The sequence below is a fragment of the Pseudomonas sp. NPDC090755 genome (assembly GCF_044769005.1).
Taxonomy (GTDB): domain Bacteria; phylum Pseudomonadota; class Gammaproteobacteria; order Pseudomonadales; family Pseudomonadaceae; genus Aquipseudomonas.
Map to the genome: position 1 here is coordinate 1 of NZ_JBIVXC010000003.1, position 54,994 is coordinate 54,994.

The 54,994-nt window shown below is 63.6% G+C and carries 53 protein-coding genes (1 of these 53 cut by a window edge); 40 read left to right on the top strand and 13 right to left on the bottom strand.

Annotation, left to right across the window (positions count from 1 at the left end):
* Window positions 1-100: 100 nt before the first annotated feature.
* Both ACIQUS_RS06905 and desA read right to left on the bottom strand, forming a co-directional pair.
* Window positions 101-1,090 carry a GGDEF domain-containing protein gene (locus ACIQUS_RS06905; protein WP_403044657.1) on the bottom strand — a complete coding sequence of 330 codons (990 nt, stop codon included), beginning with the start codon at window positions 1,088-1,090 and terminating at the stop codon, window positions 101-103.
* A gap of 135 nt (window positions 1,091-1,225) precedes the next feature.
* Window positions 1,226-2,410 carry a delta-9 fatty acid desaturase DesA gene (gene desA, locus ACIQUS_RS06910; protein WP_403044660.1) on the bottom strand — a complete coding sequence of 395 codons (1,185 nt, stop codon included), beginning with the start codon at window positions 2,408-2,410 and terminating at the stop codon, window positions 1,226-1,228.
* A 148-nt stretch (window positions 2,411-2,558) separates the two neighbouring features.
* On the opposite strand from desA, the gene dibA reads away from it, so the two are divergent.
* From dibA to ACIQUS_RS06995, 17 genes are all read left to right on the top strand, one after another.
* On the top strand, window positions 2,559-4,454 hold the full coding sequence (dibA, locus tag ACIQUS_RS06915; RefSeq protein ID WP_403044663.1) for a phosphodiesterase DibA: 1,896 nt from the start codon (window positions 2,559-2,561) through the stop codon (window positions 4,452-4,454).
* A gap of 208 nt (window positions 4,455-4,662) precedes the next feature.
* Window positions 4,663-4,845, top strand: a complete 183-nt coding sequence (gene oscA, locus ACIQUS_RS06920) for a sulfur starvation response protein OscA (protein ID WP_403044666.1) — start codon at window positions 4,663-4,665, stop codon at window positions 4,843-4,845.
* 72 nt (window positions 4,846-4,917) lie between these two features.
* Window positions 4,918-5,925 carry a sulfate ABC transporter substrate-binding protein gene (locus ACIQUS_RS06925; RefSeq protein ID WP_403044668.1) on the top strand — a complete coding sequence of 336 codons (1,008 nt, stop codon included), beginning with the start codon at window positions 4,918-4,920 and terminating at the stop codon, window positions 5,923-5,925.
* A gap of 87 nt (window positions 5,926-6,012) precedes the next feature.
* Window positions 6,013-6,831 carry a sulfate ABC transporter permease subunit CysT gene (gene cysT / locus ACIQUS_RS06930; RefSeq protein ID WP_285863272.1) on the top strand — a complete coding sequence of 273 codons (819 nt, stop codon included), beginning with the start codon at window positions 6,013-6,015 and terminating at the stop codon, window positions 6,829-6,831.
* Between the two features lie 14 nt (window positions 6,832-6,845).
* Window positions 6,846-7,718: a sulfate ABC transporter permease subunit CysW gene (gene cysW / locus ACIQUS_RS06935; RefSeq protein ID WP_403044672.1), complete on the top strand. Its 873-nt coding sequence runs from the start codon at window positions 6,846-6,848 to the stop codon at window positions 7,716-7,718.
* Window positions 7,719-7,721: 3 nt separating this feature from the next.
* Window positions 7,722-8,711, top strand: coding sequence for a sulfate/molybdate ABC transporter ATP-binding protein (locus ACIQUS_RS06940; RefSeq protein ID WP_128322962.1), 990 nt, complete (start codon window positions 7,722-7,724; stop codon window positions 8,709-8,711).
* 229 nt (window positions 8,712-8,940) lie between these two features.
* Window positions 8,941-11,283 carry a TonB-dependent receptor gene (locus ACIQUS_RS06945; protein ID WP_403044676.1) on the top strand — a complete coding sequence of 781 codons (2,343 nt, stop codon included), beginning with the start codon at window positions 8,941-8,943 and terminating at the stop codon, window positions 11,281-11,283.
* A 244-nt stretch (window positions 11,284-11,527) separates the two neighbouring features.
* Complete coding sequence (locus ACIQUS_RS06950; RefSeq protein WP_403044678.1) at window positions 11,528-12,328, top strand: energy transducer TonB; 801 nt, start codon at window positions 11,528-11,530, stop codon at window positions 12,326-12,328.
* Window positions 12,329-12,355: 27 nt separating this feature from the next.
* The gene (locus tag ACIQUS_RS06955) at window positions 12,356-13,078 is read left to right on the top strand and encodes a MotA/TolQ/ExbB proton channel family protein (RefSeq protein WP_403044681.1); all 723 of its coding nucleotides are present in this window, start codon (window positions 12,356-12,358) and stop codon (window positions 13,076-13,078) included.
* A 1-nt stretch (window position 13,079) separates the two neighbouring features.
* Window positions 13,080-13,481, top strand: coding sequence for an ExbD/TolR family protein (locus tag ACIQUS_RS06960; protein ID WP_403044684.1), 402 nt, complete (start codon window positions 13,080-13,082; stop codon window positions 13,479-13,481).
* A 171-nt stretch (window positions 13,482-13,652) separates the two neighbouring features.
* Entirely contained in the window at window positions 13,653-14,234 is a 582-nt protein-coding gene (locus tag ACIQUS_RS06965; RefSeq protein ID WP_403044687.1) for an alpha/beta hydrolase, read from the top strand.
* Between the two features lie 65 nt (window positions 14,235-14,299).
* Window positions 14,300-15,229 (top strand): sigma 54-interacting transcriptional regulator, encoded by a 930-nt coding sequence (locus ACIQUS_RS06970; RefSeq protein ID WP_403044689.1) that lies wholly within the window; start codon window positions 14,300-14,302, stop codon window positions 15,227-15,229.
* A 146-nt stretch (window positions 15,230-15,375) separates the two neighbouring features.
* On the top strand, window positions 15,376-16,161 hold the full coding sequence (locus ACIQUS_RS06975) for a MetQ/NlpA family ABC transporter substrate-binding protein (protein ID WP_403044691.1): 786 nt from the start codon (window positions 15,376-15,378) through the stop codon (window positions 16,159-16,161).
* Window positions 16,162-16,592: 431 nt separating this feature from the next.
* Window positions 16,593-17,258, top strand: a complete 666-nt coding sequence (locus tag ACIQUS_RS06980; RefSeq protein WP_403044694.1) for an amino acid ABC transporter permease — start codon at window positions 16,593-16,595, stop codon at window positions 17,256-17,258.
* Window positions 17,239-17,898, top strand: a complete 660-nt coding sequence (locus tag ACIQUS_RS06985; RefSeq protein ID WP_403044696.1) for an amino acid ABC transporter permease — start codon at window positions 17,239-17,241, stop codon at window positions 17,896-17,898. The genes ACIQUS_RS06980 and ACIQUS_RS06985 overlap by 20 nt, the downstream gene beginning before the upstream one ends.
* Window positions 17,895-18,668 (top strand): amino acid ABC transporter ATP-binding protein, encoded by a 774-nt coding sequence (locus ACIQUS_RS06990; protein WP_403044699.1) that lies wholly within the window; start codon window positions 17,895-17,897, stop codon window positions 18,666-18,668. Before ACIQUS_RS06985 ends, ACIQUS_RS06990 begins: the two co-directional genes overlap by 4 nt.
* A complete protein-coding gene (locus tag ACIQUS_RS06995; RefSeq protein WP_403044701.1) occupies window positions 18,665-19,543 on the top strand; it encodes a transporter substrate-binding domain-containing protein in 879 nt (292 codons plus the stop codon). Before ACIQUS_RS06990 ends, ACIQUS_RS06995 begins: the two co-directional genes overlap by 4 nt.
* A 110-nt stretch (window positions 19,544-19,653) precedes the next feature.
* Here the strand turns inward: ACIQUS_RS06995 and ACIQUS_RS07000 are convergent, their stop codons facing one another.
* Window positions 19,654-22,023, bottom strand: a complete 2,370-nt coding sequence (locus tag ACIQUS_RS07000) for a penicillin acylase family protein (RefSeq protein WP_403044704.1) — start codon at window positions 22,021-22,023, stop codon at window positions 19,654-19,656.
* A gap of 84 nt (window positions 22,024-22,107) precedes the next feature.
* Between ACIQUS_RS07000 and ACIQUS_RS07005 the strand changes: the two genes are divergently transcribed.
* Window positions 22,108-22,656, top strand: coding sequence for a sugar O-acetyltransferase (locus tag ACIQUS_RS07005; protein WP_403044707.1), 549 nt, complete (start codon window positions 22,108-22,110; stop codon window positions 22,654-22,656).
* Here the strand turns inward: ACIQUS_RS07005 and ACIQUS_RS07010 are convergent.
* Window positions 22,653-23,222 (bottom strand): DUF6436 domain-containing protein, encoded by a 570-nt coding sequence (locus tag ACIQUS_RS07010; RefSeq protein ID WP_403044709.1) that lies wholly within the window; start codon window positions 23,220-23,222, stop codon window positions 22,653-22,655. The two genes, ACIQUS_RS07005 and ACIQUS_RS07010, sit on opposite strands and share 4 nt — an antisense overlap.
* Before the next feature lie 100 nt (window positions 23,223-23,322).
* Between ACIQUS_RS07010 and ACIQUS_RS07015 the strand changes: the two genes are divergently transcribed.
* Window positions 23,323-24,264: an alpha/beta hydrolase gene (locus ACIQUS_RS07015; RefSeq protein ID WP_403044712.1), complete on the top strand. Its 942-nt coding sequence runs from the start codon at window positions 23,323-23,325 to the stop codon at window positions 24,262-24,264.
* Here ACIQUS_RS07015 and ACIQUS_RS07020 read toward each other — a convergent pair whose 3' ends face one another.
* Window positions 24,265-25,014: a DUF2059 domain-containing protein gene (locus ACIQUS_RS07020; RefSeq protein ID WP_403044714.1), complete on the bottom strand. Its 750-nt coding sequence runs from the start codon at window positions 25,012-25,014 to the stop codon at window positions 24,265-24,267.
* Between the two features lie 113 nt (window positions 25,015-25,127).
* Here ACIQUS_RS07020 and ACIQUS_RS07025 point away from each other — a divergent pair, with 113 nt between their 5' ends.
* Window positions 25,128-25,760, top strand: a complete 633-nt coding sequence (locus ACIQUS_RS07025; RefSeq protein WP_403045391.1) for a 2OG-Fe(II) oxygenase — start codon at window positions 25,128-25,130, stop codon at window positions 25,758-25,760.
* Window positions 25,747-26,244 carry a DUF523 domain-containing protein gene (locus tag ACIQUS_RS07030; RefSeq protein ID WP_403044717.1) on the top strand — a complete coding sequence of 166 codons (498 nt, stop codon included), beginning with the start codon at window positions 25,747-25,749 and terminating at the stop codon, window positions 26,242-26,244. Before ACIQUS_RS07025 ends, ACIQUS_RS07030 begins: the two co-directional genes overlap by 14 nt.
* Window positions 26,245-26,329: 85 nt before the next feature.
* Here the strand turns inward: ACIQUS_RS07030 and ACIQUS_RS07035 are convergent, their stop codons facing one another.
* On the bottom strand, window positions 26,330-27,100 hold the full coding sequence (locus ACIQUS_RS07035) for a transporter substrate-binding domain-containing protein (protein WP_403044720.1): 771 nt from the start codon (window positions 27,098-27,100) through the stop codon (window positions 26,330-26,332).
* 236 nt (window positions 27,101-27,336) lie between these two features.
* On the opposite strand from ACIQUS_RS07035, the gene ACIQUS_RS07040 reads away from it, so the two are divergent.
* On the top strand, window positions 27,337-27,813 hold the full coding sequence (locus tag ACIQUS_RS07040; protein ID WP_403044723.1) for a DUF4399 domain-containing protein: 477 nt from the start codon (window positions 27,337-27,339) through the stop codon (window positions 27,811-27,813).
* A gap of 79 nt (window positions 27,814-27,892) precedes the next feature.
* On the opposite strand, the gene serA is transcribed toward ACIQUS_RS07040, so the two are convergent.
* Entirely contained in the window at window positions 27,893-29,122 is a 1,230-nt protein-coding gene (gene serA / locus ACIQUS_RS07045; RefSeq protein WP_403044726.1) for a phosphoglycerate dehydrogenase, read from the bottom strand.
* A 172-nt stretch (window positions 29,123-29,294) separates the two neighbouring features.
* Here serA and ACIQUS_RS07050 point away from each other — a divergent pair, with 172 nt between their 5' ends.
* The 4 genes from ACIQUS_RS07050 to ACIQUS_RS07065 all read left to right on the top strand — a co-directional run bounded on the left by ACIQUS_RS07050 (window position 29,295) and on the right by ACIQUS_RS07065 (window position 33,478).
* Window positions 29,295-30,692, top strand: a complete 1,398-nt coding sequence (locus ACIQUS_RS07050; protein WP_403044729.1) for an FAD-binding oxidoreductase — start codon at window positions 29,295-29,297, stop codon at window positions 30,690-30,692.
* A gap of 41 nt (window positions 30,693-30,733) precedes the next feature.
* The gene (locus tag ACIQUS_RS07055) at window positions 30,734-31,399 is read left to right on the top strand and encodes a fumarylacetoacetate hydrolase family protein (RefSeq protein ID WP_403044732.1); all 666 of its coding nucleotides are present in this window, start codon (window positions 30,734-30,736) and stop codon (window positions 31,397-31,399) included.
* Window positions 31,400-31,547: 148 nt separating this feature from the next.
* Window positions 31,548-32,480 carry an SdiA-regulated domain-containing protein gene (locus ACIQUS_RS07060; RefSeq protein WP_403044735.1) on the top strand — a complete coding sequence of 311 codons (933 nt, stop codon included), beginning with the start codon at window positions 31,548-31,550 and terminating at the stop codon, window positions 32,478-32,480.
* 92 nt (window positions 32,481-32,572) lie between these two features.
* On the top strand, window positions 32,573-33,478 hold the full coding sequence (locus ACIQUS_RS07065) for an SdiA-regulated domain-containing protein (protein ID WP_403044737.1): 906 nt from the start codon (window positions 32,573-32,575) through the stop codon (window positions 33,476-33,478).
* An 80-nt stretch (window positions 33,479-33,558) separates the two neighbouring features.
* Here the strand turns inward: ACIQUS_RS07065 and rpiA are convergent, their stop codons facing one another.
* A complete protein-coding gene (gene rpiA, locus ACIQUS_RS07070) occupies window positions 33,559-34,230 on the bottom strand; it encodes a ribose-5-phosphate isomerase RpiA (RefSeq protein WP_403044740.1) in 672 nt (223 codons plus the stop codon).
* A gap of 134 nt (window positions 34,231-34,364) precedes the next feature.
* Here rpiA and ilvA point away from each other — a divergent pair, with 134 nt between their 5' ends.
* On the top strand, window positions 34,365-35,879 hold the full coding sequence (gene ilvA, locus ACIQUS_RS07075; protein WP_403044743.1) for a threonine ammonia-lyase, biosynthetic: 1,515 nt from the start codon (window positions 34,365-34,367) through the stop codon (window positions 35,877-35,879).
* Between the two features lie 38 nt (window positions 35,880-35,917).
* Entirely contained in the window at window positions 35,918-36,346 is a 429-nt protein-coding gene (locus ACIQUS_RS07080; protein WP_403044746.1) for a DUF2269 family protein, read from the top strand.
* Between the two features lie 69 nt (window positions 36,347-36,415).
* On the opposite strand, the gene ACIQUS_RS07085 is transcribed toward ACIQUS_RS07080, so the two are convergent.
* Entirely contained in the window at window positions 36,416-37,072 is a 657-nt protein-coding gene (locus tag ACIQUS_RS07085; RefSeq protein WP_403044749.1) for an HAD family hydrolase, read from the bottom strand.
* 140 nt (window positions 37,073-37,212) lie between these two features.
* On the opposite strand from ACIQUS_RS07085, the gene ACIQUS_RS07090 reads away from it, so the two are divergent.
* On the top strand, window positions 37,213-37,692 hold the full coding sequence (locus ACIQUS_RS07090) for an RNA pyrophosphohydrolase (protein WP_010222140.1): 480 nt from the start codon (window positions 37,213-37,215) through the stop codon (window positions 37,690-37,692).
* A gap of 22 nt (window positions 37,693-37,714) precedes the next feature.
* A complete protein-coding gene (ptsP, locus tag ACIQUS_RS07095) occupies window positions 37,715-39,994 on the top strand; it encodes a phosphoenolpyruvate--protein phosphotransferase (RefSeq protein ID WP_403044752.1) in 2,280 nt (759 codons plus the stop codon).
* 68 nt (window positions 39,995-40,062) lie between these two features.
* On the opposite strand, the gene ACIQUS_RS07100 is transcribed toward ptsP, so the two are convergent.
* Window positions 40,063-40,809, bottom strand: a complete 747-nt coding sequence (locus tag ACIQUS_RS07100; RefSeq protein ID WP_403044755.1) for an NRDE family protein — start codon at window positions 40,807-40,809, stop codon at window positions 40,063-40,065.
* Window positions 40,810-40,937: 128 nt separating this feature from the next.
* On the opposite strand from ACIQUS_RS07100, the gene ACIQUS_RS07105 reads away from it, so the two are divergent.
* Genes ACIQUS_RS07105 through ACIQUS_RS07115 form a run of 3 tightly spaced genes read left to right on the top strand, consistent with a single transcriptional unit; the run spans window position 40,938 to window position 43,564 of the window.
* A complete protein-coding gene (locus ACIQUS_RS07105; RefSeq protein WP_403044758.1) occupies window positions 40,938-41,720 on the top strand; it encodes a sulfite exporter TauE/SafE family protein in 783 nt (260 codons plus the stop codon).
* 14 nt (window positions 41,721-41,734) lie between these two features.
* On the top strand, window positions 41,735-42,544 hold the full coding sequence (gene lgt, locus ACIQUS_RS07110; RefSeq protein WP_403044761.1) for a prolipoprotein diacylglyceryl transferase: 810 nt from the start codon (window positions 41,735-41,737) through the stop codon (window positions 42,542-42,544).
* A 48-nt stretch (window positions 42,545-42,592) separates the two neighbouring features.
* Window positions 42,593-43,564 carry a thymidylate synthase gene (locus ACIQUS_RS07115; protein WP_403044764.1) on the top strand — a complete coding sequence of 324 codons (972 nt, stop codon included), beginning with the start codon at window positions 42,593-42,595 and terminating at the stop codon, window positions 43,562-43,564.
* Window positions 43,565-43,656: 92 nt separating this feature from the next.
* Here the strand turns inward: ACIQUS_RS07115 and cadR are convergent, their stop codons facing one another.
* Entirely contained in the window at window positions 43,657-44,100 is a 444-nt protein-coding gene (gene cadR, locus ACIQUS_RS07120; protein ID WP_403044766.1) for a Cd(II)/Pb(II)-responsive transcriptional regulator, read from the bottom strand.
* Between the two features lie 82 nt (window positions 44,101-44,182).
* Between cadR and ACIQUS_RS07125 the strand changes: the two genes are divergently transcribed.
* The 7 genes from ACIQUS_RS07125 (at window position 44,183) to ACIQUS_RS07155 (ending at window position 53,114) form a co-directional block, all read left to right on the top strand.
* Window positions 44,183-46,417 (top strand): heavy metal translocating P-type ATPase, encoded by a 2,235-nt coding sequence (locus ACIQUS_RS07125; RefSeq protein WP_403044768.1) that lies wholly within the window; start codon window positions 44,183-44,185, stop codon window positions 46,415-46,417.
* A 7-nt stretch (window positions 46,418-46,424) separates the two neighbouring features.
* Window positions 46,425-47,288 carry a LysR family transcriptional regulator gene (locus ACIQUS_RS07130; RefSeq protein ID WP_403044770.1) on the top strand — a complete coding sequence of 288 codons (864 nt, stop codon included), beginning with the start codon at window positions 46,425-46,427 and terminating at the stop codon, window positions 47,286-47,288.
* 174 nt (window positions 47,289-47,462) lie between these two features.
* Window positions 47,463-48,527, top strand: coding sequence for a putative 2-aminoethylphosphonate ABC transporter ATP-binding protein (locus tag ACIQUS_RS07135; RefSeq protein WP_403044773.1), 1,065 nt, complete (start codon window positions 47,463-47,465; stop codon window positions 48,525-48,527).
* A 1-nt stretch (window position 48,528) separates the two neighbouring features.
* Window positions 48,529-50,253, top strand: a complete 1,725-nt coding sequence (locus ACIQUS_RS07140; protein WP_403044776.1) for a putative 2-aminoethylphosphonate ABC transporter permease subunit — start codon at window positions 48,529-48,531, stop codon at window positions 50,251-50,253.
* Window positions 50,254-50,294: 41 nt separating this feature from the next.
* Window positions 50,295-51,320, top strand: a complete 1,026-nt coding sequence (locus ACIQUS_RS07145) for a putative 2-aminoethylphosphonate ABC transporter substrate-binding protein (RefSeq protein ID WP_403044778.1) — start codon at window positions 50,295-50,297, stop codon at window positions 51,318-51,320.
* A 101-nt stretch (window positions 51,321-51,421) separates the two neighbouring features.
* Window positions 51,422-52,549, top strand: a complete 1,128-nt coding sequence (locus ACIQUS_RS07150; protein WP_403044781.1) for a TIGR03364 family FAD-dependent oxidoreductase — start codon at window positions 51,422-51,424, stop codon at window positions 52,547-52,549.
* A 10-nt stretch (window positions 52,550-52,559) separates the two neighbouring features.
* A complete protein-coding gene (locus tag ACIQUS_RS07155) occupies window positions 52,560-53,114 on the top strand; it encodes a phosphonate degradation HD-domain oxygenase (protein ID WP_403044783.1) in 555 nt (184 codons plus the stop codon).
* Between the two features lie 70 nt (window positions 53,115-53,184).
* On the opposite strand, the gene ACIQUS_RS07160 is transcribed toward ACIQUS_RS07155, so the two are convergent.
* Together ACIQUS_RS07160 and ACIQUS_RS07165 are read right to left on the bottom strand one after the other, a co-directional pair.
* A complete protein-coding gene (locus ACIQUS_RS07160; RefSeq protein ID WP_403044786.1) occupies window positions 53,185-54,549 on the bottom strand; it encodes a DUF3482 domain-containing protein in 1,365 nt (454 codons plus the stop codon).
* Window positions 54,542-54,994, bottom strand: the 3' end of a protein-coding gene (locus ACIQUS_RS07165; RefSeq protein WP_403044789.1) for a DUF2868 domain-containing protein. 939 nt of this gene lie beyond the right edge of the window; 453 of the gene's 1,392 nt are visible here — the last part of the coding sequence; its start codon lies off the right edge, out of view — the gene reads right to left on this strand; its stop codon occupies window positions 54,542-54,544. Before ACIQUS_RS07165 ends, ACIQUS_RS07160 begins: the two co-directional genes overlap by 8 nt.

The following is a 54,994-nucleotide window of genomic DNA, read 5'->3' on the forward strand; positions in this document are numbered from 1 at the left end:
GGGGGGGTGGCCCGCCCGCGCCCCCCCCCCCCCCCCCCCCCCCCCCGCGCCCCCCCCCCCCCCCCCCCCCCCCCCCCCCCCCCCCCCCCCCCCCGCCGGCTCAGCCGATCACGATCTGATTCTTGCCCTGGCGCTTGGCCTGGTACATCGCCGTATCCGCCCGGGCAAACAGGCTGTCGAGCGTTTCATCGTCTTCAAGAACCCCCGTCAGCCCCTGGCTGATCGTTACCCCGAATACCTGGTCTTCATGGATGAAACTCAGGCGCTGGATCTCGCGCTGCAGGCGTTCGGCGATCTGCTGGGCCATTTGCGGGGTACAACCGGGAAACACCGCCGCGAACTCTTCGCCACCGATGCGCCCGAAATGGTCGCCCCGGCGTAGCACCGCCTTGCCGGTATCGGCGATGCGCTGCAACACCTGGTCGCCCTGGGGGTGGCCAAAGGTATCGTTGATCTGCTTGAAGTCATCGATGTCCAGCAGCAGGAACGCCAGTGGGGTGTGGGCCTGGCGTGCGGCATCGAAGGCTTCCTGGGCGCAGTCGAAGAAGTGCCGGCGATTGCTGCTTTGGGTCAGCACATCGGTGGTGGCCAGGCGCTGCAGTTCGCCTTCCAGGCGCTTTTTCTCGGTGATGTCTTCGGCCATGCCGACCACGATGACACGCTGCCCGCTGTCGGCCTGCTGGTTGATGAAGCACTTGTCGCTGATCCAGCGAATTTGCCCGTCGGCGGCGATGATGCGGTACTCGCGGTCTTCCACGGCGCCTTTGACCAGCACTTCGGCCAGGCTGCGCTCGGCGTACTCCAGGTCGTCCGGGTAGATGCTGTCGCGCCATTCGTTGAAGTCGGCCAGCAGCAGGCTGGTCGAGCGGCCGAAGATGCGCTCGTAGGCCGGGCTGACGTAGAGCACCTGGCGAGACTCCCAGTCGAAGGCCCAGAGCACGGCATTGACGCTGTCGAGCAAGGAGCTGAACAGTTGCTCGCGTTCGCTCAGGCGTGCCACTTCGCCCTGTGCATGCATCAGCGCCAGGAGGGTCTGGGCGGCTTCAGCAGCGGGGTTGCCGGGCGGGGGCGTTGGTTTCTTGTTGACCATTTGCGCGGAACTTCTCACACAGGGGCGGGCGGCCACGACCCGGCCCGCCACGCGGGCGTTGTGCCTGTCAGAGTAAGAATAGGCGGTGAAGTTCCGGGCGGCGCACCCCGCACGGGGGTGCGCCGATCAACGGCATCAGCCCAGGGCAGGGCGCAGGGAGTAGGTTTTCAGCTGGGCGGCGAAGTCGCGCAGCGACTGGATTCCGCTGGCCTCGGCCTCGTGTACCCAGTCTTTCATGGCCGCCAGCATGTCGTGGCCGTTGGCGCTGGTGCGCAGCCAGATCTGTTGCAGGGCCAGGCGTTTTTCGTAGATGGTCTTGAGTGCCTGGCTGTGCTCGAGCATGGTCTGGATGCGCAGGTGATGACGATCTTCCAGCAGGCTGGTTTCCCGCGACAGCAGGCGCTTGGCCCGGCGGAACTGATGGCGCACCGAGTCGTCGACCCGCGCCAGTTCCTGCTTGACCAGCGGGCCGATCACCAGCTTGCGGTACTGGGCCATGATCTGGAAGCGGTTGTTGAGGATCGCCATGGCGGTGTCCATGTCCAGCTGGCCCTTGCCCTCGACCCGGTGGGCGATGGGCGCGACCCGCTGGACCTTGGCCAGGCGCATCCAGCAGAACAGCTTGATCCAGGCCCAGCCCATGTCGAACTCCCAGCGCTTGACCGATAGCTTGGCCGAGTTGGGGTAGGTGTGGTGGTTGTTGTGCAGCTCTTCGCCGCCCACGATGATGCCCCAGGGCACCAGGTTGGTGGCCGCATCACGGCATTCGAAGTTGCGATAGCCCACGGCGTGGCCCAGGCCGTTGATCACCCCGGCGGCCCAGAACGGAATCCACATCATCTGCACGGCCCAGATGGTGATGCCGATGGTGCCGAACAACAGCAGGTCGATCACCGCCATCAGGGCGATGCCGCCCAGTTTGTAGCGCGAGTAGAGGTTGCGCTCGATCCAGTCCTCGGGGCAGTTCTTGCCGTAGATGCGCAGGGTTTCCGGGTTGCGCGCTTCTTCGCGGTACAGCTCGGCACCCTTGCGCAGGACCGTGGACAGGCCCTTGATCACCGGGCTGTGCGGGTCGTCGACGGTTTCGCATTTGGCGTGGTGCTTGCGGTGGATGGCGGTCCACTCGCGGGTGTTCTGCGCCGTGGTCAGCCACAGCCAGAAACGGAAGAAGTGCTTGAGCCCCGCGTTCAGCTCCAGCGAGCGGTGGGCGGAATAACGGTGCAGGTAGACGGTGACACTGACGATGGTCACGTGGGTCATGACCAGAGTGACTGCCAGCAGCTGCCAGGCCGACAGGTTGAGTAAACCTTGGTACCACATAGATGAAGAGGCCCTCTGAGCTTAAGGAACAGCGGGAAGCATTATCCCAAGGCGGACAAATAAAACCAGTCGGCCTTTTAGATAAGAGGTCAGGGGATGTTTCTACCCTATAATCCCCCAAAATTTTTTGTGGGTTTGTCGGGACCTTATGTCTGCTTCCGTTCGAGACGCCGTTCGCATGGCGGCGCTCTACCTGGTGATGTCCATACTCTGGTTGGCGCTATCTGATCAATTATTGAGCAGTCTTTTCGATGATCACCAGCAACTGGCCCACTGGCAACTGCTCAGTGCCTATCTCTGGGTGTTGTGCAGTGCACTGCTGATCTTCTCGTCCCGCGCCCGCCTGTTGAATTTCATCGGTGTCGGTGCGCGCCTGCGCCGCGAGGACCGCGAGCGCCTGCGCATGGCCGCGGCGGTGTTCGACAGTACCCTGGAAGGCGTGCTGGTGACCGATCGCGACGGGCTGATCGTGCATGTTAACCGCGCCTTCATGCAGATCACCGGCTACGACAAGGACGAGGTCATCGGACAGCGGCCGAACAAGTTCAAATCCGGTCGCCATGATGCGGCGTTCTACCAGCAGATCTTCGCCACCCTGGCACAGAAAGGCGAGTGGAGCGGAGAGATCTGGAACCGGCGCAAGACCGGCGAGGTGTACCCGCAGTGGCAGACCATCTGCTCGATCCGCGATGACAGCGGCGCGCTGAGCCATTATGTGGCGGTCTTCAGCGATATCAGCGCGATCAAGCACACCGAACGCGAACTGGCCTATCTGGCCCACCATGACCCCCTGACCGACCTGCCCAACCGCCTGCTGTTCAACGACCGCATCGAGCAGGCGCTGGCCGCGGCCCAGGCCAATAAGCGCGGCTGTGCCTTGCTGCTGCTGGACCTGGACCATTTCCAGAGCATCAATGACGGCCTTGGCCACAATGTCGGCGACCAGTTGCTGAAAATGGTCGGTGAGCGTCTCAAGGACCTGGTGGGCAGTGGCGTGACCCTGGCCCGCCTGGGCGGTGACGAGTTCGCCGTACTGGTCGAGCACTGCCCCCAGGTTGGCCAAGCCGCGGCGCTGGCGCAAAGCATCATCGACGCGATGAAACTGCCCTTCGGGCTTGAGTCCCAGCGCCTGTTCATCAGCGCCAGCGTCGGCATCAGCCTGTTCCCCAGTGATGCCCTGGGGCCCGAGCAGCTCCTGCGCAATGCCGACTCGGCGTTGTTCAAGGCCAAGGCCTGTGGCCGTGCGGGCTATGCCCTGTACACCGAAGAGCTGACCGCCCATGCCCAGCAGCGGGTCGAGACCGCGGCCGAACTGCGCCGGGCGCTGGATCAGGAAGAGCTGCGGGTGTATTTCCAGCCGGTGCATGACTTGCTGTGCGGCAAGATGATCGGCGTCGAGGCCCTGGTACGCTGGCAACATCCTCAGCGCGGGCTGGTACCGCCCGGGGAGTTCATTCCTATTGCCGAGCGCACCGGCCTGATTGCCGATATCGATACCTGGGTGCTCAACCAGGCCTGTGCGCAGATGGTGCAGTGGCAGGCCGGCGGACGGCACCTGGAGTTCGTGGCGGTAAATATCTCCAGCCGCCTGTTTGCCCATCGCGATCTTTACCAGCAAGTTGCCAAGGTGCTGCACGACACCGGGCTCGATCCGGGTGTGCTTGAGCTTGAAGTGACCGAAAGCGCCGTGATGGAAGACCCTGAAGTCGCCCTCGAGCAACTGCATCGGCTGCGCGAACTGGGGCTGCGTCTGGCCATCGATGACTTCGGCACCGGTTATTCCTCGCTGCTGCGCCTCAAGCGCCTGCCGGTGCAGAAGCTCAAGATCGACCAGGGCTTTGTCGCCGGGCTACCCGGGGATGAGGACGACGCGGCGATCGTGCGGGTGATCATCGCCCTGGGCAGGAGCATGGGCATGCAGGTGCACGCCGAAGGCATTGAGCAGGGCGAGCAGGCGCGCTTCCTTTTTGAGCAGCAATGCCAGTTGGGGCAGGGGTACTGGTTCGGAAGGCCGGTGCCGGCTGGGGAGTTGTGCTGGGGTTGAGGCCCTATCGCGGGACAAGCCCGCTCCTACAGGGGCGGCGGTGCGACGACTCGACTTGTCTCGCGACAAACAGATGTTTCAGTTATATAAAAATTCTTAAATAGTATTTTTAAGAATATTTAACCCCCCCTAAGATTGCCCTCAAGCCAGGTGCAATCATCTTCACATACGCGATTGCACGGCACCCCTTATCCACAGGAGCACGAGCATGAGCGCATCTCTGCGTAGCGTTGACGGTCAGGACGAAGCCACCATTCTGCGCGAGATCCAGAGCGCCTTGCGCGACCTGCGTTTCGGCGCGGTGGAAATCACCGTGCACAACGCCCAGGTCGTGCAGATCGAACGCAAGGAAAAATTCCGCCTGCAGAACCCCGGCCACAAGCCCGGCTGAACGTAGGAGCGGGCATGCCCCGCGATGAACGCGCCACCTAATTAGAAAAATACGCCAATCGGGAGCTTCACCATGTCCATCCGCCGTTATGCCCTGGCCGCACTCGCCAGCGCCGTTTTTGCCGGTTCCGCCATCGCCAAGGACTACGAGTTGTTGAACGTGTCCTACGATCCGACCCGTGAGCTCTACCAGCAGTACAACGCCGAGTTCATCAAGCACTGGCAGCAGTCGCACCCGGACGACAAGGTGAAGATCCAGCAGTCCCACGGTGGTTCGGGCAAGCAGGCCCGGGCGGTGATCGACGGCCTGCGCGCCGACGTGGTGACCCTGGCCCTGGCTGGCGATATCGATGAAGTCGCCAAGCTCGGCAAGACCCTGCCGGACAACTGGCAAACCCGCCTGCCGGACGCCAGCACGCCCTACACCTCGACCATCGTGTTCCTGGTGCGCAAAGGCAACCCCAAAGACATCAAGGACTGGGGCGACCTGATCAAAAAGGATGTCTCGGTCATCACGCCGAACCCGAAAACCTCCGGCGGCGCCCGCTGGAACTTCCTCGCCGCCTGGGCCTACGGCCTGAAAGCCGGTGGCAGCGAAGCCAAGGCCCAGGAGTACGTACAGGAGTTGTTCAAGCATGTGCCGGTGCTCGATACCGGTGCCCGCGGCTCGACCATCACCTTCGTCAACAACGGTCAGGGCGACGTGTTGCTGGCCTGGGAAAACGAAGCCTTCCTGGCGCTCAAGGAAGACGGTGGCAGCGACAAGTTCGAGATCGTCGTGCCGTCGCTGTCGATCCTCGCCGAGCCGCCGGTGGCCGTGGTCGACAAGAACGCCGAGAAGAAGGGCAACGAGCAGATTGCCGAGGCCTACCTCAAGTACCTGTACAGCCCGGCCGGGCAGAAGATCGCCGCCGACAACTTCTATCGTCCGCGTGACGCCAAGGTGGCCGCCGAGTACGCCAAGCAGTTCCCGAAACTGGACCTGGTGACTATCGACAAAGACTTCGGTGGCTGGAAGACTGCCCAACCCAAGTTCTTCAACGATGGTGGCGTGTTCGATCAGATCTATACGGCGCAGTGATACTTGGCCGACAGGATAATCGCCGTTCAGTAGCCAGCATGGGCCCGGGATTCGTCCCGGGCTTCGTGCGTTCAACCAGGGACCTTTATGTCACGTCGTATTTCCCCCGTCATACCCGGCTTCGGGCTGACGCTGGGCTACACCTTGGTGTACCTCAGCCTGATTGTGCTCATACCGCTGGGCGCCATGTTCGTCCATGCCGCCCAGCTCACCTGGGAACAGTTCTGGGCCATCATCAGTGCACCGCGGGTACTTGCCGCGCTCAAGCTGAGTTTCGGTACTGCTCTCTTCGCCGCCATCATCAACGGCATCATCGGCACCTTGCTGGCCTGGGTGCTGGTGCGCTACACCTTCCCCGGGCGCAAGATCATCGAGGCGATGATCGACCTGCCGTTCGCCCTGCCCACCGCCGTGGCCGGTATCGCCCTGACCGCGCTGTATGCGCCGGCGGGCCTGGTCGGCCAGTTCGCCACCGACCTTGGCTTCAAGATCGCCTACACCCCCCTGGGCATCACCCTGGCGCTGACCTTCGTGACCTTGCCCTTCGTGGTGCGTACGGTGCAGCCGGTACTGGCCGACATCCCTCGTGAGGTCGAAGAGGCCGCTGCCTGCCTGGGCGCCAAGCCGTTGCAGGTGTTCCGCTACGTGCTGCTGCCGGCCCTGCTGCCGGCCTGGCTGACCGGTTTCGCCCTGGCCTTTGCCCGGGGCGTGGGTGAGTACGGTTCGGTGATCTTCATTGCCGGCAACATGCCGATGAAGACCGAGATCCTGCCGCTGCTGATCATGGTCAAGCTCGACCAGTATGACTACACCGGCGCCACGGCCATCGGCGTGTTGATGCTGGTGGTTTCCTTCATCCTGCTGCTGCTGATCAACCTGCTGCAGCGGCGCATCGAAACCCCTTGAAGGAGGCCACGTCCATGTCTGCATCTTCTATTGGCGCGGCCGCTTCGGCCAATGCCGCCCGCCGTGGCAGCGCCACTTCGCGGCGAGTCCTGATCAGCCTCGCCTGGCTGATCTTCGCCCTGTTCCTGCTGCTGCCGCTGGTGATCGTGGTGTCCCAGGGCCTGAAAATGGGCCTGGGGACCTTCTTTGAGGCGATCTTCGAGCCCGACGCGCTGTCGGCCCTGAAGCTGACCCTGATCGCCGTGGCCATCTCGGTGCCGCTGAACCTGGTGTTCGGCGTCAGCGCCGCCTGGTGCGTGAGCAAGTACACCTTCCGTGGCAAGAGCATCCTGGTGACCCTGATCGACCTGCCGTTCTCGGTCTCGCCGGTGATCGCAGGTCTCGTCTACGTGCTGATGTTCGGCGCCCAGGGCCTGTTCGGCCCCTGGCTGCAGGACCATGACATCCAGATCGTCTTCGCCCTGCCGGGCATTGTCCTGGCGACCATCTTCGTCACCGTGCCCTTCGTCGCCCGTGAACTGATCCCGCTGATGCAGGAGCAGGGCACCCAGGAAGAGGAGGCCGCGCGCCTGCTCGGGGCCAACGGCTGGCAGATGTTCTGGCACGTGACCCTGCCGAACATCAAATGGGGCCTGATCTACGGCGTGGTGCTCTGTACCGCGCGGGCCATGGGTGAGTTCGGCGCGGTGTCGGTGGTCTCCGGGCACATTCGCGGGGTGACCAACACCTTGCCGTTGCACGTGGAGATCCTCTACAACGAATACAACCATGTCGCGGCCTTCAGCGTGGCCAGCCTGTTGCTGATCCTGGCGCTCTTCATCCTGCTGCTCAAGCAGTGGAGCGAGTCCCGCATTAACCGTCTGCGCCACAACGCAGCGGAGGAATAATTCATGTCGATCGAAGTTCGTAACGTCAGCAAGCGCTTCAACGCTTTCCAGGCCCTGGACAGCATCAACCTGGATATCCACAGCGGTGAGCTGGTGGCCCTGCTGGGCCCGTCCGGCTGCGGCAAGACCACGCTGCTGCGGATCATTGCCGGGCTGGAAACCCCCGACCAGGGCAACATCGTATTCCACGGCGAGGATGTGTCCGGCCACGACGTGCGTGATCGCAACGTCGGTTTCGTGTTCCAGCACTACGCGCTGTTCCGCCACATGAGCGTGTTCGACAACGTCGCCTTCGGCCTGCGCATGAAGCCCAAGGGCGAGCGGCCCAGCGAAAGCAAGATCGCCGAGAAGGTCCATGAGCTGCTGAACATGGTCCAGCTCGACTGGCTCAGCGACCGTTACCCCGAGCAGTTGTCTGGCGGCCAGCGCCAGCGGATCGCCCTGGCCCGCGCCCTGGCGGTGGAGCCCAAGGTGCTGTTGCTCGACGAGCCGTTCGGCGCCCTCGATGCCAAGGTGCGCAAGGAGCTGCGCCGCTGGCTGGCGCGCCTGCATGAGGACATCAACCTGACCTCGGTGTTCGTGACTCACGACCAGGAGGAGGCCATGGAAGTCGCCGACCGCATCGTGGTGATGAACAAGGGCGTGATCGAGCAGATCGGCTCGCCGGGCGAGGTGTACGAGAACCCGGCCAGTGACTTCGTCTATCACTTCCTCGGCGACTCCAACCGCTTGCACCTGAGCGAAGGCCATCACGTGCTGTTCCGGCCGCACGAGGTGTCGCTGTCGCGGCACGAGATCGAAGGCCATCATGCTGCGGAAGTGCGTGATATTCGTCCGCTGGGCGCGACCACCCGGGTGACCCTCAAGGTCGAAGGCCAGAGCGAGCTGATCGAGGCCGAAGTGGTCAAGGACCACGACAGCCTGAGCGGGCTGGCCCGTGGCGAAACCCTGTTCTTCAAGCCCAAGGTCTGGCAGAAAGTCGCCAACATCTGATCCACCCTGATCGCGGGGCAAGCCCGCTCCTACGGGAGCGGGCTTGCCCCGCGATTGCATTGCGCGTCACCTCCCTCCTATATGCCTTTTCAGCATTAAAAGTATCGGGCAAATGCATTTGCCGCAGCTCTGCTGCACTCCTTATAAAGTCACTCTCTTATTCGGTAAAAATATGTAAATCAATATATAAATAACTATCAGGAATATACGTTCCTGTCAGGAGCTGGCCATGAGTCCGACCCTTCGCGTTGCACCCCTTTCATCCCGTCGGCTCAAACGCCTGCCCCTGGCCCTGTTGCTGGCCGGCAGCGCGCACTGGCTGCCCGCCCAGGCCGCCGAGCCGGAGAAGGCGGCCATCAAGGCCAGTGACAGCCAGCTCAAGACCGTCACCGTCACTGCCCGGCGCCGTGAAGAAAGCGCCCAGAGCGTGCCCACGCCGATCAGCGTGCTCGACGGCCAGACCCTGGAAAACCAGCGCGTCTACCGTATCCAGGATCTGCAGCAGCTGGTGCCGAGCGTCAACGTCGCCTACATGCACGCACGCCAGTCCAGCGTGTCGATCCGCGGCCTGGGCAACAACCCCGCCAGCGATGGCCTGGAAGGCAGCGTCGGGCTCTACCTGGACAACGTCTACCTTGGCCGGCCGGGCATGGCGGTGTTCGACCTGGTGGACATCGAGCAGCTGGAAGTGCTGCGTGGCCCGCAAGGCACACTGTTCGGCAAGAACACCACCGCCGGGGTGATCAACATCAGCACCCGCGCACCCAGCTTCACCCCCGAGCGCAGCATCGAAACCTCGGTGGGCGAGGATGGCTACTTCCAGACCAAGGGCACGCTGTCCGGCCCGCTGAGCGAGACCCTGGCCGGGCGCATCTCGGCCTACCGCACCCGCAGCGACGGCGATATCAAGAACGAATTCGATGGCCATACCCTCAATGGCGGCTCGCGCCAGGGCTTTCGTGGCCAGTTGCTGTACAAGCCCAGCGAGCAGTTCAACCTGCGCTGGATCGGCGACTACAACGAAGAGGATTCCAGCGCCGGCACCCGCCTGCTGTTCAGCACCGGGCCGACCATCAACGGCGTCAACCGCTACGAAGCCCGCGCCCGGGCGGCCGGCGCCACGCTGATCGACGGCAGCACGCGCAAGGTCAACCTCGATAGCGATCAACAGGTCACGGTGTTCCAGGGCGGCACCTCGCTGGAAGCCAACTGGACCCTGGACAACGACTTCACCCTGACCTCGGTCAGCTCCTACCGCTGGTGGGACTTCACCCCGCGCAACGACGAGGGCCTCAACGTGCCGGCGGCCTACAACGCCGGCGTGTCGGTGCGCGACAAGCAGTATTCCCAGGAGTTTCGCCTGGCCTCGCCCACCGGTGGTTTCTTCGACTACGTCGTGGGTGCCTACTACTTCGGCTCGGACCTGGATAACAAATCCTTCGTCTACTACGGGCCCCAGGCCGATATCTGGAACGGCACGCCAGCCGGCGCCCTGGCCAACGTCACCACCCTGGGCAAGGGCCATATCGACACCGACAGCTTCGCCCTGTTTGGCCAGGGCACCTGGCACCTGACCGAGCGCCTGGACTTCACCGCCGGTATCCGCGGCACCTACGAAGAGAAAAGCGCCTGGGTCGATCGCAATGCACCGGTCAACGGTGCTGCGGTCACGGGCGCGGCAGCCGCGGCCCGCCAGGCGCGGGTCGGGGCCTATGATTCGGGTGACCTCAACCAGTACACCTTCAGCCCTTCGGGCCTGCTCAACCTGAGCTACCGCTTCACCGATGACCTGCTCGGCTACGCTACCTTGTCCCACGGCGAGAAGTCCGGCGGGGTCAACCTGACGGTGGCGACCGCGCCGGTGGCCGGGGCCGATTCGTTGCTGGTGGGCACCGAGCGCGCCAACAACGCCGAGCTGGGCCTCAAGAGCACCCTCTGGGACCGCCGCCTGCAACTCAACGCCAACCTGTTCTGGACCGAGGTCCACGGCTACCAGACCAACGCCTACGACGAAGCCAACCGGGTGCAGTACCTGACCAACGCCGGTTCCGTGCGTTCGCGCGGGGTCGAGGTGGAAAGCACCCTGGTGCCGATTCGTGGCCTGACTCTGAACCTCAACGGCTCCTACAACGACGTCCGCTATCTCTCCTACAAGGACGCCCCGTGCGCGCCGGAAATCGCCCTGCAGCCGGGCGCACCGGCCTCCTGCGACCTGACCGGGCACCAGGTGGTCGGCGCCTCGAAGTGGATCGGCAACGCCAACGGCACCTACCAGTGGGACCTGGACAACGGCCTTCAGCCCTATGTCACCGCCAGCTATGCGTTCCGTTCCAAGGCCGTGGGCACGGTCGAGGACTCGGACTTTGCACAGATCCCCAGCTACGCCGTGGTCAACCTGTCCACCGGCCTGCGTGGCGATCTGGGGCAGGGGCAGTGGGATGTCTCGCTGTGGCTGAAGAACGCCTTCGACAAGACCTACTACACCACCCTCTGGAGCGCGGCCAACGGCGGTTATGAAGGGCTGCCGGGCACGCCGAAAACCCTGGGCCTGACCGGTCGCTACGACTTCTGAGCCCGGTTTTGCCATGCCTGCGCCACATACTTTTCATGCGTGGCAGGCATGGCAAATCCGCCGATGGACGCAAGGCCACGAACGGCGCGGCTTTGAGCGAAGGTATCGTTTTATATATTCGTAAATCGTCTATCCATAACTTTAAAGATTACTTTCAGAAATAAGCAGTGTAGATCAATGATCCATCCAGCGAAGGCAAATGAGCGGTCTTCGCTGTAACGAACGCAGACCGGGGAGCTGATCAATGGGTAATGTCCAGACCGCCGCCACACTCGATGTGCACTGGCGCCAGACGCCGGGCGGCGAGTTGGTCGACTTCGGCCGGCCGCACCGTGTGCCCCTGGCGCAGCAACGCTTGCAGCGCACGCCGAAAAGCACCCTGGGTCGCCGCGACAGAATCCTGCTGGGCGTTTTCGCCCTGGCCCTGCATGGCGCCGTGGCTTACTGGGTCAGCCAGGCGCCAACACCGGTTCTGCCGGTAGTAGCGCCAGAAATTCCACCGATGACCATCGAGTTTTCCCAGCCGGCACCGCCAGTGGTCCAGCCACCGCCACCCGCACCGCCACCTGCGGTCGTGGAGCCGCCACCGCCGGTGGTGGATGAACTGGCGGCCAAACCTGCACCAAAGCCTGTGCCCAAGCCGAAACCCAAACCGATTGCCAAGCCGGTCGCCAAACCGGTTACCAAGGCCGTGGAGCAGCCACCGGCACCAGCGCAACCCGTCGCGCCTGCGGCACCACCCGCACCGCCTGCGCCGGCACCGGTGACACCGGCCTCGGCCAGTGCCGGCTACCTGAAGAACCCGGCGCCGGAATACCCGGCACTGGCCCACCGCCGTGGTTGGGAAGGCACGGTGTTGTTGCGGGTGCATGTGCTGGCCAGCGGCAAGCCCGGCGAGATCCAGCTGCAAAAGAGCAGCGGCCGCCAGCAGCTCGACGAGGCCGCCCTGGCGGCAGTCAAGCGCTGGAGCTTTGTGCCGGCCAAGCAAGGGGACGTGGCCCTGGATGGCTGGGTCAGCGTACCGATCGAATTCAAGATCCACTAATTCGCGCTAACAGAGAGAGTACTGATCATGACGTTATTGGCATCCCCCCTCGAATCCATCGAAAGCGCGGTGATCTGGCTGCTGGTGGGCTTCTCTGTCGTCACCTGGGGCCTGGCCCTGGTCAAGGGCGTGCAGTTCCTGCGCCTGAAAAACCAGGACAAGCGTTTTCACAAGCAGTTCTGGGCGGCCTCCAGCCTGGATGCTGCCGCCGAGCTGAGCGACAGCCATCCTGGCGCGGCGGCCCGGGTGGCCCAGGCCGGCTATGCGGCAATCGCCGTGGGTGAGCCGGGCGATGCCCGCGACCTGAGCCAGGCGATCAACCATCAGGACCGCCTGGAGCGCGCCCTGCGCCAGCAGATCGTGCGTGAGCGCCGCTCCCTGGAAACCGGCCTGGCGGTGGTCGCCAGTATCGGCAGTACCTCGCCTTTCATCGGTCTGTTCGGCACGGTCTGGGGCATCATGGAGGCACTCAAGGGCATCAGCGCCGCCGGCTCCGCCAGCCTGGAAACCGTGGCTGGCCCCATCGGCGCGGCGCTGGTGGCCACCGGCGTGGGGATCGCCGTCGCGGTGCCTGCGGTGCTGGTTTACAACTACTTCCTGCGCCGCCTGAAGCTGACCGCCGCCGACCTCGATGACTTTGCCCACGACTTCTACAGCCTGGCGCAGAAGAGTGCGTTCCGCGTGTTGATCCATCCGACAGCCTACAAGCCGGTCGGCAGCCATCCGCAGACCGTGAAGGAGGCTTCCTGACATGGCCTTCTCGACCCAGGACAGCGACGAAGTACTCAGTGAGATCAATGTGACGCCGCTGGTGGACGTGATGCTGGTGCTGCTGGTGGTGTTCATCGTCACCGCGCCCCTGCTGACCAACGCCATCCCCATCAACCTGCCCAAGACCGAGGCCGTGGCCCCGGTGGAGCAGAAGGACCCGCTGGTGGTGAGCATCGACGGCGGCGGCACGTTGTTCATCAACAAGGATCAGATCCAGCCCGACCTGCTGGAAACCAGCCTGCAGGCGGCCAAGGCCAAGGACCCGGAACTGCGCGTGCAGCTGCAGGCCGACGATGGCGTGAACTATGGGGAAGTGGCGCGCGCCATGGCCTCGATCGAACGAGCCGGTATCACCAAACTGTCGGTGATCACCGCCCGCTGAGCAACACACCTCAGGCAAGTCTTCAGGGCCATTTCTCTGGCAGGGGGGTGGTCCTTTTTTTATGCGTAATAATTAAATTGGTTATTAATAAATAGCTTCTTATTCCTTTACGAATATAACCACGCCCCTATACTTTGCCTCAAGCACGCAAACCCCACAGGAGGCGTCCCCATGCGCAACGCGTCGATCCGTTACCTGATTGTGCCGGGCTGGCAAGGATCGCCAGACGATCATTGGCAAAGTCACTGGCAGCAGGTACTGCCCAACAGCGCCCGGGTCGAGCAGGCCGACTGGTTGACGCCCCGACGCGAGCACTGGGTGGCCGCACTGGAACAGGCCGTGGCCGCTGACGATTCGCCGGTCATCCTGATCGCCCACAGCCTGGGTTGCATCACCGTTGCCCACTGGGCGGCGCAGGCCAGCGTGAGCTTGCTGCGCCGGGTGCATGGCGCGCTGCTGGTGGCGCCGGCCGATGTCGAGCGTCCGACCTGCGCCGATGCCCTGCGCAACTTCGCGCCGATTCCACAGCAGGTGCTGCCGTTCCCGAGCCAGGTGGTCAGCTCCGACAACGACCCGGCGGTGAGCGCCCCGCGGGCCATGCAGCTGGCCCGTAGCTGGGGCGCCGAGGTGGGCTTTCTCGCCGGAGCCGGACATATCAACGTCAAGTCCGGACACCGTCGCTGGGAGCAGGGCTTTGCCTACCTGTACCGCCTGCAGAATCGTCTCGAACAACACGCCCTTCGCCGCGCCTGACCCCGGGCGCTGACCTTTCGCCAGACCCAACGCCCGGCCCCAGGTGCTGCGGGCGGGAGTTTTCCATGAGTAACCACGACACCTTCGGCCAGCCTTTGCTGACCTTCCCCGAGCTGGACAAGAGCCCGCTGAGCATCCGCGCCAAGGCGCTGGTGTTCGTCGACCCGCGCTCGCGGCAATTGCGCCAGGAACTCGAACTGCTGGCGCCGCTCGTGCTGCCGGTATTGATTCGCGGCGAGACCGGCACCGGCAAGGAGTTGCTGGCCCGTCAGATTCACCGCGCCAGCGATCGCGGCGGCCTGTTCGTTTCGGTCAACTGCGCGGCCATCAGCCCGACCTATGCCGATGCCGAACTGTTCGGCTACAGCGCCGGCGCCCACAGTGGCACCGCCAGCAGTCGCGCCGGCTGGTTCGGCTCGGCCAATGGCGGCACTTTGTACCTGGACGAAATCGCCGACCTGCCGCTGGCGATCCAGGTGAAGCTGCTCGCAGCCCTGGAAAATCGCGAGGTCACCCGGGTCGGTGCGCAACAGCCCAACCCCGTGGATGTGCGGCTGGTGGCGGCATCGAGCATCGACCTGGGCGAGGCGGTCAGCGCCGGCAAGTTTCATGACCGGCTCTACCACTACCTGCATGAGGGCCAGTTGCTGCTGCCGGCGTTGCGCGACCGGGTGGGCGACATCCTGCCGCTGGCCGAGTATTTCGTCGGTATCTACAGCCCGCGCCTGAACTTGCCGGTGCCGTTGATCAGCGAGGCGGCGCAACGGGTACTGGAACTGCACAGCTGGCCAGGCAATACCCGGGAGCTGGAGAACGTCATTCACTTCGCCTTGCTCGTCAGCAGTGGTGAAGAAATCCTGCCGCAACACCTGAATCTGCCCACACCGCTGCAAGCGCTTGCCAACCAGCTCGAACAGTTTTGCCAGCTGGCCGACGCCGATGAGCGCTCTGCCCTGCAGGCGCTACTGGGGAAGACTTTGCAGCGTCTGGGCTGATGGTAGAAAATGGAATAAGCAGCAAAATAAAAGATATTGTTGCGGCATAAAAAATCTAGGTATTGTCCGCTCCAAGCCAGCTAGCAATGTGCTGGCAACCCATTCTGCCGTCGACCGATGGTCATGTATTCGAATAAGGATTACGCATGAAAAAGGCTCTGTTGTTCACTGCTCTGGCGGCCGCCCTGTCGGTTGCAGGTTTTTCCCAGGCGGGCGAGAAACTGGTGGTCGCCGCCACCCCCGTGCCTCATGCCGAAATCCTCGAGCTGATCAAGCCGACCCTGGCCAAGGAAGGTGTGGACCTGGAGATCAAGGTGTTCACCGACTACGTGCAGCCTAACGTGCAGGTCGACCAGAAGCGCCTGGACGCCAACTACTTCCAGACCCTGCCGTACCTGAAGAACTTCAACGAAGGCAAAGGCACTCACCTGGAAACCGTTATCGGCGTTCACGTCGAGCCTTTCGGCGGTTACTCGAAGAAGGTCAAGAACCTGAGCGAGCTCAAGGAAGGCGCCACCGTTGCCATCCCTAACGAGGGCAGCAACAGCGGTCGTGCGCTTCTGCTGTTGCAGAAGGCCGGTCTGATCACCCTGAAGGATCCGAAGAACGCCCTGGCCACCCCGAAAGACATCGCCGAGAACCCGAAGAAACTGAAGTTCCGCGAGCTTGAGTCGGCCATGCTGCCGCGCGTGCTGGACCAGGTCGACCTGGACATGATCAACACCAACTACGCCCTGGAAGCCGGCCTGAACCCGGCCAAGGACGCGCTGGTGATCGAAGGTTCCGACTCGCCATACGTCAACTTCCTGGTCGCCCGTCCGGACAACAAGGACAGCGACGCTATCCAGAAGCTGGCCAAGGCCCTGACCAGCCCGGAAGTGAAGACCTTCATCGAGAAGAAATACAGCGGTGCGGTACTGCCGGCGTTCTGATTCGCCACAGCATCGGAAACACCCCTGATAACGTCGACGCCGGCCCAGCCGCGTCGGCGTTTTTTTATGCCTCAGTTACGGGACTGGACCGCGCGCAGCAAGGCGCTCAGCAGTTTCAGCAAGTCCTGGGGATCGTGGTTCGCCTGGTTATTCATTGTTATTTTCTTCCTTGAGATAGGGGGGAAGTGACAGGGGTTGGATAGCCTTTTGGGCCGAAAGATCCCGGCACACCGAAGGATTTTTCAGGTTAGCTGTTTGGGTGATATTAATATGCAATAAAGGTATTTAAATATTTATTCTTATGCCTTTAGAGTCTTATCGATGGTGCTTACCCGCACTGACAACCCTGTTTAGAGCGGTCCGATTACCCTTGGACCGATCCGAGATCCGTTCATGTCGCACTGTCACCTTTCTGTGTCGAGGCCCTGTCCATGAGTTTCGACGTCGCCTTTATCCTTAGCACATTGCCGGCGTTTCTCAAGGCCGTGGGGGTTACCCTGCAGGTAGGCCTGATCGCCATTGCCACCTCGTTGCTGGTGGCGCTGGTCAATGCGGCTGTCCTGGTCTATCGCACGCCGTACCTGCAGCGCCTGGTCAAGCTCTACGTCGAGCTGGCGCGCAATACGCCGTTGCTGATCCAGCTGTTCTTCGTCTACTTCGCCCTGCCGACCCTGGGCCTGAAGATCTCCGGGTTTGCCGCAGCGATCATCACCATGACCTTCCTCGGCGGCGCCTACCTGACCGAAGTGCTGCGCGCCGGTATCGAGGCGGTGCCGACGGCGCAGCTGGAGTCCGGGCGCTCGATCGGCTTGTCCGAAGGCCAGTTGCTGCGCCATGTGATCCTGCCCCAGGCCGGCATCCTCAGCCTGCCGTCGCTGTTCGCCAATTTCATTTTCCTGCTCAAGGAAACCACCGTCGTGTCGGCGGTGGCGGTGCCGGAGATCCTCTACACCACCAAGAGCTACATCGCCCTGTACTACAAGACCTACGAGATGCTCGCGGTGCTGACGCTGATCTGCGTGCTGCTGTTCCTGCCCTTGTCGCTGCTGCTCAGCCGCCTGGAAAGGAGGCTGCAACATGGCCAGTTCGGGTCTTGAGTTGTTGCTGGTGTCCTTGCCGCAACTGGGCAAGGGCGCTGCGCAAACCCTGGCCATCTCGGGCCTGGGCATCGTCTTCAGTACCCTCGGTGGTGTGCTCTATGGCGTGCTGGCCAGCCTCAACCTGCGCAGCCTGAACCTGCTGTTGCGGGTCTACCTGGAGCTGTTCCGGGCGATTCCGGTGCTGGTCTGGCTGTACCTGCTGTTCTTCGGCTTGCCGATTTTCTTTGCCTTGAGCATCCCCAGCTTCTGGTGCGCGGTGCTGGTGCTGTCGTTGTGGGGCGCCAGTGAGGTGGGCGAGGTGGTACGTGGTGCCTTGCGTTCCTTGCCTCGTGGGCAACGCGAGGCCGGGCTGTCGATTGGCCTTGGCGCCTGGCAGCTGTATGGCTATGTGTTGCTGCCCCAGGCACTGAAGCGCATGACCCCGCCGACCATCAATATCTATACGCGGATCATCAAGACCAGCTCGCTGGCGGTGCTGATCGGGGTGGTCGATGTGATCAAGGTCGGCCAGCAGATCATCGAGCGCACCTACGAGTCGGTGCTGATCTACGGCGCGCTGTTCCTGTTCTTTTTCTTTATCTGCTACCCGCTCTCGGCCGCCTCGCGCGCCCTTGAGCGCCGCTGGACACACGCATGAGCGCATTGATCGAGTTCAAGGGCTTCAACAAATCCTTCGGCAAGCACCCGGTGCTGAACAACATAGACCTGCAAGTGCGCAGCGGCGAAGTGGTGGTGATCCTCGGGCCCAGCGGCTGCGGCAAGAGCACCTTGCTGCGCTGCCTCAATGGCCTGGAAAGCGCCGACAGCGGTCACCTGCGCCTGGCCGGCGAGGAACTGCTCGATCCGCGCACCGACTGGCGCCAGGTACGCCAGCGGGTGGGCATGGTGTTCCAGAGTTATCACCTGTTCGGCCACATGACCGTGCTCGACAACCTGTTGCTCGGCCCGCTCAAGGTGCAGAAGCGCGAGCGCCGCCAAGCCCAGGCCCAGGCCGAGGCACTGCTGGCCCGGGTGGGCCTGCTGGACAAGCGTGATGCCTATCCGCGCGAACTCTCCGGCGGCCAGCAGCAGCGCATCGCCATTGTCCGTTCGCTGTGCATGAACCCCGAGGTGATGCTGTTCGACGAGGTCACCGCAGCCCTGGACCCGGAGATGGTCAAGGAGGTGCTGCAAGTGATCCAGGGCCTGGCCCGCGACGGCATGACCCTGCTCATCGTCACCCATGAAATGGCCTTCGCCCGTGCGGTGGCCGATCGCATCGTGTTCATGGAGGCCGGCAGGATCCTTGAACAGCGCGACCCCGAGAGCTTCTTTACGAACCCGCAGACCGCACGCGCGCAGCAGTTCCTGGAGAAATTCTCCTTTGTAGAAAACCTGCCCACACTGCCCGCAAAGGAACTGTCATGAGAACTGCGAAAACTTCGAAACTGCTGTTGTCCCTGATCGGCCTGGCCCTGCTGGCCGGCTGCAACAAGGCTGAAGAACCTGCCAAGCCGGCGTCCTCGGGCGCTGCGCCCGCCACCAGCTACCTGGAAACCATCAAGGCGCGCGACAAGCTGATTGTCGGCGTGTTTACCGACAAGCCGCCGTTCGGCTTCGTTGACGAAAGCGGGCGCTACGTCGGCTTCGATACCGACATCGGCCGCCAGTTCGCCAAGTCGCTGCTCGGTGACGAGAACAAGGTCGAATTCGTGGCGGTGGAGCCGGCCAGCCGGATTCCCTTCCTGCAAAGCGACAAGGTCGACCTGATCCTGGCCAACATGACCGTCACCCCGGAGCGCAAGGAGGCGGTGGAATTCACCAACCCCAACCTGCGCGTGGCGGTGCAGGCCCTGGTGCCGGAAGGCAGCAGCGTGAAGACGCTCGATGACCTGGCCGACAAGACCACCATCGTCACCACCGGCACCACGGCGGATATCTGGCTGACCAAGCACCACCCGGACTGGAAGCTGCTCAAGTTCGAGAAAAACTCCGAATCGCTGCAGGCCCTGGCCAATGGCCGTGGCGATGCCTACGCCCAGGACAACCTGATCCTGTTCAGCTGGTCGAAGCAGAACCCGGGCTACCGTGTGCTGGAGGAGACGCTGGGTGAAGAAGCGCCGATCGCCCCGGCGGTGAAGAAGGGCAATATCGAACTGCGTGACTGGGTCAATGCCGAGCTGGCGCGCCTGGGTGAGCAGAAGTACCTGCTCAAACTGTATGACCAGTACGTGCGCAAGGAGCTGAGCGACGACACCAAGCCTGAGAGCGTGATCGTCGAAGGGGGCAAGTGGCAGGGTTGATTCCGTAGTGCAGCTATCGCCGGCTACGCCGGCTCCCACAGGGGCCGGGGTTTGCCACTGTTGCTGTGGGAGCTGGCGAAGCCTGCGATCGACTGCAAAGCAGTCGCAGTCTATTTCCCCGGCACCAGCCGCAAGGTGCTCTGCGCCGCAACAGGTCCAAGCTGCGCCTTGTGATACCGCCCCTCGATATAGTCCCTGGCCTGGTCGGCATAGTGCCTGTCGAACAGCACACCACTCTGCCCGACCGGGTTGATGGTCAGGGCCTGGCCCGGATCGGCAAAGTCGATCAACCGGCGAGTCGACGGCCCATAGGTCACCGGCCAGGGCGCCGGACCGATCTTCGCCGACAGATTGTTCGGCACTTCATGGCTGCCGGGCGCGGCGAAGGTGCCGACATTGAACACCAGGTCCAACGGTTTCTGCAGCCCCAGCGGATGCTTGTGGGTCAGGGTATGCGCCTTGCCCCACTGCCAGTTGGCCGGGTCCTTGCCCAGGGTCTGGCGCAGGTGCGCAAGACTCGCCTGCCAGGCCCGCTTGACCGCTTCGCGACGCCCGCCCTGTTCGCTGCTGCCACGCAGCCGCCACCACGGCGATTCGGCATCGGCGGCCAGGCGCGGCAGGGCGGCATCGATGGCCCGGGTGCTGATCAGTGGTTGAAACCAGGCATCGCCCAGCTCGTCATGCAGCGCCGCATAGGCCAGGTCGTAGAGGAACTGATTGAACAGGGTGGCGCTGACCGAATCGAGCGGGTAGTCACCGTTCCAGCCGGCCAGTTGTTCCACCAGTTCCCTTTCCTGATCGCCCTCGGCAATCTCGCGCAGTACGCCGAGCAACGGCGCCAGGGTACGTGGCCCGTAGGCGGTCACGGTGTCGAGTTGCAGCGCCTGGCTGTTCTGGGTATCCCATTTGGTCTGTGGATCGGCCAGGTGGCGGTTCAGTTGTTGTCCGCGGTCGGCCAGGTTGTAGTAGCCCGGGATCGGCATGGATGCCGGTGGCTGGAAGTTGGCCGAGACGATGTAGCCGCCGGGCGGGTTTTCCTGTTGCGGGTTGGCACTGAACGGGTAGAAGCCGAGCTTGTCGGCCTGGGGCGTGCTGCCGTCGAGGATGAACGACGGGTTGACCCCTTGTGGGCGGACTGGCAGTTGCGCGGCCGCCCACCAGCCGATATCGCCCCGGGCATTGGCCCACACCAGGTTCAGGCCGGGCGCCTGGATCTTCGCGGCGGCGGCGCGCATCTTGTCCAGGGTGTCGGCGCGGTTGACCTGGTAGAAGCCTTCGAGCAACGGGTTTTCGGTTTCCAGGAAAGCCCACCACAGGGCGATCGGCGTCGGCCCGGCGTTGTCGCCGATCACCGGGTTGACGATCGGGCCGTGGGGCGAACGGCGCAGGGTGATGGTTACGGGTTGCCCGCCCTTCACCGCGATGCTGTCCTGGGTCACGATCAACGGTTGCCACTGGCCATTGATGCGCACCTGGTCGGGATTGTCCGGGTTGACCTGTTCAGCGATCAGGTCGACATCGTCGTTCTGGAACATGGTCAGGCTCCAGCCGAAGTCGCGGTTGTGCCCCAGCGAAGCAAAGGGGTTGAGCGCCTGGTGATAGCCGTAGAGGTTGAAGCCCGGTGCCGACAGCTCGGCCTCGTACCAGACCGCGGGTACGGCAAAGCTGATGTGTGGGTCGCCGGCGAGCAAGGGTTTTCCACTGCGGGTACGGCTGCCGGACACGGCCCAGGCATTGCTGCCTTCGTATTGGGGGATGCCGGCAGCGCTCAGTGCTTCCTGGCTGACCCGCGCCAGTTGCTCCAGGCTTTTCCAGTCGGCGGCGGCCAGGGGCGGGCCATTGTGCACGGCACCCTGAGGATCCCACGCCAGGTCGAAGATCTTCAGGTAGTCGTCACCCAGATGATCGCGCACGAAGGTCAGCGCCGGCTCGGTGCGAAAGGCTGCGGCGAAGCTGTAGGCCATGTAACCGGCGATGCTCAGGGTGTCCTGGGCGGTGAACGGCCGCGGGGTGATACCCAGCACGTCGAATTCCATGGGCTTGGGGTGGCTGGTCTGCCAGGCGTTGACGCCGTCGAGGTAAGCCTGCAGGGCAATCCAGGCCGGCGCTTGCTTGTCCTGGCGTTCGACCAGGCGCTCGGCCTGTTCGCGGATGCGCAGGCTGCGGAACAAGGTGTCGGTGGGCAGCAGTTTGCTGCCGAAAACCTCGGCCAGCTCGCCCCGGGCCAGGCGGCGGATGATCTCCATCTGGAACAGGCGGTCCTGGGCATGCACGTAGCCCAGGGCGCGGTACAGGTCGGTCTCGTTGTCGGCCTGGATATGCGGCACGCCACGCTCGTCGTAGCGAACGCTGACCGGCGCCTGCAGGCTGGCCAGGGCGACCTCGCCCTCGCGCTGGGGCAGCTTGCCCTGCACATACCAGTAACCGCCTCCGGCGGCTGCGGCCATGGCCACTGCGAGGAAGGTCAGGCTGCGCTTCATCGGAACTCCTTGTACGTTTTGCCGGATACTGTGGTTCGATAATCAAGGTATTTGCGTGCGCAGCATAGTCTCCAGGGAGGAAACATGGACCTTAGTGAAAAACAGAAGATGCTCAGCGGCCAGCTCTATCACGCCGGTTGCCCGGAACTGCAGGCCGAGCAGATCGCCAACAAACACTGGATGCAACGCTACAACAACAGCGCCGAGCTGCTCAACGAACAGCGTCACGGCTTGCTGGTCGAGCACTTTGGCGCGGTCGGCGAGCGTGCGGTGATCCGGCCGCCGTTCTATTGCGACTATGGCTACAACATCAGCGTCGGCAAGAACGTCTTCATGAACTTCAATTGCGTCATCCTCGATGTCACCCCGGTGAGCATCGGTGATGACTGCCAGATCGGCCCTGCGGTGCAGATCTACACCGCCGACCATCCGCTGGACCCTGAACTGCGTCGCAGCGGACTGGAAAGCGGGCGACCGGTGAAGATCGGCAACAATGTCTGGATTGGCGGTGGCGCAATCATCCTGCCTGGCGTGACGGTGGGCGATAACGCGGTGATCGGCGCTGGCAGCGTGGTGACCCGTGATGTGCCGGCCGGCGCCACTGTGGTGGGCAATCCGGCGCGGGTGCGCTAGTCACCCCATGGGCAATAGCAGCCTACGGCCAGGGTATGGGTGGCGCTGACCGCCCGGCCCTGGCTCAAGGCCAGGAGAATGGGCTCGATGAAGCTGTTGCTCGAATTGCAGGTCGCCCCTTCGCTGTAGGGGCCGAAGTAGGCCAGGTTGCCCTGGCGGTCCCAGATCGCCACGCCCGGGGTGGCGGGCAGGTGCTCGGCACCGGGCAGTGCTGCCAGGGGCTTGAGGCCGCTCAAGGTGGCGGGGAGCTGGCCGTGGCTGCCGGGTTTTTGCACCACATAGAATTCCACGCCCTGCGGGGCGAAATGCTCGATCAGCTCGGCCAGGTGTTGCTGGTTGCCGACATTGCAGGGGCAGGCCGGGTCCCAGAAATGCACCAGGCGAATGGGGCCTGGGCCGGCAATGGCGGCGGGCAGCTGCAGGCGATCGCCTGAGAACAGCGCGGTCTGGTTGTCGAACGGACGCAGGTAGCGGCTCTGGAAGTTGTCGTAGGCCCACCACAAACCGGCGGCGCAAAGTGCGGCGATGATCAGGCCGAGCAGGGTTCGAGTGGCGCGGGCGTGCATGGTTACGGTATCCAGGTAAATTTGCCTAGCTTGCCATGGCGCTGGCGACAGCTGAATATCACCGCTCAACAACCCGCTCATTCGTGTCTGGAAATCTACTATGTCCGCGTCCTTTCAGCCCGAGGTGCTACGCGCCAGCCTGTCCGCGCTGGCCGCCTGCCAGCCGTTGTCGACGCAAGCGCAGGCCTATCAGCGCTATTACGGGCTGGACCTGCCGGCGCGCAAGGTCGAGCCGCTGCGCTGGCTGGGCCGCTTCGAGGCGGCAGGCTTCGAGCTGGTCGGACAGGTCTGGCTGCCGCCCAAACCGGTCGCGACGCTGGTGCTGGTGCATGGTTTCTACGATCACATGGGCCTGTACCGCCATGTCATCGACTGGGCACTGGACCAGCACTATGCGGTCATCGCCTGCGACCTGCCCGGCCACGGCCTGTCCAGCGGCGAGCGAGCCAGCATCGATGATTTCGCTACCTACCAACAGGTGCTGCAGGCCTTGTTCGAGCAGGCGCGCACGCTTGAGCTGCCGCAGCCCTGGCACCTGTGTGGGCAGAGCACGGGCGGAGCGATTGTCATCGATCATTTGCTCAATGCCGGCCTGCACAGCCCGGCCCAGGGCCACGTGATCCTGCTGGCGCCGCTGGTGCGGCCGCGCTCCTGGCGCTGGTCGAAATTCAGCTATCGCCTGCTGCGGCCATTCGTCAAAGGGATAGAGCGGCGCTTCAGCGAGAACACCAACGACCCGACCTTCTTGCCGTTCCTGCAGGCTGACCCGCTGCAACCCCGACGCTTGCCGACGGCCTGGGTCGGGGCGCTGGTGGCCTGGGTCAAGCGCATCGAGGCGGCGCCGGCCTGTGGGCGGCGGCCAGTGATCATCCAGGGGCAGTCCGACATGACCGTGGACTGGTCGCACAACTTGCAGGTGCTGCGGGAGAAGTTCGCCGACCCCGAGATTCTGTTGATTCCCGAGGCCCGCCATCACCTGGCCAATGAGTTGCCGGCTATCCGTCAGCGCTTTTTCGATTTCATCGACCAGCGCCTGGACTGATCACTTCAGGTCCGAGGTGTTCTGGCCAACAGCCAGGCCCGCGCGAATGGCGGCCAGTGCCGCCTTGTAGTAGGCCTGGCCCTCGGCGGACTCGGCGAAGGTGGCGAACTCTTCCAGCTCAGCGTCGGACAGGTCGCGATAGACGTACAGCAAGGTGTTGTTCAGCTCGCTGCCGATCTGTTCCATCAGGCGCTGGCGTTGTCCGTCCAGCAGACTCTGGGCCTGGCCACCGCCGAGCAGGCCGGGAATCATCTGGCTGAGGCTGTCGGCGGCCACGCCGGCAATGGCCAGGCTGACCTCGGCACCGGCTTCGCGGGCGGGCAGGGCCTGGGCCAGGTGGCCGATGATCAACTGGCGGGTGTCGCTGGCCTCGATTCTGGGTAGACCTTTGGCATTCTTGGCCAACTGGTCGCGGCGGGTAGCCAGCAACTCGGCGGCGACGATCTTGCGCCCCAGTGGCGACTGGAAGAACGCCAGGGCGGGTTTGGGGTTGTTCAGGTTGGCACGTAGCTGCGCTTGCGCGCGCTTGTCCACGGCCTGGGCCTGGAAGCGCTGGTTGCTGTTATTGACCAGCGCCTGGAAAACGGCGGGCGGCAAGCTACTACGATAGCGCTGCTGGGCGGCATCAAGGGCATCGGAAAAGTGGGCACGCTGTTCGGGCCAGCCGGCGACCTTGTAGAGTTGGTCGAGACTGTCTGCCCAGACAGGCGAGGTGCAGAACATCATCAGCAGTAAAAACAAACGGCGCATTCAGGACTCCTGTCGGCAGGGCGCTATTGTCTTGGCCTGGCCGGGCTTTGTCGAGACGCCAATGCACACTCTCGGCCAAGTGGCGCTGTCGGATTTCGTGGCAGATGGATACTATGCGCGGCATGCACCTATCTCCTGATGACCCGCTGCTGTTGCGCATTGTCGACGACCTGGCCACCCATGGCTGGTCGCAGCAAACCCTTTTCCTTCCGGAGCCTCTGACCCTGGCACTGGCGGCCGAATGCCGCCGTCGCGCCGCCGAGGGCGAACTGGCGCCGGCAGCCGTGGGCCGGGGTGCGTCCCAGGAAGTGCGCGAAGGTATTCGCGGCGATCATATCCAGTGGCTCGAACCTGGGCAGGCCCAGAGCAGTGACCAGTACCTGGACCTGATGGACAGCCTGCGCGTCGCACTGAATCGCGGCCTCTACCTGGGGCTTGAAGACTTCGAGTGCCACTTCGCCCTCTATCCGGCAGGGGCGTTCTATCGCAAGCACCTCGACCGATTCCGCGACGATGACCGGCGCACGGTCTCGACAGTGCTCTACCTCAACCAGGATTGGCAGGCCGAAGACGGCGGGCAACTGCGCATGAGCCTGAAGGGTGACGTCGAACATGACGTGTCGCCCATCGGCGGTTGCCTGGTGGTGTTCCTCTCGGGCGACATTCCCCACGAAGTATTGCCGGCTCGGCGTGAGCGTTTGTCCCTCACCGGCTGGTTCCGCCGTCGTGGCAATGAGCCGTTCTAAGCGACACAAGGTCCTGGTCAGCGCCTGCCTGCTGGGCCAGCCGGTGCGCTATGACGGGCGTGCCAGCGGCCATCCCGACTTACTGCAACAGTGGCAGGCCGAAGGGCGTATCGTGCCCCTGTGCCCGGAAGTGGCAGGCGGTCTGCCGACGCCACGGCCACCGGCGGAAATTCCCGGCGGCCAGGGTGGCGCGGTACTCGATGGCGATGCACAGGTGGTGACGGTCAGTGGCGAGGATGTCAGTACGCAGTTCCTGGCCGGCGCGCAGCTGGCGCTGGAGCTGGTCCGTGCCCATGGCATCCGCATCGCCGTGCTCAAGTCCGGCAGCCCTTCGTGCGGCAACCGCCTGACCTATGACGGCACGTTCAGCGGCACCAAGGTGCAGGGGGAGGGCGTGACCACGGCACTGCTGCGTCGCGAAGGGGTGCAGGTGTTCAGTGAGCTGGAGCTTGAAGCGGCTGAGCAGGCGCTAAAGCAGCTTTGACTGGCCCTATCGCAGGCTTCGCCAGCTCCCACAAGGACCGGTGCATACCGAACCTGTGGGAGCTGGCGAAGCCTGCGATAGGCCGTTACTGCTTCGGCGGCTTGCTGGCATCCATTCCGAACCACTTTTGCGACAGCGCGCTCAGCCGGCCATCGGCCTTGATTCGTTGCAGGGCCTTGTCCACTGCGCTTTGGAACGCCGGGTTACCTTTCTGGAACGGAATCGCCAGGCTCAGGACCGGGCCGACAGTGGCGCCCTTGGTCACCGGTTGCTGGCTGTCGCGAATGGCATAGGGCACCAGCAGACGGTCGCTGATGGCGGCATCGATCTGCTCGTTGGCCACATCCTTGATCGGCTGCGTGGCATCCGGATAGCTGTGCAGGTCCACCCCTTCGACAACCCGCGCCTGTTCGGCGAACTGGCTGCCCTGGGCCACGCCCAGGCTGTGGCCCTTGAGCGCATCGAAGGTGCCCAGGGGGCGCTTTTCTTCCTTGCGCACGATCAGCTGGGCACCGGAGTAGCCGTAGGGCTCGCTGAAGTCCAGGCGTTCCTTGAGTTCCGGTGTCACCGCAACGTGGTTCAGGGCAATGTCGTACTTGCCGCTTTCGACACCCGCCAGCAGATCGCCGTCCTGCACGACCACAAAATCGGCACGCACATCCAGCTCCTTGGCCAGCATCTGCCCCAGTTCGATTTCGAAACCGGTCAGCTTGTCATTTTCCTTGAAGTTGAACGGCGACATGTTGGCTTCGACGGCGATGCGCAGTTCGCCCCGGTCGTTCATGTCATCGATCAGTTCGGCCTGTGCCCATGGGCTGAGCAGGGCGGCAAGCAGTACCCCAATGGTCAAACGCATCTACGCCCCTTGAATGTATTGGCAGTGAAGAAAATCGCCGTGGCTTTTTGATGATGCCACGGTCGAGCGCAACTTAGGACCGCAACGGGCGCAGGAGGTTTGCTGCGTGGAGAAATTATTTCCGGGTGTAATCCTGAACACGTATTGATTCAATTGTTCTATGGTTACAAACCATTGCCTTTCGTTTCAATGGCAAGGTTATTGAAGTTTGAAGAAGTAAATCACAGGAGAAGTGAATGAGAAGCCTAGTTTCGCGTGCTGCCGTTGCCGGCTTGCTGATGGGTGTTTCGGTATTTGCCGTTGCCACCGAAGGCGTGAAGAGCCAGGAACCGCCGAAAGACGCCAAGGTCTTCATCGTTTCCCCGGCCGATGGCGCGACGGTCGACAAGACCTTCACCGTCAAGTTCGGTATCGAGGGCATGGAGCTCAAACCGGCGGGTGACGTGACCCCGCACACGGGTCACCACCACCTGCTGGTGGATGTCGACCAGGAACCCGCTGCCGATAAGGTGCTGCCGACCAGCGCATTGCCGGCCGACAAGGCGCCGCTGCCGGCTGGTCCGCAAGTCCTGCACTTTGGCAAGGCGCAGACCGAAGTCGAACTGACCCTGACCCCGGGCAAGCACACCCTGCAACTGGTGCTGGGTGACCAATCCCATGTGCCGTTCAAGCCGAGCGTCGAATCGAAGAAAATCACCGTTACAGTGAAGTAAGGGCCCAAAGCATCGCGGGGCAAGCCCGCTCCTACACAGGTAGGAGCGGGGTTGCCCCGCGATTTGTCGCTGGAAGAACTTAGAACAGTACGCGGGAACGAATGGTGCCCTTGACCTGTTGCAGTTTTTCTTGCGCCAGGTCCGAGTACTCGGCGTCAACGTCGATGACTACGTAACCGACTTTCTCGTTGGTCTGCAGGAACTGACCGGAGATGTTGATCGCGTTTTCGGCGAAGACTTTGTTGATCTCGCTGAGTACGCCCGGAATGTTTTCGTGGATGTGCAGCAGACGGTGCTTGCCCGGGTGCGCCGGCAGGGCCACTTCAGGGAAGTTGACCGAAGATACCGAAGTACCGTTGTCGCTGTACTTGACCAGCTTCTCGGCCACTTCCAGACCGATGTTGGCCTGGGCCTCGGCGGTGGAACCACCGATGTGCGGGGTCAGGATCACGTTGTCCAGACCACGCAGCGGGCTTTCGAACTGCTCGTCGTTGGAGCGCGGTTCGATCGGGAACACGTCGATGGCAGCGCCGATCAGGTGCTTGTCCTTGATCGCCGCAGCCAGGTGATCCAGCTCGACCACGGTACCGCGGGCGGCGTTGATCAGGATCGCGCCCTTCTTCATCGCGCGGATTTCCTTCTCACCGATCATCCATTGGGTGGACGGCAGCTCAGGCACATGCAGCGAGACGATGTCGGCCAGGCCCAACAGTTCGTTCAGGCTGGTGACCTGGGTAGCGTTGCCCAGTGGCAGCTTGGTGAGCGGGTCGAAGAAGAACACCTGCATGCCCAGGCTTTCGGCCAGGACCGACAGTTGGGTACCGATCGAGCCGTAGCCGACGATGCCCAGCTTCTTGCCACGGATCTCGAAGGAGTTGGCCGCGCTCTTGATCCAGCCGCCACGGTGGCAGGAGGCGTTTTTCTCGGGGATGCCACGCAGCAGCAGGATGGCTTCGGCCAGTACCAGCTCGGCGACGGAGCGGGTGTTGGAGTAAGGCGCGTTGAACACGGCGATGCCGCGTTCACGGGCAGCGTCCAGATCGACCTGGTTGGTACCGATGCAGAAACAGCCGACAGCGACCAGTTTCTTCGCGCAGTCGAAAACCTCTTCGGTCAGTTGGGTGCGCGAGCGGATGCCGATGAAATGGGCATCAGCGATCTTTTCCTTCAGCTCGGCGTCCGGCAGGGAACCGGTGAGGTACTCGATGTTGGCGTACCCGGCGGCCTTGAGGACGTCCACGGCGGATTGGTGGACGCCTTCGAGAAGAAGGAACTTGATCTTGCTCTTATCGAGAGAAGTCTTGCTCATCTGCGTAAACCTGTGTCCCGGAGAAAAATGGCAGGGAAGTGAAGCTCTCGCAGCATCGGCCTGAAGCACGATCAGCGGGGGGCGTATGCTAGCATAGGCGCCCTCGGAAACGCCCGTCCCTGGCACGTGAAGAGTGCTCAGGGTGACTATGAATAGTTCGAGAGTTCTGTCGATGACCAATTCTGCGTTGCTTGATGAGCTGATGACCCTGGTTGAGCCCGGCAAGATGCTGACCGATGCAGCGTCCCTGGAGGCGTACGGCAAGGACTGGACCAAGCATTTCGCCCCGGCGCCGCAGGCCATTGTGTTTCCCAAGAGCATCGAACAGGTCCAGGCCATCGTGCGCTGGGCCAATCGGCACAAGGTCGCCCTGGTGCCCTCGGGCGGACGAACCGGGCTTTCGGCGGCAGCCGTGGCAGCCAACGGTGAAGTGGTCGTGGCCTTCGACTACATGAACCAGATCCTGGCGTTCAATGAATTCGACCGCAGCGTGGTCTGCCAGCCGGGTGTTGTCACCGAGCAATTGCAGAACTTCGCCGCCGACAAGGGTTTGTATTACCCGGTGGACTTCGCCTCCGCAGGCTCCAGCCAGATTGGCGGCAATATCGGCACCAATGCCGGCGGTATCAAGGTCATTCGCTACGGCATGACCCGCAACTGGGTGGCCGGCCTCAAGGTCGTCACCGGCAAGGGTGATCTGCTGGAGCTGAACAAGGACCTGATCAAGAACGCCACCGGCTATGACCTGCGCCAGCTGTTCATCGGTGCCGAGGGCACCCTGGGCTTCGTGGTCGAGGCGACCATGCGCCTGGATCGGGCGCCGAACAACCTGACCGCAATGGTACTGGGCACGCCGGATTTCGACTCGATCATGCCGGTATTACACGCCTTTCGCGACAAGCTCGACCTGACCGCCTTCGAATTCCTGTCCGACAAGGCCCTGGCCAAGGTGCTGGGTCGTGGCGATGTGCCCGCGCCGTTCGAGACCGATTGCCCGTTCTATGCCTTGCTGGAGTTCGAAGCCAGCAGCGAAGACGTCAGCAACCAAGCGCTGGCCACGTTCGAGCACTGCGTGGAGCAGGGCTGGGTGCTGGACGGGGTGATGAGCCAGAGCGAACAGCAACTGCAGAACCTGTGGAAGCTGCGCGAGTACATCTCCGAGACCATCTCGCACTGGACACCCTACAAAAACGACATTTCGGTCACTGTGTCGAAAGTTCCGGACTTTTTGCGGGATATCGATGCGATCGTCGAAGAAAACTACCCGGATTTCGAGGTCGTCTGGTATGGCCACATTGGTGATGGCAACCTGCACCTGAACATCCTCAAGCCCGATGCCTTGAGCAAGGACGAGTTCTTTGCCAAGTGCGCTACGGTGAACAAATGGGTGTTCGAGACGGTGCAGAAGTACAACGGCTCGATCTCCGCCGAACATGGCGTGGGCATGACCAAGCGTGACTATCTCACCTACAGCCGAACGCCTGCGGAAATCGAATACATGAAAGCGGTGAAGGCGGTGTTCGACCCGAACGGGATCATGAACCCGGGCAAGATCTTCGCCGTCGACTGAGTTTTGAGCACAACAGCTTCCAATAGCGCCAGGAGTCGGTAATGAGCTATCAGCACCAGTATGTAGACGGCACGCGTATTCACTTTCCCCTGGGCAAGGTGGTGTGCATTGGGCGCAACTATGCCGAACACGCCAAGGAACTGGACAACCCGATTCCGACCGAGCCGCTGCTGTTCATCAAGCCGGGCAGTTGTGTGGTGCCGGTAGACGGTGGTTTCAAGATCCCGACCGAGCGTGGTGCCGTGCACTATGAGGCGGAAATCGCCGTGCTGCTGGGCAAGTCGTTGTCTTTGCAGCCGAGCGAGGAGGAAGTGCTCGATGCCATTTCCGGTTTCGCCCCGGCCCTGGACCTGACCCTGCGTGACCTGCAGGCCCAGCTCAAGGACAAGGGCCTGCCGTGGGAGCGCGCCAAGTGCTTCGATGGTGCTTGCGTGCTGGCGCCGTTCGTCGCTGGCAGCACCTTTGAAGACCTGGCCGATATCGGCATTCGCCTGACCATCAACGGCGAAGTGCGCCAGGACGGCAACAGTGCGCTGATGCTCAACCCGATCGTGCCGATGATCCAGCACATGGCATCGCAATTCACCCTGCAGGCGGGTGATGTGATCCTGACCGGCACGCCGGTCGGCGTCGGCCCGCTCAATCCGGGCGACGAGCTGGTGCTGGAGCTGCCGGGTGCCAGCCGCTTCGAAAGCAAAGTCCTGTAACGCTCTCCTGACAGCCAGCGATGCTGGCTGTCAGTCTCCGGGCGGCTTTTGCCATTTTTTTCACAAACAATCTGGATAATGCTTGCGGACCTGGCTCTGCGAACGCGCCGGTAATGTGTTATTAACTGGCAAAAAAGAGCAAAAATCCATGGCCACTCCCGTTCCTTCCAGCCCCTCCGTACCGCCTGTGCGCAAGCGTGGTCTCGCCTTGCGGTGGTCCACCTGGATAGCGACCGCAGCCGTCATCGGCTATGGCGTGGCGGTCGCGATGCACTGGGACGACCGCGGTGTGCTGTGGGTGAAGGAGCGCTTTGAAAGCAAGATCGAGCAGCAGGCCAGCATCTGGTTGCCCGACTACAAGGTCGATATCGATGCCAAGGTGCTCCCTGGCATGGAAGACGATGAAGCTTCCGATCTGTCCTACAACCCGGTGAGCAAGACCTTGTTCGCAGTCATGGGCAAGAATCCTTTCCTGGTCGAGCTCAACCTCGATGGCGATGTACTGCGCAAGCTGCCGCTGGTTGGCTGGAGCAATCCTGAGGGCGTGGCTGTGCTGGAAGGTGGGCGCCTGGCGATCGTCGACGAGCGCGATCACACGCTGACCATCGTGACCCTCACTGCCGATACCCGCTCCCTTAACATCACCGATTTCCCGCAGTACGACCTGGGTCCATCGGAGAACCAGAACAAGGCGTTCGAAGCCGTGGCCTGGGATCCGAAGCAGCAGCGCATCCTGGTGGGTGAAGAGCGTCCACCGGCCTTGTTCAGCCTGAGCAGCGACGGCCAGAGCCCGCTGACCGGCGACAAGCAGCGGTTGCCCAATGACGAACTGGACCTGCGCAACCTGTCGGCCCTGGGGGTAGACCCGCGCACCGGTCACCTGCTGGTGCTGTCGGCCGATTCCAATCTGCTGCTGGAGCTGGACGAAAATGGCGAGCAGGTCAGCTTCATGACCTTGCTGGGTGGCTTCAACGGCCTGAACAAGCGCATTCCGCGTGCCGAGGGCGTGGCCATGGACGAGCACGGCACCCTGTACATCGTCAGTGAGCCGAACCTGTTCTATCGTTTCAAGAAGCCCTGAGCCAGTGTTCAGAAATTTCCTACTTCAGGATTAAGCTTGGCTTCAGTTGAATGTGGTTTGATTCAGGCCGTCATCTATCGAGTCTCTCCTGAATGCGCCGCTACGTCCGCCTGCCCCTGATTGTCCTGGCTGTCAGCCTGATTGCCCTGCTCGTGCTCGCCGTGGCCGGGCAACACTACCGTTTGTATGAGCGCGGCTGGTTCAACCTCAAGACCTGGTGGCAGCCGTCCGAGCAGAGCATGGGCCTTGACCGGTATCGTGTGGTGCTGGAGGCAAAGCCTATCGAAGGCCTTGATGACGACCTTTCTGCGCTGACCTTCGACCCCGACCGCAACAGCCTGTTCACTGTTACCAATGAGCGCTCGGAGCTGATCGAGCTGTCCCTGGACGGCCGTATCCTGCGTCGGGTGCCCCTCACCGGTTTCGGCGATCCCGAGGCGGTGGAGTACGTTAGCCCCGGCAGCTATGTGATCACCGACGAGCGCCAGCAGCGGCTGATTCGTGTGCGCCTCACCGACGACACGCTGTTTCTCGATGCCAAGGACGCCGAGCAGCTGACCCTGGGTATCGGCCTGAACGGCAACAAGGGTTTCGAGGGGCTGGCCTTCGACTCGGCGGGCAAGCGCCTGTTCGTTGCCAAGGAACGCGACCCGATGTTGATCTACGAGGTGCATGGCTTTCCCCATGACAACCCGGAGCAACCTTACGCGGTGCATGTGGTACAGGACCGCAAGCGCGATTCACGCCTGTTCGTGCGTGACCTGTCGAGTTTGCAGTTCGATGAGCGCAGCGGCCATTTGCTGGCGCTGTCGGATGAGTCGAAGCTGGTTGTGGAGCTCGATACCAGGGGCAAGCCCTTGAGCACACTGTCGTTGCGCAAGGGCTTCCAGGGGCTGGAGAAGAGCGTGCCCCAGGCCGAGGGCATCGCCATGGACGATGCCGGGACCATCTACCTGGTCAGTGAGCCGAACCTGTTCTACGTGTTCAAGCAACCGTAGTAGGAGCGGGCTTGCCCCGCGATCGCGGTGTGCCAGGCTAATCGCAATCGCGGGGCAAGCCCGCTCCTACAAGCTAACCATCAAGCCTTGAGGGTTTTCACGCCTTCTGCGGTGCCCAGCAACAGCAAGTCAGCTGGACGCGCCGCGAACAGGCCGTTGGTGACCACGCCGACGATGGCGTTGATCTGGCTTTCCAGCTCCACCGGGTTGGTGATCTGCAGGTTGTGCACATCGAGGATGATGTTGCCGTTGTCGGTGATCACGCCTTCGCGATAGACCGGATCGCCGCCCAGCTTGACCAGTTGGCGCGCCACGTGGCTGCGGGCCATGGGGATCACTTCGACCGGCAGCGGGAAGGCGCCCAGCACCGGCACCAGCTTGCTGGCGTCGGCGATGCAGATGAAGGTCTTGGCCACGGCGGCGACGATCTTCTCGCGGGTCAGGGCGGCGCCACCGCCCTTGATCAGGTTCAGGTGCTCGTCGCTTTCGTCGGCGCCATCGACATAGAACTCCAGCTCGCTGACGGTGTTCAGCTCATAGACCGGAATGCCGTGGCCCTTCAGGCGCGCGGCGGTAGCTTCGGAGCTGGCGACCGCGCCGTCGAAGGCGGTCTTGTGCTTGGCCAGGGCGTCGATGAAGCAGTTGGCAGTCGAGCCGGTGCCGACGCCGACGATGCTCTTGTCGTCGAGCTTGGGCAGAATGAAATCGACAGCGGCCTGGGCGACAGCCTGTTTGAGTTGGTCCTGGGTCATGCGGGCTCCGAAGCGGGAGGAGTATCGTGAAGGCGCGTAGTATAGCGGCTAAAAGCCGGGTCTGGCTGTGGTCGCCCGACAGGCCGCTGGGGTAGACTGCCAGGCCCGCCCAACCGCCCAGTGATGCTTTCCCGATGCTCGAACAGTACGTCAAGAAGATCCTCACCTCGCGCGTTTACGACGTTGCGGTCGAAACCCCGCTGCAGACCGCCGGCCAGTTGAGCAAGCGCCTGGGCAACAACATCCTGCTCAAGCGCGAAGACCTGCAGCCGGTCTTCTCGTTCAAGATCCGGGGCGCCTACAACAAGCTGGCGCAGTTGACGGCTGAAGAGCTGGCCCGTGGCGTAGTCACCGCCTCGGCCGGCAACCATGCCCAGGGCGTGGCCCTGGCGGCACGGGAACTGGGGATCAAGGCGACCATCGTGATGCCCAAGACCACCCCGGAGATCAAGGTCGAAGGCGTGCGTTCGCGCGGCGGCAAGGTGGTGCTGCACGGCGACTCCTTCCCCGAGGCGCTGGCCTATTCGCTGAAGCTGGTCGAGGAAAAGGGCTTCGTCTACATCCACCCCTACGACGATCCGCACACCATTGCCGGGCAGGGCACCGTGGCCATGGAAATCCTGCGCCAGCACCCGGGCCAGCTGGATGCGATCTTCGTTCCGGTCGGTGGCGGCGGGCTGATCGCCGGGATTGCCGCCTACGTCAAATACCTGCGCCCCGAAATCAAGGTGATCGGCGTCGAGCCGGATGACTCCAACTGCCTGCAGGCCGCCATGGCCGCGGGCGAGCGGGTGGTACTGCCGCAGGTCGGGCTGTTTGCCGACGGCGTGGCGGTGGCGCAGATCGGCCAGCACACCTTCGACATCTGCAAGACCTATGTCGATGAGGTGGTGACCGTCAGCACCGACGAAATCTGTGCGGCGATCAAGGATATCTACGACGATACCCGCTCGATCACCGAGCCTGCCGGCGCCTTGGGCGTGGCGGGCATCAAGAAGTACGTCGAGCTCAGGGGTGTCAGCGGCCAGACCCTGGTCGCGATCGACTCCGGCGCCAACGTCAATTTCGACCGCCTGCGCCATGTCGCCGAGCGGGCCGAACTGGGGGAAGGGCGCGAAGCGATCATCGCCGTGACCATTCCCGAGCAGCCGGGCAGCTTCAAGGCGTTCTGCGAAGCCATTGGCAAGCGCCAGATCACCGAGTTCAACTACCGCTACCACGCTGACGGCGAGGCGCACATCTTCGTTGGCGTGCAGACCCACCCGGACACCGACCCGCGCAGCGCCCTGGTACAGGGTTTGACCGAGAAGGGTTTTCCGGTACTGGACCTGACCGACAACGAACTGGCCAAACTGCACATCCGCCATATGGTCGGCGGTCACGCGGCGCGGGTCAGCGACGAGCTGGTGCTGCGCTTCGAGTTTCCCGAGCGTCCGGGCGCGCTGTTCAACTTCCTCAACAAGCTGGGCGGACGTTGGAACATCTCGATGTTCCATTACCGCAACCACGGTGCGGCCGATGGTCGCGTGGTCGCCGGCCTGCAGGTTCCGGATGATGAGCGCCACCTGGTGCCGGCGGCCCTGGCCAAGATCGGCTATCCCTACTGGGACGAAACTGACAACCCGGCGTACCGCTTGTTCCTGGGCTGAGCGGCTAAGCTCAGTTCAGTCCCCAAGGAAGCAATGACATGGAATACCTGACCACGCTCAAAACCCTGCACATCCTGGCCACCGTGCTGTTGCTCGGCAGTGCCCTGGGCCTTGCGGTCTGGACGGCACTGGCGCGGCGCAAGGGCGATGCCAGCGCGCACACCCGCCTGATGCAGCGGCCGCTGGTGTTCGTCTGGTTGTTGATGGGGCTGAGCCTGGTGAGCATGCCGTTCACCGGCTGGTGGCTGGTGCACCTGATCGGCTGGCCACTGGGCCAGACCTGGGTGCTGGCCTCCAGCGTGATCTACACCTTTGGCGCGTTCAGCTGGTTCTGGCTGGCGGCGCGGGTCAATCGCCTGCGCACGGCACCGACGGTGGGTAATCCCACATTCACCCTGGCCCTGGCGGTGTTCAGTGGTGTGTGCTTTATCGCCATTGCCGGGTTGATGGGCGCCAAGCCGGTCTGACGGGCCTCATCGCGGGGCAAGCCCGCTCCTACACTGTAGGAGCGGGCTTGCCCCGCGATACACCTTGAATCAACCGCGCAGGCTGATCACCGGCCAGCCGCGTTTCTCGGCTTCGGCGCGCAGGTTCGGATCCGGGTCGACCGCAACCGGATTGGCCACCTGCTCCAGCAGCGGCAGGTCATTCATCGAGTCGCTATAGAAGTAGCTGCCTTCCAGGTTGAGGCCGTTTTCTTCCAGCCAACGGTTCAGGCGCGTCACCTTGCCTTCACGGAAACACGGTATATCGGTACTGCGACCGGTATAGCGACCGTCGACCATTTCGCACTCGGTGGCCAGCAGGGTTTCCACCTCCAGGCGCTTGGCAATCGGCCCGGTGATGAAGCGGTTGGTGGCGGTGATGATCACCAGCTTGTCGCCGGCATCGCGGTGCTTTTTCAGCAGGGCCAGGGCCTTGGGCAGGATGATCGGTTCGACGCAGTCACGCATGAACTCGCGGTGCCATTGGTCGAGCTGGGCCATTTCGGTGGTGGCCAGGATCTCCAGGCTGAAATTCAGGTAGGCCGCCAGGTCCAGCTTGCCGGCCAGGTAGTCCTGATAGAAGGCATCGTTGCGGTTCTGGTACTCCACAGGGTCGAGGATGCCACGGGCGCACAGGTAGTCACCCCAGGCGTGGTCGCTGTCGCCGCCAAGGAGGGTATTGTCCAGATCGAATAAAGCCAGGCGCATTTAAGTCACTCGCATAACATCTGAAAAGTCCCACAGAATACGGACTTTTCACATCGGTGCACATAAGGTAAACGGGCGCGTTGCTGGCCTTGTGGCCTTTATGGAACAATGCCGTGACATGCGTTTGCGAGGTTGCTGCCGTGATCGACCCCGATGGTTTTCGCCCCAATGTCGGGATCATTCTGACGAATGATCTTGGGCAGGTGCTATGGGCTCGACGGATCAACCAGGATGCCTGGCAGTTTCCACAAGGGGGTATCAACCCTGAAGAGACGCCGGAAGATGCCCTGTACCGCGAGCTGAACGAAGAAGTGGGGCTGGAGCGCGATGATGTTGAAATTCTTGCCTGCACCCGCGGCTGGTTGCGTTATCGTTTACCCCAACGCCTGGTCCGTACCCACAGCCAACCGCTGTGCATCGGCCAGAAGCAGAAATGGTTTCTCCTGCGCCTGGTCTCCAACGAGCAGCGGGTGCGGATGGACCTGACCGGCAAGCCGGAGTTCGATGGCTGGCGCTGGGTCAGTTATTGGTACCCGCTGGGCCAGGTGGTGACATTCAAGCGCGAGGTTTACCGCCGCGCTCTCAAAGAGCTTGCCCCGCGCCTGCTGGCGCGCGACTGACGACGGAGTTCGACCCCGAGCCATGCTCAATACGCTGCGCAAGATCGTCCAGGAAGTTAACTCCGCCAAGGATCTCAAGACGGCGTTGGGGATCATTGTGTTGCGCGTAAAAGAGGCCATGGGTAGCCAGGTCTGCTCGGTGTACCTGCTCGACCCCGAGACCAACCGTTTCGTCCTGATGGCCACCGAGGGCCTGAACAAGCGCTCGATCGGCAAGGTCAGCATGGCGCCCAACGAGGGCCTGGTCGGCCTGGTCGGTACCCGCGAAGAACCGCTGAACCTGGAAAACGCCGCCGACCACCCGCGTTATCGCTACTTCGCCGAAACCGGTGAAGAGCGTTTCGCCTCGTTCCTCGGTGCGCCGATCATCCACCACCGGCGCGTGGTTGGCGTTCTGGTCATCCAGCAAAAGGAGCGGCGCCAGTTCGATGAAGGCGAGGAAGCCTTCCTGGTAACCATGAGCGCCCAGCTGGCCGGCGTTATCGCCCATGCCGAGGCCACAGGCTCCATTCGCGGCCTGGGCCGCCAGGGCAAAGGTATCCAGGAGGCCAAGTTCGTCGGCGTACCCGGCTCGCCCGGCGCCGCGGTGGGCAAGGCGGTGGTCATGTTGCCGCCGGCCGACCTCGACGTGGTGCCGGACAAGAGCGTCGATGACATCGACGCCGAGCTCAAACTGTTCAATACCGCCCTGGAAGGGGTGCGCGACGACATGCGCAACCTCTCTGCCAAACTCGCCACCCAGTTGCGCCCGGAAGAGCGTGCGCTGTTCGACGTCTACCTGATGATGCTCGACGACGCCGCCCTGGGCGGTGAAGTGGTGCAGGTGATCAAGACCGGCCAGTGGGCCCAGGGCGCCTTGCGCCAGGTGGTGGGCGAGCACGTCAATCGCTTCGAGCTGATGGACGACGCCTACCTGCGCGAGCGGGCCTCGGATGTGAAGGACCTGGGCCGGCGCCTGCTGGCCTACCTGCAGGAGGCCCGGCAGCAGAGCCTGGTCTACCCCGACAACACCATCCTGGTCAGCGAGGAGCTGACCCCGGCCATGCTCGGCGAAGTGCCGGAAGGCAAGCTGGTCGGCCTGGTGTCGGTGCTAGGTTCGGGCAACTCCCACGTGGCGATCCTGGCCCGGGCCATGGGTATCCCCACGGTGATGGGCCTGGTCGACCTGCCGTACTCGAAGGTCGACGGCATCGAAATGATCGTCGATGGCTACAAGGGCGATGTCTACACCAACCCCAGCGACGTGATGCGCAAGCAGTACGCCGAGGTGGTCGAGGAAGAGCGCCAGCTGGCCCAGGGCCTGGATGCGCTGCGCGAACTGCCGTGCATCACCCTCGATGGCCACCGCATGCCGCTGTGGGTCAACACCGGCCTGCTGGCCGATGTCGCCCGCGCCCAGCAGCGTGGCGCCGAAGGCGTGGGGCTGTACCGCACCGAAGTGCCGTTCATGATCAACCAGCGCTTCCCCAGCGAAAAGGAACAACTGGCGATCTACCGCGAGCAGCTGGCGGCCTTCCACCCCCTGCCGGTGACCATGCGCAGCCTGGACATCGGCGGCGACAAGGCGCTGTCGTATTTCCCGATCAAGGAAGACAACCCCTTCCTCGGCTGGCGCGGGATCCGCGTGACCCTCGACCACCCGGAAATCTTCCTGGTGCAGACCCGCGCCATGCTCAAGGCCAGTGAAGGCCTGAACAACCTGCGCATCCTGCTGCCGATGATCTCTGGCATCCACGAGCTGGAAGAGGCCCTGCACCTGATCCACCGGGCCTGGGGTGAAGTGCGTGACGAAGGCACCGACGTGCCGATGCCGCCGGTGGGGGTGATGATCGAAATCCCGGCTGCGGTGTACCAGACGCGTGAACTGGCGCGTCAGGTGGACTTCCTCTCGGTCGGCTCCAACGACCTGACCCAATATTTGCTGGCGGTGGACCGCAACAACCCGCGGGTCGCCGACCTCTACGACTACCTGCACCCGGCGGTGCTGCAGGCCTTGCAGACCGTGGTGCGCGACGCCCATGCCGAAGGCAAGCCGGTGAGTATCTGCGGCGAGATGGCCGGTGATCCGGCGGCGGCGGTGCTGCTGATGGCCATGGGCTTTGACAGTCTGTCGATGAACGCCACCAACCTGCCGAAGGTGAAGTGGATGCTGCGCCAGGTGAGCCTGGGCAAATCCAAGGAGCTGCTGGCCCAGGCCATGGGCATCGACAACCCGCAAGTTATCCACAGCTCGCTGCAACTGGCCCTGAAGAACCTGGGGCTGGCGCGGATGATCAACCCGGGATCGGCGAAGAACCTTTGAGATTTATCGCGGGGCAAGCCCGCTCCTACAGAGACCTCCTGTAGGAGCGGGCTTGCCCCGCGATAAGGTCAGACTTGCAGATCCACCTCTCCCAGATGTCCCCCGAACGGCCCGAAACTGCGCTCGACCAACCGCCGCCGACCATCGGCTTCGACAATCAGCACCGTGCTGGCCCGTGTCCCGTAGTTCTGGCTGGCAATGAACACACTCGACAACAACCGCTCGGTACCCAGCCCTACGCCGGTTTCCGGCAGCTCGCCATCTGCCGCTTGCAGGTTGTCGCCCAGCAGCGTCAGCAACCCTTCCGGCTGCGGGTCGGCCAGATGCCGCTCCAGCCCGGCACGGGCCTTCACCAGCTTTGGCCAGGGCGTATCCAGTCCGGCATTGGACAGGCCGTAGACACCTGCCCCCAGCAGTTGCGCGCCAGCATTGCGGGCATTCAGGTAGCCCAGCTGGCCGCCATCGCCCACCAGCAGGTTGAACCCCGAATACTGCTGGCTGCGGCTGGCCACCTGGTCGAGATAGGCCTCCACACCCAACTCGCCGCGCAGGAACGCCGCCACCAGCTCGCCGCGGGAACGCGCCCCTACCGGTTGCTGCGGGTCGCGGATATTGGTCAGCGCGGCAAAGCGGCCCTGAGGGCCGACGCCCAGCCAGGTACCGCCGGCTTCCAGGTCGCGCCCGGCGTAGACGCCCGGGGCATCGTCCCAGGCCGCGAGCATGCGGCTGGGGCGGGCGTAGAACTCATCGCGGTTGGCCGCGACGATCAGCGGCTGGGCATGCCCGGGCCGCCAGGCGAAGACGATCAGGCACATAGGTGGGCCTCTGTGTTTTCGCCCACTCTACCAAAGCGAGCCGGCCGATCCACCGACTTAATGTGACTTCACTAGAGCCACAGGCCTACCTTCCGTTACCATGCCGGACTGAATTTACGGGGGCGACAATGGAATTCGTGCTCTATCTGCTGTTGGGCGCCTGTGCAGGCGTGCTGGCCGGGCTGTTCGGCGTTGGCGGTGGCATCATCATCGTGCCGGTGCTGGTGTTCAGTTTCACCGTGCAGGGCTTCGATGCCTCGGTACTGACCCACCTGGCGGTGGGAACCTCCCTGGCGACCATTGTCTTCACCTCGGTCAATGCCATCCGCGAGCACCACCGCAAGGGCGCGGTGCAATGGCCGATTTTCGTCTGGATGACGCTGGGCATCCTGGTCGGTGCCGGTATCGGCGCCAAGACCGCCTCGGCGATCCAGGGGCCGATGTTGCAGAAGATCATCGGCGTATTCGCCCTGGTGATTGCCGTGCAGATGGCCCTGGACCTCAAGCCCAAGGCCAGCCGCAGTGTTCCCGGTAAAACCGGGCTGACCGCTGCCGGCAGTGTGATCGGCTGGGCGTCGGCGATCTTCGGGATCGGTGGAGGTTCGCTGACCGTGCCGTTCCTGACCTGGCGCAGCCTGCCGATGCAGCAGGCGGTGGCCACGTCCTCGGCCTGCGGCTTTCCGATTGCGGTGGCCAGCGCCCTGAGTTTCATCTGGCTGGGCTGGCATGACCCGCACCTGCCGGCGCATAGCCTGGGCTTCGTGTACCTGCCTGCGCTGCTGGGGATTGCCCTGACCAGCATGTTTTTTGCCCGCTTCGGCGCGCGCCTGGCGCACAAACTGTCGCCACGCCTGCTTAAGCGCTTGTTCGCCGCGCTGCTGTTCTGCGTCGGCCTAAGCTTTCTGCTTTAACGAGAGGAGTCACCATGCTGCCTTACCCGCAGATCGATCCCGTGGCCATTGCCCTGGGACCGTTGAAAATCCATTGGTATGGCCTGATGTACCTGGTCGGTATCGGCGGTGCCTGGCTGCTGGCCTCGCGGCGCCTGGAGCGCTTCGATCCGACCTGGACCCGGGAGAAGCTGTCCGACCTGGTGTTCTGGCTGTCGATGGGGGTGATCGTCGGCGGGCGCCTGGGCTACGTGCTGTTCTATGACCTGCACGCCTACCTGGCCAACCCGGCGCTGATCTTCGAAGTGTGGAAGGGCGGCATGTCGTTCCACGGCGGGTTCATCGGCGTGATGCTGGCAGCCGTGTGGTTCGGCAAGCGCAACAACAAGTCGTTCTTCGAACTGATGGACTTCGTCGCGCCGCTGGTGCCGATTGGCCTGGGCGCCGGGCGCATCGGCAACTTCATCAACGCCGAACTGTGGGGCAAGGCCACCGACGTGCCCTGGGCCATGGTCTTCCCGCCGTTCAGCGATCCGGCGCAGTTGCCGCGTCATCCGTCGCAGCTGTACCAGTTCGCCCTGGAAGGTGTGGCATTATTCCTGATTCTCTGGCTGTACTCGCGCAAGCCGCGTCCGACCATGGCCATCTCCGGGATGTTCGCCCTGTTCTACGGCATCTTCCGCTTCATCGTCGAATTCGTACGGGTACCGGACGCCCAGCTGGGTTACATCGCCTTCGGCTGGCTGACCATGGGCCAGTTGCTGTGCGTGCCGATGATCCTCGGCGGCATCGGCCTGATCTGGTGGGCCTACCACCGCACACCGACGGCCAAGGCCGCCGCTTGATTTCCACGGCAGGGGTGATCCCCCTGCCGTCTTTGTTACAGGTAAGCCATGAAACAGTATCTAGATCTGGTCCGCGACGTTATCGAAAACGGCACCCTGCAAGGCAACCGTACCGGTATCCGCACCATCAGCCTGCCCGGCGCCATGCTGCGCTTCGACCTGCAGAAAGGTTTTCCGGCCATCACTACCCGCAAGCTGGCGTTCAAGTCGGCGATCGGCGAGATGGTCGGCTTCCTGCGCGGGGTCAAGAACGCCGGTGAATTCCGCGAGCTGGGCTGCAAGGTCTGGGACCAGAACGCCAACGAAAATGCCCAGTGGCTGGCTAACCCGTTTCGCCAGGGGCATGACGACCTCGGCGAGATCTACGGCGTGCAGTGGCGCCAGTGGCCGGGCTACAAGCGCATCCCGCTGAGCAACCCGGCGGCCATCGCAATGGCTGAACAGCAGGGTTTTCGCAAGATCGCCCAGGATGAGGAAGACGGCCAGGCCTTCGTCATCCTGTACAAGGCTATCGACCAGGTGCGCCAGTGCCTGGACACTATCGCCAACGACCCCGGCAGCCGCCGCATTCTGTTCCACGGCTGGAACTGTGCCCAGCTCGACGAAATGGCCCTGCCGCCGTGCCACCTGTTGTACCAGTTCCACCCGAATGTCGAGACGAAGGAAATCTCCTTGACCCTCTACATCCGCTCCAACGACCTGGGCCTGGGCACGCCGTTCAACCTCACCGAAGGCGCGGCGCTGCTGTCGCTGTTCGGCCGCCTGACCGGTTACACGCCGCGTTGGTTCACCTACTTCATCGGTGATGCGCATGTCTACGAAAACCACCTGGACATGCTGAACGAGCAGCTCAAGCGCGAGCCGCTGGAAGCGCCGAAGCTGGTGATCAGCGATCGTGTGCCGGACTTCGCCAAGACCGGCAAGTACGAGCCAGAGTGGCTGGAGAAGATCGAGCCGAGCGACTTCAGCCTCGAAGGCTACGAGCACCACGCGCCCATGACCGCGCCCATGGCGGTCTGATCACCGCCTGTGGGAGCGGGCTTGCCCCGCGATGCAATCTGTCAGCCACATCGCATCGCGGGGCAAGCCCGCTCCCACAGGATATGCAGTAATCAGTGCCCGTGGCTTCTGCCCACATGCGAAGGCTCCGCCTCCGGCGCCGTCACCGCACCATTGACCTCAAGATGCTGCAGGATCGAGCACTGAACCTCCTTGGGATGGCAGTGCTGGCGCAGTTCCAGCAGTTGCGTCTGCAAGGCCTGCAAGCCATCGATACGCGCCTGCACATGCTCAATATGCTCATCGATCAGGGCGTTCACACTTTCGCACTGGTCGTCCGGGCTGTCGCGCAGACGCAACAGGCTGCGGATTTCTTCCAGGGTCATGTCCAGGGTGCGGCAGTTGCGGATGAACGTCAGGCGCTCAACATGGGCCTGGGTGTACAGCCGGTAATTGCCCTCGCTGCGCGCAGGCTCCGGCAGCAGGCCTTCGCGCTCGTAGTAGCGGATGGTCTCGACGGCGCAGTCGGTGGCCTTGGCCAGTTCTCCGATCTTCATCTGCAAATACCTCGACAGGTGGCTTGACCCTATAGTGGCTACAGGGTGTTCACTTGGCAACAGGACATTTAGGGATGAACCCATGAACCAGCCTGTCAGCCATACCCCGGGTAAAGAACCCCACGATCATGACCACGCCAAGCACGCCCACAGTTGCTGCGCCCACGACGCCGCACCGGCCCTGGTGCAGTTGACAGAAGCGAGCAGCGGCAATGCGCGCCTGAGCCGTTTTCGCATCGAGGCGATGGACTGCCCGACCGAGCAGACCCTGATCCAGAACAAGCTGGGCAAGCTGGCGGGCGTCGAGCAGCTGGAATTCAACCTGATCAATCGCATCCTCGGCGTGCACCATACCCACGCCGACACCCGTGCCATCGAGCAGGCGGTCGCTTCGCTGGGCATGCAGGCCGAGCCGTTGACCGAGGCCAGCGACGAACCCGCCGCAGTGCCTGCCCCGGCGAAAAAGCACTGGTGGCCGCTGGCCCTGGCGGGTGTTGCCGCCGTGGCCGCCGAGGTCATTCACTTCGCCGCGCTGGCGCCGGACTGGGTGGTGGCGGCGGTGGCCCTGGTGTCGATCCTCGGTTGCGGGCTGGGTACCTACAAGAAGGGCTGGATCGCCCTGAAGAACCGCAACCTCAATATCAACGCGCTGATGAGCATCGCCGTGACCGGTGCGGTGCTGATCGGCCAGTGGCCGGAAGCGGCCATGGTCATGTTCCTCTTCACCGTGGCCGAGTTGATCGAAGCGCGTTCGCTGGACCGTGCGCGCAACGCCATCGGCGGCCTGATGCAATTGAGCCCGGACCTGGCCACGGTGCAGCAGGCCGACGGCCAGTGGCGCGAGCTGGACGTCAAACAGGTCGCCCTCGGCGCCCTGGTGCGGGTACGGCCTGGCGAGCGCATCGGCCTGGATGGCGAGGTGGTCAGTGGTCAGTCGAGCATCGACCAGGCACCGATCACGGGCGAGAGCCTGCCGGTGGAGAAGGGCCCGGGCGACAAGGTGTTCGCCGGCACCATCAACCAGGCCGGTGCCCTGGAGTACCGGGTGACGGCGGCGGCCGGGCAGTCGACCCTGGCGCGGATCATCAAGGCGGTGGAAGAGGCCCAGGGCGCGCGGGCACCGACCCAGCGCTTCGTCGACCAGTTCTCGCGTATCTACACCCCGGCCGTGTTCGCCTTTGCCCTGGCGGTAGCGGTGATTCCACCGTTGTTCATGGCCGGCGCCTGGTTCGACTGGATCTATCGCGCCCTGGTGTTGCTGGTGGTGGCCTGCCCATGTGCGCTGGTGATTTCTACCCCGGTGACCATCGTCAGCGGCCTGGCGGCGGCGGCGCGCAAAGGCATCCTGGTCAAGGGCGGGGTGTACCTGGAGGGTGGGCGCAAGCTCGACTTCCTGGCCCTGGACAAGACCGGCACCATCACCCACGGCAAGCCGGTGCAGACTGACCATGTGGTCCTCGACCCCCTGTTCGAAGGCCGCGCCCAGGCCCTGGCCGCAAGCCTGGGCGAGCGCTCCGATCACCCGGTGTCCCGCGCCATTGCCGTGTTTGCCGGCGAGCAACAGCTGGCCCTGAGCGAGGTCAGGGCGTTCGAAGCCCTGGCCGGTCGTGGCGTGCGTGGTGAAATCGACGGTCAGTTCTACCACCTGGGCAACCATCGCCTGGTCGAAGAGCTGGGCCTGTGCTCGCCTGAGCTTGAAGCCCGCCTCGATGCATTGGAGCGTCAGGGCAAGACGGTGGTGCTGCTGCTCGACCAGAGCGGGCCGCTGGCGCTGTTCGCCGTGGCCGACACGGTCAAGGACAGCAGCCGCGAGGCGATTGCCGAGCTGCATGAGTTGGGTATCAAGACTGTCATGCTCACCGGCGACAATCCGCACACGGCCCAGGCCATCGCCGCCCAGGTGGGTATCGACCAGGCCCGGGGCAACCTGCTGCCGGCCGACAAGCTCAAGACCATCGAGGACCTGTACGCCCAGGGCCACCGGGTCGGCATGGTGGGCGACGGTATCAACGACGCGCCGGCGCTGGCCCGTGCCGAGATCGGCTTCGCCATGGCCGCCGCCGGTACCGACACCGCCATCGAGACCGCCGACGTGGCGCTGATGGATGATGACTTGCGCAAAATCCCGGCCTTCGTCAGGCTCTCGCGCCAGAGTGCGGCGATCCTGACCCAGAACATCGTGCTGGCGCTGGGGATCAAGGCGATCTTCCTGGCGATCACCTTCGCCGGGATGGCAACCATGTGGATGGCGGTGTTCGCCGACATGGGCGTGAGCTTGCTGGTGGTCTTCAACGGCCTGCGCCTGCTGCGAAAATAGAGGATGTATGTTGAGTTCCGAGTTGAAAGCCTTCTACATGGTTGCCCGTCTGGGCAGCATCACCCTGGCGGCGAAGAAACTCGGGCTCAGCCAGCCGACGGTCACCACCCAGATCCGCAACCTGGAAAGCCAGTACGCCGTGGAGCTGTTCTACCGTGGTGGCCGGCGCCTGACCCTCAGCGACGACGGCGCGCGGCTGCTGCCGATGGTCAAGACCCTGCTGCAGCAGGAAGCCGATATCGAGTTCTTCCTGCGCAACAGCGGCCAGGCCCAGGGCAGCTTGCGCATCGCCGCCACGGCGCCGTATTACATCCTCGACCTGGTGAAGATCTTTCGCGAGCGCCTGCCGCAGGTGGAGGTGTCGGTGGAGATCGGCAACTCCCAGCAGGTGCTGGAGTTGCTGGAAGATTACCGGGTGGACCTGGCCGCCTCGTCGCAACTGCTTGAGGACGCCCGCCTGGTGCGCCGGGTACTGGGCACCGATCCGTTGGTGGTGGCAGTGCATCGCAATCACCCGCTGGCCAATCGTGAGTCCTTGCCGCTGTCGGCCCTGGCCGGGCATTGCCTGCTGGTGCGCGAGCAGGGCTCGACCACACGCAAGCTGACCGAGCAGATGCTGGAGCAGGCCGGGGTCAAGGTCGGTTCGATCCTGGAGATCGGTAGCCGCGAGTCGATTCGTGAGGCGGTGCTGCGCAATATCGGCATCAGCATCATTGCCCGCCATGAAGTGCCGCATAACCCGGAGTTGCGGGTGTTGAGCCTGGAGAATGCGCCGGTGATGCATGAGTACCTGTATTGCCTGAAAGAGCGTCGCCAGGCGCGCTTGCCGGCGGCCTTTCTCGGCCTGGCTCAGGAAGTATCTGCATTGTAGGAGCGGGCTTGTCCCGCGATGGTGTCTTGTCAGGCACATCGCATCGCGGGGCAAGCCCGCTCCTACAGACACCCAAATCTGCCTATACCACTATCACCAACTTTTGCTTTCCCGCCACAGAACCTTCGCAATGCCTCCCTAGCATGACCCTCATTCGCTCGATGAGGTCTTGCCATGAACACTCCGGTCGCAAACCCAGGCGCACAGATGAAGGTGCGCGGTATCCACAAGCGTTTCGGCGCCTTCACCGCCCTGCAGGATGTCTCCCTCGACATCGCCGCCGGGGAACTGGTGTGCCTGCTCGGCCCTTCCGGTTGCGGCAAGACCACGCTGCTGCGCTGCATCGCCGGCCTCGAGCGTCAGGACCGTGGCACCCTGTACATCGGCGACCGGGATATTTCCGAGCTGCCTCCCCAGGCCCGTGACTACGGCATCCTGTTCCAGTCCTACGCCCTGTTTCCCAACCTGACGGTAGAGGCCAACATCGCCTACGGCCTGGCCGGCAGCGGTCGTGACGAAGTGCGCCAGCGCGTGACGCAGATGCTCGAACTGGTCGGCCTGTCCGGCAGCGAGAAAAAATACCCCGGCCAGCTCTCCGGCGGTCAGCAGCAACGCGTGGCCCTGGCCCGAGCCCTGGCGCCGGCGCCTTCGCTGCTGCTGCTCGACGAGCCCATGTCGGCCCTCGATGCACGGGTCCGCGAGCACCTGTGCACCGAGTTGCGCCAACTGCAGCGCCAGTTGGGTATCACCACCCTGATGGTTACCCACAACCAGGACGAAGCCATGCTCATGGCCGACCGCATCGCGGTGATGAACAACGGCCAGGTCGAGCAGTACGCAACGCCCCAGGAGATCTACGACAAGCCGGCCACGCCGTTCGTGGCCGAGTTCGTCGGCCAGGGCAACTGGCTGCCGTTCCAGCGTCACAGCGACAGCCATGCCCAGGTCGGTGCCTTGAACATGCGCCTGGCCGAAGGCGCCAGTGGGGCGCGCAGCGGTCGTCTGTTCTGCCGTCCCGAGGCAATCAGCGTCAATCCGCCGGTGCATGAGGAGAACCTGTTCCCGGCACGGGTGCGGGAGATCACCTTTCTGGGCAACCGTTGCCGGATGAGCTTCGAGTTCAACGAACTGCCGGGTCACGCCCTGCTCGCCGAAGTGGCCCCCGAATCCATGCCGCGCCTGGGGTCCCAGGACATCTGGGTAGCCCTGCCGCCGCGCAGCCTGCAGGTGTTTGCCTGAGATGGCCGCGCCAATGGCCATGCCGATCGCGCACGCGAAGGCAGCACCCCGCGCCGGTGTGTCCCTGGGAGATCGACTGTTTGTGGTCGGCGGCAAGTGGCTGTTGCTGCTTCTGCTCACCGTTGCCGTGCTGATGCCGCTGCTGGCGATCTTCTGGCGCGGCTTCAGCAGCGACGCAGGGCAAGGCGGCGGCCTGGTCGCTGCCCGTGAGTTGTTCGCCAGCGCCAACTTTCACTGGTTGCTGGGCAACAGCCTCAAGGTGTCGCTCAGTGTCGCGGCCATTGTCGTGCCGCTGGCCTACCTGTTCGCCTATGCCCTGCAGCGCACCCTGATCCCGGCCAAGGGCCTGTGGCGAGGGATCTCGCTGCTGCCGTTGCTGGCGCCGTCGATGCTGCCGGCCATTGCCCTGGTGTACCTGTTCGGTAATCAGGGGCTGCTGCGTGGACTGCTCAGTGACAACATCTATGGCTTCTGGGGCATTGTCCTGGGTGAAGCCATCTACACCTTTCCCCACGCCCTGATGATCCTGCTCTCGGCCTTGTCGCTGGCCGATGCGCGCCTGTTCGATGCCGCGTCGAGCATGGGCGCCGGCCCCTGGCGCGCCTTCCACAGCATCACCTGGCCAGCCACGCGTCAGGCCGTGTTCGCCGCTTTCTGCCTGGTGTTCACCCTGACGATTACTGACTTCGGTGTACCGGTGGTGGTCGGTGGTGACTATCAGGTGCTGGCACTGGAAGCCTACAAGGCGGTGGTCGGCCAGCAGCAGTTCGGTCGTGGCGCGCTGATCGGCATGGTGTTGCTGGTGCCGGCGCTGCTGAGTTTCACCGTCGATGCCTGGCTGCGTCGTCGCCAGGGGGACGCCATGAGCGGTCGCGCCCAGGTGTTCCAGCCACAACCATCGCGCCGTCGCGATGCCTGCTTCATGGCCCTGGTGCTGCTGGTGTGCGCGATCTTGCTGCTGGTGGTGGGCATGGCGGTGTACTCCTCGCTGGTCACCTTCTGGCCCTACAACCTGTCGCTGTCGCTCAAGCACTATCAGTTCGATGAAACCGCAGGTGGCGGCTGGCTGGCCTATCGCAACAGCCTGACCATGGCCCTGGGCACTGCCCTGATCGGTAGCGCAGTGATCTTCACCGGCGCCTACCTCATGGAGAAAACCAAAGGCCAGCGTCCGCTGAACCTGCTGCTGCGACTGCTCAGCTTCGTGCCGATGGCGGTGCCGGGCCTGGTCCTGGGCCTTGGCTATGTGTTTTTCTTCAACCTGACCAGCAACCCTTTGCATGTGTTCTACGGCAGCATGGCGCTGCTGGTGGTGTGCACCATCGCCCACTACCTGACCACCGCACAGATGACCGCGACCACCGCCTTGCGCCAACTCGATGGCGAGTTCGAGGCTGCCGCGCTGTCGCTCAAGGCACCGCTGTACCGGCATTTCTTGCGGGTCACCGTGCCGATCTGCCTGCCGGCGCTGCTGGACATCATCCGCTACCTGTTCGTCTCGGCGATGACCACGGTGTCGGCGGCGATCTTCCTCTACAGCCCCGACACCATCCTTGCCGCTGTCGCCGTGCTGAACATGGACGACGCCGGCAACGTCGGCGGTGCTGCGGCGATGTCGACCCTCATCCTGCTGACCAGCGCGAGCGTCTCGCTGCTCCTGGCCTGGGCCTCGCGCGGCCTGCTGCAACGTTCCCAGGCCTGGCGCCAGCGCGCGCCGGGTCACTGATTGCCCTTACCCACCCCTGTACCGTTCAAAGGAACCGCATCATGTTCAAGCCACTTGCTCTTGCCGCTGCCGTCCTCACTGCGTTCAGCCTGCAGGCCACTGCCGCCGACACCCAGCTGACGGTCTACACCGCGCTCGAAGCCGAACAGCTCAAGAGCTACAAGCAGGCCTTCGAAAAAGCCAACCCGGACATCGAGATCAAGTGGGTGCGCGACTCCACCGGCATCATCACCGCCAAGCTGCTGGCCGAGAAAGACCGCCCGCAGGCCGATGCGGTGTGGGGCCTGGCCGCTTCCAGCCTGGCGATCCTCGACCAGCAGGGCATGCTGCAGCGCTATGCACCCAAGGATCTGGACAAGATCGGCAACAACTACCGCGATGCCGCCAACCCACCGGCCTGGGTCGGCATGGATGTCTGGGCCGCGACCATCTGCTTCAACACCATCGAAGCCCAAAAGCAGGGCCTGACCAAGCCGGTGAGCTGGCAGGACCTGACCAAGCCCGAGTACAAGGGCAAGATCGTCATGCCTAACCCGGCGTCCTCCGGCACCGGCTTCCTGGATGTCAGCGCCTGGCTGCAGACCTTCGGCGACAAGCAGGGCTGGCAGTACATGGACGACCTGCACCAGAACATCGGCCAGTACGTTCACTCCGGTTCCAAGCCGTGCAAGCTTGCGGCTGCAGGCGAGTTCCCGATCGGTATTTCCTTCGAATACCCGGCGGTGCAGCTCAAGCGCCAGGGCGCGCCGCTGGACATCGTCCTGCCCAAGGAAGGCCTGGGCTGGGAGATCGAAGCCACTGCCGTCCTCAAGGGCAGCAAGCATGAAGCCGCCGCCAAGCGCCTGGCCGACTTCTCGGCAAGCCCGGCGGCCATGGAGCTGTACAAGGAAAACTTCGCCGTGCTGGCCCAGCCGGGCATCGCCAAGCCGCAGACCGAACTGCCGGCCGACTACGAACAGCGTCTGATCAAGAACGACTTCGCCTGGGCGTCGCAGAACCGCGACAGCATCCTGGCCGAATGGCGCAAGCGCTATGACGGCAAGTCGGAGAAGGTGGCGCAGCAGTAAGACCGGGTTGGTTTCATCGCGGGGCAAGCCCGCTCCCACAAGACTCTGTAGGAGCGGGCTTGCCCCGCGATAGGGCCACCGCCAATCTTGAAGGAAGCAACATGACCGATTTACTGATCGTCGGCGCTGGCATCCTCGGCTTGTCCCATGCCTATGCCGCCGCCCGGCGCGGGCTCAAGGTGCGTGTGATCGAACGCAGCGCCACTCCCCTCGGCGCCTCGGTGCGCAACTTCGGCCAGGCCCTGGTCACCGGCCAGCCGCCGGGTGAGATGCTCGACCTGGCCAGGGCCAGTCGCGGGATCTGGGCGCACTGGTCGCGTCAGGCCGGCTTCGATCTCAAGAGCAACGGTTCGCTGCTGTTCGCCCGTACGGCCCTTGAGCAGGAACTGCTTGAAGCCTTCTGCGCCGAACGCGCCGTGAACCATGGCTACAAGGTCGAGCTGCTGTCCGGCGCGGCCCTCAATGACCTCTACGGCGGCCAGTTTCGCCACCACCGCGCTGCCTTGCGCGGGCTGGACGACCAGCAGCTGTACTCCCGTGAGGCCATCCCGGCGCTGATCCGCTTCCTGCAGCAGGAACTGGACGTAGCCTTTGAATTTTCCACCCTGGCGCGGGGCATCGAGCCGGGCCGGTTGTCGACCACCTCGGGGGACTTCAGCGCCGGGCAGATCGTGGTCTGCTCCGGACACGACTACCAGACCCTGCTCGCCGAGCCCATCGCCGAGCTGCACCCTCAGGTCTGCCGATTGCAGATGCTGCGGGCCCGGCCGCGTTTCGACCTGAGCTTGCAGCATGCCCTGCTCACGGGCCTGAGCTGCGTGCACTACGGCGCCTTCGCCAACCTGCCGCAGGCCCAGGCTCTCAAGGCGCAGTTGCACGCCGATCAACCGCATCTGCTGGCGCATGGCATCCACCTGCTGATCAGCCCGACACCCCATGGCGAGCTGATCATCGGCGACTCCCATGCCTATGGCAGCGATGCCTCGCCCTTCAACGCCGAGCAGGTCGACAACTGGATGATCGATCTGGCCGAGCACACCCTCGGTGGTCGGATCGAGGTGGTCGAGCGCTGGCAAGGCGTCTATGGTTCTGGCGGGCCCGCGCCGTTTTCGCTGCTGCAGGTGGCGCCGGGCGTCAGCGCGGCACTGATGCACAGCGGCGTCGGCATGAGCGTCGGCCCGGCCCTGGCCGAGCGGCATATCGCCCGGCTGCTCAACGAACACACCTGAGGGGGTAACAATGAGAACAGCCGAACAGGTTGTCAGCGAGATCTTTGCCCTGTACCAGCGCCATGGCAATGAAGACTACATCGGCGAACCGGTGTCGCAACTGGAGCACATGTCCCAGGCGGCGCAGCTGGCGCTGGATGAAGGTTACGACGATGAAGTGGTGCTGGCGGCATTCTTCCATGACATTGGCCATATCTGTGGCGGCGCCGAAGGTGACATGGGCGGGTACGGCGTGGTCAGCCATGAGCAGGTCGGCGCCAACTACCTGCGCCGCTGCGGCTTCAGCGAGCGCCTGGCGACGCTGGTGCAATACCACGTCGAGGCCAAGCGTTACCTGACGTTGCGCAAGCCCGGCTATTACCAGCGCCTGAGCGAAGCCAGCCGGCGCACCCTGGAGTACCAGGGCGGGGTGATGAGCGAGGCCGAGGCCGATGCCTTCGAGCGTGACCCGCTGTGCAGCGTGAGTTTGCGCATGCGCGAGTGGGATGAGCTGGCCAAGGAGATGAATGTGCCGGTGATCGACCTTGAGCTGCTCAAGGGCAAGGCACTGGTGCTATTGCATTGAATTTGTCGGCCTTATCGCGGGGCAAGCCCGCTCCTACCCTGTAGGAGCGGGCTTGCCCCGCGATAAGGCCCTAAAGCTCAATCACCAGACTATCGATCTGCTCCTGCCGTTCCACCTGATTGACCTTCGCCCCGGGATTGAGCGACGACCATTGCGGATGCGCCCGCGCCTTGCTCAAGGCTTCCGGCAGCTTGCCCTCACGCCAGCTTTGCTCCTGGGGCGCGGTCAACCTGATCCGTTCCATCGCCGCATGCCCGCGGCTGTCCAGTGCCTGGATCAGTTGATGCTGACGCAGTGCCAGCAAGCGCAACACGCTGTCGTCCACCGTCAACTCGCGCTGGCCCTTGAGCTTGCCCAGCAGGCGCGAGCCGTAACTGCGTGCAGTCTGCAAGGCCCCTCCGGCAATCGCGCCGGCCAGGGCGGCCGCGCCGAGGGTCAGGCCACCGACCAGCAGGTCGACACCGGCACCCGCCGCCGCCCCGGCTGCAACGCCGCTGCCCAGGCGTACGCCCAGCTGCTTGAGGGTCTCCGGGTTGAACAGGTCATCGCCCCAGCGCCCGTCGAGCAACGGTAGTTCGCTGGCACTGGCGTCGTCCTTGCGAAAGGCATACAGCTTGAGCAGGGCCTCGACACAGCGTTGTTCACGCTGGCGGATATCCCGGCGCAAGGCGTCGATGGCGGCGGCTTCGGCAGCCGGTTCGGCCACCACGCTGCGTCGGCAGGCCGCACAGTCGAGCAACAGTTCGGCGATCAGGCGCTTGCCGCTGAGCAGGCGGGCCAGGCGTTGGGCTTGCTGATCGTCGATCAGGCGTTGCAGGGCCGGGCGGGATTTCTCCAGCATCAGCGCCAGGCTTTCATACAGACGGCGCTCGCCATCCTCGGGGGGGGCGACGCTGTCGAAGCGCACCAGGGCATGAAGGCCCAGGCGGGCCAGGGCCTCGCGCCAGGCAGGCTCGCGCTGGTCGCTGCTGGCGACGAAATTGAGTACCGGCAACAGTGGCTTGCCACAGCCGGCGAGCACTTCCAGTTCGTCCCGGTACTTGGCCAGTACCGGCTCGCGGGCGTCGATCACATACAGGCCGGCATCGCTGGCCAGCAACTGGCGCAGCACCTTGGCTTCCTGTTCGAAACGCTGGCGGGCCTCGCTGCCCTGGAGGAAACGCTCCAGCCGGGCCGGACCGTCGAGTCGCTCGCCCGGTCGTTCCAGGCGTTCGAGGTAGTCGAGCAGGGCGATGGCATCTTCCAGGCCGGGCGTGTCGTAGAGCTCCAGCAGGGGCTCGCCGTCCACCGACAGGCGCGCACCTTCCACATGCCGGGTGGTGCTGGGGCGATGGGACACTTCGCCGAAGCCGACGTCGCGGGTCAGGGTGCGCAGCAGCGAGGTCTTGCCGACATTGGTGTGGCCGACCACGGCCAGTTTCAGCGGCTTAGTCATGGCCATGCTCCAGCCAGTTCAGCGGGGCGCTGTCGGCGTACTCCAGGCCCAGTTGTTCCAGGGCATGGTGCCAGTCGCCCAGGCGATCGGCATCCAGCGCCTGCCCAGGCAGTGCCTGCAGCAACCAGATGCGTGTGGCGGCGGCATTGCGCGCAAGCTCGGCCAGTAACGCCAGGCTGCCGCGATCCGGCGACCGGCGCGGGTCGCAGGCGATGGCCAGGCGTGCCGGCGGAAAGCGGCTGAGCTGTTCCAGCAGCTTGTTGCGTGATTCACGGCTGTCGAGGATGCCGGCGTTGCGGACACTGTGGGGGAGCGCCGGTGGCCAGGGGCGCTGGTCGTCCAGCTCCAGGCCCACCAGCAAGGCGCCTTCAGTGCTTGCTTCGCCTGCGCCACGAACAATCTGCGGCAAGGTTTCGGGCGCGGCATCGTTGACGCCCAGGCGCTC

Excerpts from the sequence above, each read along its gene's own strand:
- ACIQUS_RS06970 (WP_403044689.1), top strand. The coding sequence starts at position 14,300 with ATGAGTAACCACGACACCTTCGGCCAGCCTTTGCTGACCTTCCCCGAG.
- ACIQUS_RS06925 (WP_403044668.1), top strand. The coding sequence starts at position 4,918 with ATGTCCATCCGCCGTTATGCCCTGGCCGCACTCGCCAGCGCCGTTTTT.
- ptsP (WP_403044752.1), top strand. The coding sequence starts at position 37,715 with ATGCTCAATACGCTGCGCAAGATCGTCCAGGAAGTTAACTCCGCCAAG.
- ACIQUS_RS06945 (WP_403044676.1), top strand. The coding sequence starts at position 8,941 with ATGAGTCCGACCCTTCGCGTTGCACCCCTTTCATCCCGTCGGCTCAAA.
- ACIQUS_RS06975 (WP_403044691.1), top strand. The coding sequence starts at position 15,376 with ATGAAAAAGGCTCTGTTGTTCACTGCTCTGGCGGCCGCCCTGTCGGTT.
- ACIQUS_RS07025 (WP_403045391.1), top strand. The coding sequence starts at position 25,128 with ATGCGCGGCATGCACCTATCTCCTGATGACCCGCTGCTGTTGCGCATT.
- ACIQUS_RS07060 (WP_403044735.1), top strand. The coding sequence starts at position 31,548 with ATGGCCACTCCCGTTCCTTCCAGCCCCTCCGTACCGCCTGTGCGCAAG.
- ACIQUS_RS07080 (WP_403044746.1), top strand. The coding sequence starts at position 35,918 with ATGGAATACCTGACCACGCTCAAAACCCTGCACATCCTGGCCACCGTG.
- ACIQUS_RS07105 (WP_403044758.1), top strand. The coding sequence starts at position 40,938 with ATGGAATTCGTGCTCTATCTGCTGTTGGGCGCCTGTGCAGGCGTGCTG.
- ACIQUS_RS07020 (WP_403044714.1), bottom strand. The coding sequence starts at position 25,014 with ATGCGCCGTTTGTTTTTACTGCTGATGATGTTCTGCACCTCGCCTGTC.
- cysT (WP_285863272.1), top strand. The coding sequence starts at position 6,013 with ATGTCACGTCGTATTTCCCCCGTCATACCCGGCTTCGGGCTGACGCTG.
- ACIQUS_RS07035 (WP_403044720.1), bottom strand. The coding sequence starts at position 27,100 with ATGCGTTTGACCATTGGGGTACTGCTTGCCGCCCTGCTCAGCCCATGG.
- ACIQUS_RS07115 (WP_403044764.1), top strand. The coding sequence starts at position 42,593 with ATGAAACAGTATCTAGATCTGGTCCGCGACGTTATCGAAAACGGCACC.
- oscA (WP_403044666.1), top strand. The coding sequence starts at position 4,663 with ATGAGCGCATCTCTGCGTAGCGTTGACGGTCAGGACGAAGCCACCATT.
- lgt (WP_403044761.1), top strand. The coding sequence starts at position 41,735 with ATGCTGCCTTACCCGCAGATCGATCCCGTGGCCATTGCCCTGGGACCG.
- ACIQUS_RS07005 (WP_403044707.1), top strand. The coding sequence starts at position 22,108 with ATGGACCTTAGTGAAAAACAGAAGATGCTCAGCGGCCAGCTCTATCAC.
- ACIQUS_RS07140 (WP_403044776.1), top strand. The coding sequence starts at position 48,529 with ATGGCCGCGCCAATGGCCATGCCGATCGCGCACGCGAAGGCAGCACCC.
- ACIQUS_RS07015 (WP_403044712.1), top strand. The coding sequence starts at position 23,323 with ATGTCCGCGTCCTTTCAGCCCGAGGTGCTACGCGCCAGCCTGTCCGCG.
- ACIQUS_RS07085 (WP_403044749.1), bottom strand. The coding sequence starts at position 37,072 with ATGCGCCTGGCTTTATTCGATCTGGACAATACCCTCCTTGGCGGCGAC.
- ACIQUS_RS06960 (WP_403044684.1), top strand. The coding sequence starts at position 13,080 with ATGGCCTTCTCGACCCAGGACAGCGACGAAGTACTCAGTGAGATCAAT.
- ACIQUS_RS07130 (WP_403044770.1), top strand. The coding sequence starts at position 46,425 with ATGTTGAGTTCCGAGTTGAAAGCCTTCTACATGGTTGCCCGTCTGGGC.
- ACIQUS_RS07000 (WP_403044704.1), bottom strand. The coding sequence starts at position 22,023 with ATGAAGCGCAGCCTGACCTTCCTCGCAGTGGCCATGGCCGCAGCCGCC.
- ACIQUS_RS07055 (WP_403044732.1), top strand. The coding sequence starts at position 30,734 with ATGAGCTATCAGCACCAGTATGTAGACGGCACGCGTATTCACTTTCCC.
- ACIQUS_RS06985 (WP_403044696.1), top strand. The coding sequence starts at position 17,239 with ATGGCCAGTTCGGGTCTTGAGTTGTTGCTGGTGTCCTTGCCGCAACTG.
- ACIQUS_RS06940 (WP_128322962.1), top strand. The coding sequence starts at position 7,722 with ATGTCGATCGAAGTTCGTAACGTCAGCAAGCGCTTCAACGCTTTCCAG.
- cadR (WP_403044766.1), bottom strand. The coding sequence starts at position 44,100 with ATGAAGATCGGAGAACTGGCCAAGGCCACCGACTGCGCCGTCGAGACC.
- ilvA (WP_403044743.1), top strand. The coding sequence starts at position 34,365 with ATGCTCGAACAGTACGTCAAGAAGATCCTCACCTCGCGCGTTTACGAC.
- ACIQUS_RS06990 (WP_403044699.1), top strand. The coding sequence starts at position 17,895 with ATGAGCGCATTGATCGAGTTCAAGGGCTTCAACAAATCCTTCGGCAAG.
- desA (WP_403044660.1), bottom strand. The coding sequence starts at position 2,410 with ATGTGGTACCAAGGTTTACTCAACCTGTCGGCCTGGCAGCTGCTGGCA.
- ACIQUS_RS07145 (WP_403044778.1), top strand. The coding sequence starts at position 50,295 with ATGTTCAAGCCACTTGCTCTTGCCGCTGCCGTCCTCACTGCGTTCAGC.
- ACIQUS_RS06905 (WP_403044657.1), bottom strand. The coding sequence starts at position 1,090 with ATGGTCAACAAGAAACCAACGCCCCCGCCCGGCAACCCCGCTGCTGAA.
- ACIQUS_RS07010 (WP_403044709.1), bottom strand. The coding sequence starts at position 23,222 with ATGCACGCCCGCGCCACTCGAACCCTGCTCGGCCTGATCATCGCCGCA.
- ACIQUS_RS06950 (WP_403044678.1), top strand. The coding sequence starts at position 11,528 with ATGGGTAATGTCCAGACCGCCGCCACACTCGATGTGCACTGGCGCCAG.
- ACIQUS_RS06980 (WP_403044694.1), top strand. The coding sequence starts at position 16,593 with ATGAGTTTCGACGTCGCCTTTATCCTTAGCACATTGCCGGCGTTTCTC.
- ACIQUS_RS07155 (WP_403044783.1), top strand. The coding sequence starts at position 52,560 with ATGAGAACAGCCGAACAGGTTGTCAGCGAGATCTTTGCCCTGTACCAG.
- ACIQUS_RS07160 (WP_403044786.1), bottom strand. The coding sequence starts at position 54,549 with ATGACTAAGCCGCTGAAACTGGCCGTGGTCGGCCACACCAATGTCGGC.
- ACIQUS_RS07125 (WP_403044768.1), top strand. The coding sequence starts at position 44,183 with ATGAACCAGCCTGTCAGCCATACCCCGGGTAAAGAACCCCACGATCAT.
- cysW (WP_403044672.1), top strand. The coding sequence starts at position 6,846 with ATGTCTGCATCTTCTATTGGCGCGGCCGCTTCGGCCAATGCCGCCCGC.
- ACIQUS_RS07040 (WP_403044723.1), top strand. The coding sequence starts at position 27,337 with ATGAGAAGCCTAGTTTCGCGTGCTGCCGTTGCCGGCTTGCTGATGGGT.
- dibA (WP_403044663.1), top strand. The coding sequence starts at position 2,559 with ATGTCTGCTTCCGTTCGAGACGCCGTTCGCATGGCGGCGCTCTACCTG.
- ACIQUS_RS07100 (WP_403044755.1), bottom strand. The coding sequence starts at position 40,809 with ATGTGCCTGATCGTCTTCGCCTGGCGGCCCGGGCATGCCCAGCCGCTG.
- ACIQUS_RS07065 (WP_403044737.1), top strand. The coding sequence starts at position 32,573 with ATGCGCCGCTACGTCCGCCTGCCCCTGATTGTCCTGGCTGTCAGCCTG.
- ACIQUS_RS06965 (WP_403044687.1), top strand. The coding sequence starts at position 13,653 with ATGCGCAACGCGTCGATCCGTTACCTGATTGTGCCGGGCTGGCAAGGA.
- ACIQUS_RS07135 (WP_403044773.1), top strand. The coding sequence starts at position 47,463 with ATGAACACTCCGGTCGCAAACCCAGGCGCACAGATGAAGGTGCGCGGT.
- serA (WP_403044726.1), bottom strand. The coding sequence starts at position 29,122 with ATGAGCAAGACTTCTCTCGATAAGAGCAAGATCAAGTTCCTTCTTCTC.
- ACIQUS_RS06955 (WP_403044681.1), top strand. The coding sequence starts at position 12,356 with ATGACGTTATTGGCATCCCCCCTCGAATCCATCGAAAGCGCGGTGATC.
- ACIQUS_RS07030 (WP_403044717.1), top strand. The coding sequence starts at position 25,747 with ATGAGCCGTTCTAAGCGACACAAGGTCCTGGTCAGCGCCTGCCTGCTG.
- ACIQUS_RS07150 (WP_403044781.1), top strand. The coding sequence starts at position 51,422 with ATGACCGATTTACTGATCGTCGGCGCTGGCATCCTCGGCTTGTCCCAT.
- rpiA (WP_403044740.1), bottom strand. The coding sequence starts at position 34,230 with ATGACCCAGGACCAACTCAAACAGGCTGTCGCCCAGGCCGCTGTCGAT.
- ACIQUS_RS07050 (WP_403044729.1), top strand. The coding sequence starts at position 29,295 with ATGACCAATTCTGCGTTGCTTGATGAGCTGATGACCCTGGTTGAGCCC.
- ACIQUS_RS06995 (WP_403044701.1), top strand. The coding sequence starts at position 18,665 with ATGAGAACTGCGAAAACTTCGAAACTGCTGTTGTCCCTGATCGGCCTG.